Here is a 57,671-nt window from a genome sequence, read left to right on the forward strand (position 1 = left end):
GGGATCCAGAATATTCAACGAAGCACTAGACATTGATCTGCAAATTCAACAATTCGAGGCGGATCTTCGCCTGGAGGATTATCAGCTTACTCCTCCTGTAGAATTGAGCATTGGCATTCAGCTTGATGAGCAAGTGGTCGGACTCAATGTTCAGGTGAAAAATGACAGTATTTTCATTGAAACGCCAGCCCCGCAATCCCTGGAATTTGCTGTGGCCAAAAAATATCTCTCCCTGATTTGTGAAATTGACCAAAACCTCGAAAGACTTCAAAATCTGGAAGGCGTCATGACCTTCAATACCTATCTGAAGGAGCCACTTCATCAGGTTGGACTATCCATGATTACCGAAGCCAATCAGGTGGGTACTTTCGGGCTGCAAGACCTGTCTTTCGATTTCATCAAAGGATCGGATGTTATTGGCTTTCAAAACATCGATGGACGATTCCGATACGATGCAGAGGCCGTTTATATCGACCAGTTCCGGGGTAATTATGAAGATTCGGACTTTGAGATCTACAATACGCAGTTAGAAGACATCATTGGTTTCATCCTTCTGGGAGATCCGCTGGTGATCGATAGCCTGCACCTCCGGTCTAACCTGCTGGACCTGACCAGTATTCTGGAAAGTGGCGATGCATACAGCTTTCCTTGCGAAGTGGAGGAAGCGAACGTGCCAATAGAACCTCAAGCTATTTGCGAAGGCTGTCTGGTTCGAACCCAGACCCATGACACCTTCCCTGAAGCGGAACCTATCGCCTTCTCACTCCTCAATTTCCTGCAAACATCCGAAGTGAAATATGCCGATGCATATCTGGAACGCATCCTGTTTCGCCCCATTTCCGGCAGTGCGCCTTTTGAAATTGACAATCTGAGTACGAGTGTAAAGCTAGATTCCAGTCGCTTGACCCTATTGGACCTGCAAGCCAGAATGTACGATGGGCTGATCTTCCAATATCAACCTCTCAATGTCTGGGTGAAAAACCTGGATACCATCGCCGTACAGGGTGCTTACACCGTAAAGGATCTGGAATTGCATGAAGTGATCGAGAACCTGAATAACCCCTCAGTCGATGTACTCAAATCCGATCAACTGGATTTTAAAGGCAAGCTCTCCATGGATTTTGATTTCATTGATACGCTTACGCAAGCCACGGACCTTAACAACCTGGAATTCAGGATCAATAACATGCAGATCGTGGAAGGCTCTGCGTTGGAGCTGAACCGTATCGGAATGGACAAAAAATGGAAAGAGAATGTGGGTCCATTCAAACGAATGGTGGCCGGACTCTTTTTGGGTAGCTTCAAGAAAAAATTCGAGCGACCAACGCAGTATGTCATGAACCTCGAAAACCTGGTGCTTGATACTGGTTGGGTACAATTTGATGTGATGGAATTCTACAACAACCAATTCAACTTGGTGGCCAGTGGAAATTACCACATTGAAAACGGTCATCGGGATGTCGACCTGCTCCTGCAACGTAGCGAAAAGAATTATCAGTATGACAAGTTTCTATCCACCTACTGTGACAATGGTTTTCTGACCTACTTTAATGTAACCGAAGACGCAGAAAAAATTGAATTCATCTCTCCTTCTACCGAAGAACAAAATGCGCGTGATCAGGCTTTTCAGGATTGCCTGGAGGCATGCCCCTGCTCAGAAGAAGATTGCGTCAATACCTGCCTGGAACAGTTTCCTACCCTCAACAAACATCGTGAAGTACCCAACAAGATCCAGTTCAGAATAGGAAATAAACGGATCAAGGAGAGGTGTGATTAAACTATCACTAGTCTACGATAGCAGCGAGGACTGATATCAGAGCGAATACATCTCATAACTTTATCCTTGCAGGGTTCGCACCTTATGCTTTTCAGGGTCTGCAATAGTACTATTGCAAGGAAAAGAAACCCTCAGGCGCCTTGACTCGCGTATCACTCTTCTGTATCTTATCGGCACTAACCAACCCTTAGACAAATTCGTATGAAAACATCTATACAAAACCTTGTATTAGCACTAATTTTCCTGAGCTCGTGCTCGGTTTATGACCTCACGAATCTCCCCCCAGCTGATGTAAACGAAATCTACCAAAACGCATTAGCGGATGCAGTTTACCCGACCGATGCCAAAGTAGACAAAAACCTGTTCGCCATCAGTAAAGACAATCCCGACCTGACCTGGAAAACCATCAATGGTGAGGAATATGTTTTAGTAGTTTCCTGGAAAGGTGAAGAAAAATGGTACAAGCCACCGAATGTAGGTCCTGACAATGTTTACAACACGGGTACATCGCACCCGGTTTGGGTAACCGCTGCACCCCAACTGCTCAATTGGGCAAAACAAGAAACACGCTTGATGAAATGGGTAGAAGACGGAGCAATCGAACAAGTAAACAGCAGACTGAAACAATTACTGGGACTCCCTCCCAACCCAGGAAACCCCTACAACTATTTTGTAGAATTCTGGGTAAATCCCAGCGACCTGTTCAGACCTTGTCCTGATCGCGAAATTGATGATAATGAATGCGAGGCATGCAACGCTACCGACACTACCTTTCAAACGTGGATCAATGATACCCGGAATGCTCGTTATTATGACACATGCGAATTATTGGACCGATATCCATGGACCGCTCTGGGATACACCTACGATTGGTCACCAGCTAACAAAACACATCGTGGCATGAGTGAGTACGTGATCCATAACAATGCCAACATCATTGTCAATAAGATCTACACCACGGAAGCGTATTTGAAGCAGCAATGATCGATCGGGAAGGGAGTTAATTTCTACTTAAATCAACCACTTGTAAGAAATTCTCTCCCTTTCCATACCTATCTACTTGACTAATCTGCTTTCTATCACTAAATTGATAGGGTAAGTACAACCAGTTTTGCTCCTTCTTAGGTATCATTTTCATCATACCTCGTAGGCACAAAACATACAACCATCATTTTACACTCTTATGAGTTCCACCTTGCTAGTTCCCTTGCAGATTGATGCACTCTGCCTGGAAAAAGACCAGTTGGCTATTGAAGCAAGTGCCGATTTTAGTCGCCTACCTTTTCAAAAAGATGGTGCAGATCAAAACCCCAATAGCCTCAACATTAGTGATACCGTACTGTCGAACGAATTTCAAAACCTGAACTTCACACTAAAAAAGGGCATCCACCTTCACTGGGCAATGCCCGATGGTTTGACCATGGGTGTCCAGGATACCAACAAGAAAATTGTCTATCCGCAAATTCCCAATCGTTGGTTGATCACCAAGTATATCAACGAAAAACAGGAAGGCCAATGGATCGTTGAAAGCGACTACCTGCATCCACAAAATGCTTCGAATGATTATGGGAGTGTTTCGTACCCGATTGATCTAAAAAATTATACGGCTCAGGTCATTGCTTCAGAAATTGAGGAAACACCTTATCAGCCCTACCGATTCATCGGCAGGCAAGTTCCATATGTAGACTGGAATGAGGAAGAAAGTGTAGATCGGCTAAAAGGTCTTACCGTAGCGGGCTATGGTACACCCAGTTTTGCGGCTTTCTATCCCAACTGCTACAGCATCTTAGGGTTCCAGGAAGATACGGATACAACACCAGATGCCTTAAACAACACCGAATACACCGTCGTTGGATGGTACTCCGATACCAGTAATGACCCCCTGAATAAACTCATCCGAGACAACAGCGGTAAAACCATTGGTGAATTTCGCGAATTGATCAAAGGCACCTTCAATTGGGAAATACCTGAAGATGCTGATGCAGCCCCTGAGAACATGGTTTGCTTCGGACACCTCTCTTTTAATGCAAATACCAGGTCGTTTGAGTCCACTCGTACGACCGATGTGGAGTTAGCGATTGGTAATTCCGGAAAAGAAGCCTTGTCAGCGTACATGGCCACTAAATTCCATCCGGACAAGAAGAAAGTTGCCGAAGAACAGCTGATGGCCATTCAACTCAGCAACATGGTCAATACGACAGGAACGGATGTAGGCCCTGCATTTCGACAAGCCTTTCACGACGATCAGTTTGCCAGTAAAAACGGCCAGACAGTCTGGGTGGTCACGCTTCAAAGCAATACCAACAATACAACAGACAAGTCCAGTCAAAATAACAAAGATGAAAACATTCAATTACCCCCAAACTTAACCCATCAGCTCAATGACCTGAACCTATCCCAAGCTGCATTTGAACAATCATCGAATCGGATCGAAGGCCTCAGGCATTCCCTTTTTTCCGATTGGTACAAATACATGGTGAGTGCCTACCCTGCCTCCGATGAGGTCGGTGCCTATCCTGACATGAACCTGATCCGATATTACATCGAGCAGAAAAGCATTCCGGAACTAGAAAACCTGATCGAAGAAACCGGAACCTTGTTCGTCGAAAAAGACAAAAGCACTGGGATTATCACCTCTCTAAAAGGTGAAGGAGTAGATACGGTAGCAGCCCGGGTAAGCGGCTATTTTGCAGGATTAAAAACACTCGTAGACAGCTACAATACAGGAGAGCCTGAAGCCACCTATTTCACAGCCCTTTGTAATCAGGGAGCGATACCTTCTGATGTTACTTCCGACGCTGGGATCACCTGGGTACCAAACACCCCGATAACAGATCAATGCCTACAATTCAGCGGAAGAAACTTCCTAACCTATAACATCTCTGAGGGTTGTAGAGGAATTTCTTTTTGGACAAAGATCATTGGGCAACAAAATCACGATGCGGTCTTCTTCAACCTGGAAGAGGTAGACAATAGTTCAATTGGTGTTTCTGGTTTTGGAACGTTTTGGAATCGCGTGTCTATCAATGGGGTTGTAATAAATCCTGAAATCAACAAAGACTGGGGTAGTTTCCCAAAAGACCAGTGGATCCATATTTACCTGGAGTCTGCGACCCATTTCAATGGGAATCTTTATCTATTGAGCTCCGATGGTACCCAACAATTCACCAGAGGAAACCTGACTAGTTTTCGGCTATTTAATAGCCCATTAAGTGAGGATGACATTTATACCGACAGGAACATCTTCCAAAAGAATCAGGCCGTCATCAGGCAGCAACCGGGGCCCAGGTATTATCAAACCAAAGAGCCGGTTTTACTCTTATCCGGTGATGATGTCAAACCTTCTCTCCGACATGGATACGATGGCAGGCAACACGAGGAAGATCTGATGGTTTGCAACATAGATTCAACACTCGTACTCCCACTGACCAAAGCGGGCATTGAATCATCCACTATACTGGACGATATAAGGAATAAAAAACCTGGCAATGATACCGAGCTGATGGGATATCAATCCTGGGAAGAAATGCCCTGGAATCCCTTCATGTTCGAATGGGAAACAGCTAACTACCCCCTGCTAAAAGAGAATGCATCCACAGCATCGGAAGAAAGTACATCAGGAAGCGATGCATTAATAGCATCGGGAGGCAATTATCCGATCTCCTTCATCGAAGACAATTTCATTCAGGAAATGAACAAAGAGCAGTTGGCATTGAATGACAATGCTACTGTCTCTGGTGATCCTCAGATCTACAAAGGCTATACCATCATCACCAACCAGGCACAATTGCTGCTACAAGCGCAAGTCATTGTGTTCCTCAACAAACAACGAACCAATGATTTCATCGCGCAATTTGGGATCACCATAGAAACAGAGGAGCAGCAAACCAGTTTTAATGATTGGATCGCGGACAAGCCTAAACTTTCAGAAAGTAATTTCGAGGAATATACTGACTGGATCGATTCACTGCCTGAATATCTCTATACTGATACGCCAAACAACATCATTCGACAGGCCATTGGTGCCTACACAGAGGTAACACAACTTAATGTTCAATCTCAAGCCCTGGGTGGATTCAATCAGGCGCTGCTGATGTTTAATCAGGCACTACAATTACCCATCAGCGATGCATTGGGTTATGATAACGCGAAGGAATTTGCCGAAAAAGTTGCCGATCTGGTATTGGGAGCCAACAAATCCGTGGCACATCCATTGAATACCTTTATGCCACTGCGAACCGGAAGCCTGAATTTGATGAATGTACGTATCATTGACACGTTTGGTCAATACAAGGATGTCAATAATCTGGAAGCACTGATCATTCCCGAATCGATGCGCTTCGACAGTTCTGAAGGTTACGGACATTTCTACCTACCCCCGGCAATTTCGCAGCCAGCACGACTCAATTTTAGATGGCTGGCAGCCGATAATGGAGAACAGGAAGTCAACAGCGCACAAAGCAGCAATCCGATCTGTGGATGGGTGGTAGCTAATTTCATGGACTTGTCCATCATGGTGTACGATCAAAATGGATACAGTCTTGGCTACATCGATAAAAATGCCTTCTGGCAGCCTACACCAGGCGACAGCACTCCATTGGACCCAAGGTTCATTGAAAACAAGTATCTGAAAAATGTAGTCCGGCAACTCTCCATCACTGATGGTGAAAGTAACGAAGCAAAAGCACAATACATTTTGGATTTCATCAACATGATGAATGAAGCACTGACCAACATCACCCCAGCCAACGCTGCGCAGCTAACCGGAACTGCCATATTGATGGGAAGACCGATTGCTGTTGTTCGTACTTTTCTTGATCTGGAAGTGAAAGGCAACCTGGCAAACAATCAAAGTTGGAATGCCTTCCGTGCTGATCTTAATGCATCAAAAAGAACCACCAATGATTTTGAAAAGGTGCTTTTCCCACTCCGAGTAGGTGACAGGAGTCAACTGAATGATGGTCTAGTGGGCTACTGGAAGGAAGATGAAACCAACCAATTATCTTCTGCATTTTACACGACGATTGCTTCCGGTGTAGTAACCAATGCTGATATTGTTGCTTTCGAAGATGCTCGTACACATTTGCAACAGTCCATTGATGCAGAAGGTCAGAACCTAACCATGTTGGTCGACCCGAATGGAAGTGTACATGCGCACTCTGGTGTCTTACCCACCAAAAGCATTGCCATTCCTTCCAGCAAATTTGCGAAGGCCATTCAGAACATCAACATTACTTTCCTGTCGACACCCATCATCACTCCCAGGGATTTGGTGGCTGTTTCGCTGCCTAATGAAGCAGGTTTCAACTGGTCGTGGGTAGCCAAACATGGGCAAACATGGAAAACCGTGGATGCTGTCGGGTCAGTAACCATCAATGATTTTACCATAAGGTTCAATAATGGCCTGGAAATATGGGATGCTTTAGTGAGCAATAACTGGATCAGTACCCAGGACAATGCCACAGCACAGGTCATTGCTGAAAATCAACGTCTTACGACGGACCTTGGGGGCACTTTCAGTACCCAGCTCGTTGAGATCCAAAAAATACTGACCGCTGCCAAGATCAACCCATTCAGCTATGACGGGACTTTTAAAAACCCCGTGGAAGCCATTGAAGGATGGCTCAAACTAACACCACAAAAATCATAAGAAATTGAAATCGCTTACAAATTATATCATTCCGAAACCCTCTAAATTTTTAAGACCATGAGCTTGCAAAATGATTACACCAAAAGTTATCCGTTGGACGTACGGCTGCTCAATCAGGACCATGAAAGCGTCTTATACATTTCCAATGACCCACAGAACGTAAGCATAACGATCACCAACGTTTCGGATGAAGCCATACAATTTAATTCACCTGAATCAAGCACATCTGCCGATGACTTTCATCAAATTTTGGTCACATTTAAGCCCGATATCATTGACCCCACGAATGACATTACCGTAAGTTCTGACCACAGTTGGGCAATGGGTAAGGCCAAGGTAGCCACTAATGGAAGTATCATAGTTGCTTTCCAATTGAGTGAAGTTTTGGTCTTACAACCCGCAGAACAAACCACCATTGCCCTGGCTAACTTAAAAGCCAACGCAAGTTCCGGAGCTCGCGTAACGCAAGTTCAGGTCAACGTGGATGAGATCAGTTTCACTTCTGATACCAATAAACTGATCCCCTATACACTTACTACGCAACTGAGCATCATTAACCAGCGAGGTAAAAAGAACATTCCACTTCATTTTGGATTTGCAGGATCCAATACGATATTGAATGATGGTGTATCGGCAAGTAAGCTAACGCTACAAATCACTAACATCGCTACGATCAATTCACTCAATCCTGACTTATCCGAAATCACATTCAATTGCGATAGCGAATCCAATAGTCAATCCTACTTCACGATCAGTTTCTTGGCTTCCGATGATAAGAATACGGAGAATGCCCTAGCCGATGCCAGCGATATATCAGGAATCATTGTAACCGATCTTAATAAGTCGTGGAGCACGAATGAGGATGTTCAAGGGAGCAATGCAGATTGGATTTTGACTCCAAGTTCGGTATTACCTCCCATGAAAAGTGGGGAATCAATAGATCTTGACATCAGCAACATCATTAGCAGTGCGGGAACCGGCCTCACCTACATGAAAGTCAGTTACTTCAACATTCCAGGCTACTGGGATGGAGATGTAATGGTTCCTATTATGAAGCAACCTTTAGTAATGCGAAGCCTTCCATACGACTCGAGTGGAAATAAAGGAAGTGTTGTTGGCATTGGAATGATGCCGAAAACGGAATCAACCGTAACTGTTGATGATAATCCCAGTAATACTGGAAATTTAATTGTGGAAGGAAACGTTCAGGTGAATGGAAGGATAGCGGACACTTCCGGAGGAACTGTACCAGCTGGTGCGATTATCATGTGGTCGGGACCATCCGATCAGATTCCCGATGGATGGGCGTTGTGTAATGGTGAAAATAAAACACCAAATTTGACGGATCGTTTTGTTATGGGCTCTGGAACATATGTATCCCATGCCGAGGGTGGTAGGAATAAGATCACATTATCCGAAGACCAACTCCCGAAACATAAACATGACGTAACCATTCCTGAAAGTGGGGCTCATAAGCATCGACTGTATGTAGATTCAGGATCAGGTGGGAATTCGTCATATGATCCAATTGACTATAATATCCTAACTGTGGAACAATATGGAAAATACGAACCAGATCATCGTGCCATTGTTGACGCAGATATAAGCGCACATACACATGAGGTAGAAGAGAATTTCAAGGGTAGCAACGCAGAAATTGACATTACTCCTCCATTCTATACCCTCTGCTTTATCATCAAATTGGATAGTTTGACCGGTAAGATTCCCACGTTTACGCCAACACCATCAACAGAAGCATAACGCCATGTTATCCAATCTCATTAATATAATCAATGATGCAAGTGGAGATGGCACGCTGGTATTGGACACCAATCTCGATCCAGCCTTGGAAAGCCTTCTTGCTCCCTTGGGATTAAACGCCATCACACTGGAAGAAGTGGCCGATGCTGATTCGGGTGATACACAACTTTTTCGTATCGAATTTGAAGCAGAATTGATCGGCCTGACCAACGGATTCAGCGCATTGGCTAGTCTTGCTGGTGGCAGTGAATCAGATCTAGAATTGCCTTCAGGCTTGAGTGGACTGGCTTCTTTCTATTTAGCTGCTTTGGAATTAGGTTTCAACTCGACTGATCAAAAGCTGAGTGTTATTACTTTCACAGTAGCTACCATTGAACCCTGGAATACCCCCATTCCGGACTTTTCTATTCTGGGGATCAATACTACCTGGACCTACACTTTTAATTCGGAAGGCAACAGCATTGAGGGAGAAGTAACCGGAGCCCTGCAAATCGGCTATGAAAGTGCAGCTGTGTATCTGGATGTCAGTGCTTACATGCCAGACTTCAATATAACTGCCCAGTTATCTGAAGGCGATTCGATCGAAGTAAAAGACCTGCTGAATTACTATTTCGGTAATACGGTCACTTTCGATACCAATATGTCGATCGACCAATGTATTGTATACGCTTATCCCTCAGAGCAGACCTATACCCTTTCCGCAGCCTTTGCAGATGTTTGGAACATCGAAACCGATAGTGCATCCTTTGGACTCGATCCGGTCAACGTGGACATGGCGTATGACAATACGGCACTTACACTCAACCTGGGGGCGGGCTTCAACTTGCAATTGACTACTGATGACGGAGGTGAAACAGTCTTGGCATTTGAAGTTTCTGCACAAAAAGCACCGGAAGGTCAGGGTTGGCAATTCGATGGTAATCAAACTGAAGCTTCAAGTGTCAGTATCGGCACCTTGATCAGCTACATTGCCAATCAGTTTGGAGTAGATAGCTCAGTTCCTGAAATTATCAATGACCTGACAATCAGTAATTTGGGATTCAGTTTCAATACGCTGAGTAAGGATTTCACCTTTAGCGGAGAACTGGATTTCCCCATTACTGATACTACTAGCGTAGCACTCATTTTGGACATTGCGCTTGGCCAGGCCCAGGATGGCACTTACAACAAAACGTTCACTGGTCAAATCACCATAGGAAGCGGTGACGGTGCGCTTGTTTTTGACATCACGCTTGATCAATCTGACTCGGGTTCCATACTCCTTGGCACCTACTTAGATGCGACTGGAAAAAGTATCAGCCTTAGTGATCTATTGAGCAGCATGATGGACATTTCCATTCCAGACGTGCTTACCTTCGCGATCAACAACGCCCTATACCTTTACGATAAGCCTACAAATGAAACAGCCCGGCAATTGTTTGTGGCGCAGATGGGCAATGGGCTGGATTTATCGACGATTCCAGTACTGGGAGAAACAATTGGAAGCAATCCCATCAAACTGGACTATCAGTTTCTTATCCCTTCCGGCACCTTCGAAACCGATGACCTGAGCAATTACAACACCATGCTCCCTGAAGGGTTTCCCGCTTTGCCGACGGAAAATACCTTATCGGGGATCACCATCAACATCACACTCTTGATCGGGGATAAAACCATTCCCTTAAGCCTGCCTATTTCAACGAGAAGTACTGATGATAGCACTACTTCTGGTACGGAGGATTCTACTGACAACAACACTGAAAACTCCACACCAATTGTTGCCGATGATGCAATTTCCGAAACCGAAGGAGGAACTGAAAGTGGTACCTGGTTTGACATCCAAAAGCAACTGGGACCGGTCTATTTTGATAAAATCGGACTGAACTTCTCCGATAGTAAACTCTGGTTTCTGATAGAAGCCTCACTTACGGCCGCTGGGCTCACGATTTCACTGGATGGCTTGGCCATTGGATCACCCCTCACTTCTTTTGATCCAACTTTCAGTCTTTCAGGCATTGGCATTGATTATTCAAGTGGATCAACAAACATCGGAGGTTCATTCCTGGCCACGCAAGATGCAGATGGCAATGATATCTACAGTGGAACTGCAACGATCACTGCTTCATCCATCAACATATCCGCTTTGGGCTCTTATGGTAGCGTTGATGGTGCCTCTTCCCTCTTCATCTACGCTACGGTCAATAAAGCGTTGGGCGGACCTTCGTTCTTTTATGTCACAGGAGTTGCAGCAGCTTTTGGGTACAATCGTGAACTCATCATGCCGGCCATCGAAGAAGTCAACGAGTTTCCATTGGTCACCACGGCCATGGCAGGAGAAGCCATGCCTGAACCTGGCAATGAGCAAACCTTCTTGACCGATGCATTGAATGCGCTCAACGCATATATCCCACCGTCGGAAGGGCAATACTTTCTTGCCGCAGGAGTGGCATTCACCACCTACAACATGCTCGATTCTTTTGCCTTGCTTGCTGTTTCCTTCGGCAATAAGTTTCGGATCGACATTGTGGGCTTATCCAACATGGTGCTGCCATCAAATAGCAAGGATTTCATCCTGGCAGAGATGCAATTGGCCTTAACTGCCTCGTTCGTTCCTGACGATGGTATTTTACAAGTCACTGCACAACTCACCGATGGCTCTTATTTCCTTTCGCCCGATTGTCAACTCAGTGGAGGTTTTGCTTTCTACAGCTGGTTCAGTGGAGATTATGAAGGGGACTTTGTGCTTACCATTGGGGGCTATCACCCGGATTTCAACGTTCCCAGTCACTATCCTACCGTCCCCAGACTCGGATTTGACTGGCAGGTGGATGACAGCATTAACTTAAGTGGAGATGCGTATTTTGCACTATGTGCCCACGCCTTTATGGTCGGTGGCTCTTTCAGTGCTGTTTACGCTTCGGGTTCGTTTGAAGCCTCCTTCAATTTAGGGGCTGACTTTTTGATTTCCTGGCAGCCCTACTATTATTCCGCATCATTCTATTGTTCACTGGGATGTGATTACACCTACGAACTGTTCGGCACTCATTCCATCTCTATCGAGCTTGGCGCTGATTTGGCAGTGGCAGGGCCTGATTTCGGAGGAAGCGCCTCTGTTAAGATCCTGATTTTTACCATCAAGATTAAATTCGGTGATCAGGGCAACGATGAGCCGAATCCGATTTCTTACAGTGAATTTAAGAGTGGTTTCTTACCTGCCAGCAGTGATGATAGTAGCGAAAGCGAAGTGGGTTCGATCAATTTTACTGCCGGGGTAATCGGGCAAACATCAGGTGACATAGTCATGGACATTGTCAATCCAAAGGATCTGGTGATTGCGACGGATTCAGTCATTCCAGCCAAATCCATGAAGGCCAAAGCAGCTACTGCCCCAGATAATGACCGCATCAGTAATGGCGAAATCGAAATTTCTCTCGATGATTGTGACACGGACTTTGGGGTAGCACCTATGGATCTGGATGATTCCGGAATCGAGGCAAGTGAGATCACTGTAACAGTTACCAGAGAAGGACTTGACGTTGGAGAAGATTTTGGTTATACGCCAATCACGAAGAAAATGCCAACTGCAGTCTGGGGTACTGAAATCAGTGCAGACATCAATGGTGATCGATATGTTGAAAATGCCGTAACAGGTGTTCAATTGATCCCGCAGGTCACTACTAAACCAGGACAAACCCAGCCCATTGATGCGGCTAATCTGGCTTATGACATAACACCTGTTGCTGATGCGTTCCAGTGGGAAACCTATAATTCTGAAAGCCCTCAAACGGAAAGAGGTGGTAAATCAATCGTAAGTGAATCGATCGGGAACCCTGATCTAAGGTCGAAACTACTGGAAAGAATGGGTATGAGTAACATGACTATTGACGTAAGTAATAAAGTCGCAGATGAATTACTTTATGAACCTACGGTGTATTAAAAAAATGACTTTTTGAAGGCAAAAAGAAACTGAACATGGCTGACAGTAACAAGCAAATAAAGTTCATCGAAAATCACCTACCTCCTCTGAAAGACGGGGATTATTCGATCGAGGTAAAACAAATTTTTCAGGTGGATGGTGAAGAGGAAGAAACCTATATCGCGAGCAAAGACTTCTTTGTTGCCGGTGAACGCTTTACGATCAATCCACAGGAAATCCTTGCCATTTATCCACCTTCCAACGCACAGAGCAACTATTCCCTGCAGCCACCTTACATGGCGATCAATCGGAATACCCTACCCTGGGAACGAAATGTGGAACCCACCGATGACACGACTCCATGGTTAGGCCTATTGTGCTTTACCGAAGATGAATTACGGAATATTACGGCCTCTACGGTAACCTTTGCTGACGTCAAAAACCCATCCGAAGGCTCAGAACCTTCATTTCCGGGATTGGAAGAAGAAGGCAGCACCAGTGATGATCAGCTCGTTCAAGTGATCGATGTGCCTGTTTGTATACTTGAGCCCCTCCTCAATAATGCAGAAGGATTGTCGCTGTTAGGTTCTGCTCGTAGCTCCAATAATGTAGAAAGGTCTTATTTGATGAGCAACCGGTTACCTGTCGATGGAAAGCAGCACACGGTCTATTTGGTGAGCTTTGAATCCAGATTCGAGGATGGAAGTTTTGCCATGGGAGATGCAGAAAATGTGCGTTTGGTCACTTTGTATTCTTGGAGTTTTACCAGTACGATCACTTATAAAGTTTCGGCTGGAATTCTAGCAGAATTCTCTGATGAGATTTCAGACCTATTGTCCTCAATTGTGGGACAGGTCTACACTTCCACTGATGCGTTTGAAGAGGTATTAGCAGACTTGTTAAAGGACCAGTTTGAGGATAATAAAGACAAGCTGTTAGAAGCATTTAATTACGGAAATTACGTTACTACCCTTAAACATGCAGACAGATCACCCTCTAATTTCCGTCTACCTCCTATACCCCAAATTGAAGAGGAGGACAATGAAGAACAGCAATTAGCAGAGCAGCAAATAGAAGCACTTCTGGCGAAAGGTTATACAACCATTCCCCATAAACTGCGAGAAGGAAGTCAATCCGCGGCGTTCTATCATGGGCCTTTTATTCCTTTCAAAAGCTCAGATACCGCACTGACTTATCCAATTATGGCATCTGATCAGGTCTTGTCGTATCGCAAGGACTTTGGGATGTTTGACATTGCTTATTCCTCCGCCTGGGAAATGGGCCGCTTGATCACGCTGGAACAAACAGACATTGCTAACGCCCTGTACCAATGGAAACGGAGCCACACGCACCAACAAAAGGGGCAACAACAAGTCATAGACGAAGGTACAGACCACTTACCTGGTGCACTAACAGCTACTTCGGAGGCACCTCCGATCCCACAAAATGTATCGAACTGGTTCGAGCAATTGAAGGTTCTTCAAAATGTGCCCTTCTCTTATCTTGTCCCAGATGAAAAGATGTTGCCCGTGGAATCCATTAGGTTTTTCTACATTGATAACAATTGGCTAGATGCCCTACTGGATGGTGCCTTAAGCATCGGTAGAACAACCACTGATGATCATAAAAACGATCAGGAAATCTCCAGCTTGATCAATAACGTCGAGCAGACTGTCCGTTCAGGGGTATTGATCCGATCTTCGGTGGTAGCAGCGTGGACCGATATGCAGATCAATGGTTTCAGTACTGTCCCTGATAATGAGGAAGCTCCAATTGATAGCTCGAATGAATTGCCGCTTTTGAGAATGGAACGGCTATCGCCAAACATCATGCTTTGTCTATTTGAAGGAAACGTGGCTACCATCGACATCCATGGAAAACCTGAAGCGCCACATTACGGTGTTGAGAAAAATGATCAAAATGGGTATGAAAAAACATTGAAGGATCAGGAGGGCATAGAAGATGAACAGTACGTCGTTGAAGTCCCCATCAACGATAACAACCTAATTGATTTGGAAGCCTTCAAAAACAATATTTCCAGCTATTATGAAAGTCAAAACAAAAGCTTTCTCTGGAGTGACAATCCCACCTCAGCTGAGTTTTCTGTTCAGATGCTGGAAGGCGGTGAAAAGATCCGTTTTATGATCCAAAATGAATGAATGCAACCTCTTCAAATTGACTTAAATGCTCCAGATATCGTTTCAGTTCAATCAATAAAATCGATCCCAGGTAGTGAAACAAAAGTCATAGCAGATGAATTCCTTGATTAGTCCTTCGTGCCGAAAATGAAGTGATGTGTTCGCTTCATCTATTGATTTCAGGTTCCAATGCAAATGAGTGCCTACCCACTCTTTTTGCACTCCTTCCAGCCCTTCGATGATTTGGTTGGCATCTGTACATTTCCAGGTCACTTCTTTCGGTGAATTGTATGTCACCACTTCGAATTGATACCAGGGCTCGCTCCAGGACACTTTAAAGGTTATTCCAATCCGATCCGTCAGTCGATCCTGCTTCCCCCACCAATCTCCAATTCCTGTGGTTAGTGATTCGAAGGCTTTTTCGATGCTACAATTTAAGACTACATTTTGTTGATAATCAGATTGACGGTCCATTTCTACTTTTGCTATTTCCAGTAATTTAGACCTTGTTTCTATCTTCTCAGACCTAACTCTAATCAATTTGAAAGCACATCTCAATATCAATCATAACATTCTTGAACAATTTGGTGAGCAACTGCAATTAAAGCCTTCAAATGGCGAATTATTCCTTGATGGTCCTATCGGCAAGGGCAAGATTAATCTCGTCACTCTACCGAACAGAATTGAGCGTTATCACTTTGATTTTATACTGAATCGACCATTTGAGATGTCTTCTACAAATCCCGAATCAAGTGAATGGCTCTTGATCAATATCAACCTTTCTGAAACTCAAATCAGTAAAACAGTCAATAATCAGGAAGTAAATATTCAAAAATACCTGCCAAGTGGCATGTTGTTTTACAGCCCCAAGACGTCAGTTTCCAGTGTGGCACCTCCAGAAACACCTTTTAGCATTGTCTTGATCAGATTCCATCGATCGTTGTTAGACCTCTACCCTGCACTTTCTCTCAATCAGCTGCTCTCCAACCAGGCAACAATCATCTATGAAGACCTGGATTATCATTCAGAGCATCTGTTGAAAAAAAGCATTGAGGACAGCAGCCCCCTGCTGATACATGCCTATATTTTAGAGTTTATGGGTCTTTTTTTTAATAAATTATCCAATCGGGAAAAAACATCGAATATTGAAAACCTTCACCCCGATGATGTAAAATATCTTTTTACAGCTGCTGCCTATTTACGGAACCCCTTTGCCAAAAAATCACCACAAGTAGAGGAACTAGCGAAAGTTGCTGGAATGGGGATTACCAAGTTCAATAACTCCTTTAAGCAAGTTTTTGGTACAACACCTTTGCAATACAACCTTAAAATAAAAATGGAGTACGCCAAAGAGCAACTGGTAAGAAAACATAGTTCACCATCAGAAGTTAGCTATGAACTCGGCTATTCTCACCCATCAAAATTTACAATAGCCTTTAAAAAGCAGTTTGGAATTCTTCCAAGCGAACTTTGATTTCGTTGTTTAAGGACAAAAAGTCAACATTTAGAGATAACACCTCGCTCATGGCATTACAGAGTTTTGTATAGAACTAAATACAACTCTCATGAATATTTTTTTAACTGGTGGTTCCGGGTTTGTTGGACAACATGTCATTCGTTATCTCAAGCAACAGGGACACGATATTCAGGCACTCGTAAGAAGTGAAACTGCCGCAATCAAAGTCAAAAAATTGGGCGTAGCTCCTATATTGGATGCATTGACCTCACCAGGTGATCATACTGAACGTGCACTTGCCAATTGCGAGGCTGTGGTTCACATCGCCGCACACATGGATTTTACCTACGACCCAACGCCATTCTATCAAGTTAATGTAGAAGCCACTAAGCAATTGATTGATCTTTCAAAGAAAGCTGGAGTAAAGCATTTCGTATATATCAGTGCTGCTCCTGTGGTGCCCGGTTCTCCAGTCATCAATCTGACTGAAGATGAAGCTACAAATGCTCTTCCAAAATCCTTATATCCCAAGACGAAAGCAATAGCCGAAAGAGCCGTTTTGGCAGCTAATTCTACTGGATTTAGAACCATTTCCCTTAGACCTCCAGCAGTGTGGGGTCCGCAAAACCATCATTATGAGATGCTGTTTGACAATGTCAAAAATGGCAAATGGCGATGGATTGGTGGCAGCCAACAAGTATTATCAACGATACATGTGAAGAACCTTGCAGGTGCCATTGAATCCGCCTTGCAATCAAATATTGGTGGTGAAGCATTTTTTGTAACCGATGAGGATAATCGACCCATGAGAATCACCTTTCAATCTATATTAGAAGCCTATGACCTGGAACCCGGAGAAAAAGAGTTACCTAGAGGAATAGCCGTCTTTATGGCACACCTTTTCGGTGGATTGTGGAAACTACTGAAACTCAAATCAAGACCACCGGTAGCCCCATTGATGATCCGGCTGATGGCTACAGAATTTTCTGTATCAGATGAAAAAGCGCATAGATTATTAGGTTATAGGCCTGTGATCTCATTTGAAGAAGGGATTCGTGAACTTAAAAACAGTCAATCATGAAAGGGTTCATCTATCTATTAATTTGCTGCTTACCTTCTGTAATATTTGGTCAGGTCAAGGCTGATGATATTCTGGGACAATATTGGACGGAGAATCGGACAGGAAAAATCGAAATTTACAAAGATCAGTCTCAATACTATGGTATGATCATCTGGCGCAAAGAAGTCAGGAAAGACACTGAAAACCCTGATGAGGAGTTAAAAAGTCGGTCGGTAATAGGGATTGTTTTCCTACAAAACTTTAGCAATACCGATAAAAACGAATGGTCTGGAGGAGAGGTCTATTCCATCGACAATGGAGGGACATATAGTGGAAAAATGTGGCTTGCAAATGACGGCAAAACCCTGAAAATGAGAGGTTATCTAGGTATTTCGCTGTTAGGTCGAACAGCGACTTTACAAAGAGTGGAGTGATCATACGTAACACGATTTTTCATGATCAATTAATGGAGATTCTGGAAAAAACGCTCTAGTCACAGATAATTACGAAGCCTTCTGAGGCACAAAGATTTTGAATGAGCTATGATCTAATAAACAACCAATACGGCCAGATTTCGTGAAATATACCTATGGGAGCAGGAATAGGATTCGTGCGAGATGCGCAAAACAACGCAAGACAAAATCGAGATAACTTAAAAAATAAGCGCAATTTCGAACAAACGCACAAAAGCAAAACGACGAACAATGTATACACCTTCAAAGAAGCAACTCCAGAGGAACTTGCGGCTTGGAAAAAGAAATTTCTCAAGCAGCAACGACGAGATAACCTCATTAAAAATACCCTGGCAATAGCTATTATTGTCATGTTATCGCTGGTCGCATGGTGGATATTTACCTGAAAATTCCGGCAAGCATTCTTGATCGGAAATAAATCACCTTACACCCTGACCAATGTCATTTCAATAAAGCGGGATTTGACTTATCAATGCAGGTAAAATCCAAGTATGTCCAGTTTTCGTATCAGGCCCCGATTCAAACATTTAGTCTCAAAACCCTCAACTGAAGTAGAATCTCATATTCTTCATGCGTTAGCAATGACCCAGGAAATCTATACGGCAGGCTTTGTTCAGGGCCATACCCATTTATTAATCCCCGTGAAGGAACGACATTTCTGGAGTCCACAATTACACTTATCGACAGAAGCCACCGAAGAAGGCACCATCATCCGTGGCTTATACGGTCCGAACCCTACCGTCTGGGGGTTATTTTTCTTTGGCTACATCACCCTGGGCATGGCCTTCTTTTTCATCAGCTTTTGGGGACTGACCAAATGGAGCCTGGGACAACCTGCTACGGTCCTGTGGGCATTACCTTTCATTGCCCTGGTTGCTCTGATTTTGTATCTGATTGCGCAAATGGGCCAAAAAGTCGGTGCGGAACAGATGTTCAGATTACATCACTTCTATGAGGAAATCTTTGAGGATAAGGTGCACATCAACTGAGGGTTTGCTCATCAACCCAGTTCAAACACGTGTCCAGATCAGGGAATTGCTGTACGATATAATCACCTCGATTTTCTGCTTCTTTCGTCCACTTTTTAGTAGATAAACTTGCTAACCCAGCCTGCTTTGGCATGACACTCAAAATCATTCTTAGTCCGGCTTGTCTTGCAAAATTGGTCATATCATCACCATGCATGAAACTTTGGATCTCCTGCGAAAAGACTCCCTCGCTATTGTAAGAGTCAGCCAACCAGATACTTCCCTTGTGTTCTTGCAATACCCTCAATGCTTGTCCGGCTATTTCCTGAAAACGCTCAGTACTCATGTGCAGTTTCAGCCATTCAACCCTCAATGTTTTGTGTGATTCCAGCCAGTGAACTCTGGCATGTGGTTCTAAATTGATCTTCAACATCTACTAACGTCAGTTATACCACCTCAAAATTCACCATGAACAAAGAGACAACACAATAAATAAAGTTGAATTAGAATAATAACGTTCTGAACAAGCGTTTACTCAAACACGCTTCCAACAAGAATCAGCTGTTCAAAAAATCAAGTACAGAGTTGATCACGGAAGCATCACGCAATATCCGAAAATGCCCGGTTCCTGAAACCTCCAGAAATTCCGCCGCCGACCAATTAGCGTGTACGTTTCTTGACCGACTAATTGGAATTACTTTATCGTCCTTATCATGGATGATCATCGCTGATTCCACATTAATGGACTTCACAAAATCGCTGACATTCAAGTGTCCGACATCTCTGCCGGTAGCTGTTTCCAATTTTTTGATCAATAGAGCCTTTACCTTATTCGTGATCCCTATTGATGCAGCCACATCATCGATTCGTTCGGTAAACCGATCGGGTGTGGTGAGCATTAAATATTTATCAATTTGGATGTCCTGGTTGTCATAGAGCGCAAAACTTGTTGCTACGCCTCCAAAGGAATGACTGACCAACAATTTCACTTCAAATTTCTTAATCAGTAACCCCACCAGTTCGGTAAAGTCGAACATATTGGTCTTCCCGGAACTACTGTAGCCATGAGACGGCCCATCAAATGCATAGATCGTGTAATCTTCTTGCAGCAACTTTTCAATCAAATCCGCAAAATTGCCCGCCTGACCTTCCCACCCATGGATGAGTAGGATCTTCTTAGTCCCTTGCCCCCATTGGTACAACTTGATACTGAAATTCTTGAAAGGAAAATCCTCCTGAATGGCTTGACTGAGGATTTTGGTCTCGTGATCACGCAGCTTCTTGACCTGTGGATTGGTGAGCATCTTGTAGGCGAAGGAAACCACCATTCCCGGAGCAACGGTGGAGATGGTTTTGATGACAGACGGATGCATGTATTACCCTAACCTCCTAACGATCCAGATAACCAGGGCAATTAAAAACAACAAGATCGAAATCTTGTTGATGGTGTGCATGGCCCTAAGGTTGAAACTCTTTGGCCGTGAAGGATCAGGCTTTCTGAAATAATAGGTGATCACATCCATGAAACCGAAATAATATCCTGCTCCTTTTTTCTCTTCTTGTGGTGTTTCTTTGGCAGCCACTTCTTTGTTTTCCTCCATCTTATTTCTATTCACCAAGTTCTAATTCAAAATCTATTACGCTACAACCTCAGGCTCGGTCCAGGCCCCATCTTCCTTGATCACGTTGATCAGTTCATCCAGGGCATTTTCCGCAGGAACCGATCTTTTGACCACTTCCTGACCTTTGTACAATGTAATCTTTCCTTTTCCAGAACCTACATAACCGTAATCCGCATCAGCCATTTCCCCAGGGCCATTCACTATGCATCCCATGATCCCGATTTTCACCCCTTTAAGGTGATCGGTGCGTTTTCGGATCATTGCTGTGGTCTCTTGCAGGTCAAATAAAGTTCGTCCGCAAGAAGGACAACTGATGTATTCTGTTTTCGTGATCCGGGTCCTGGCAGCTTGTAAAATGCCGAAAGCCGTATCATTCAATAATTTGAGGTTTTCTAAACTCGGAGCAGCCTTTGCGCTTAGCATGATGCCATCTCCCATACCGTCAACCAATAACCCTCCTGCATCTGTAGAAGCCACCAACATCACACGATCCTCTTCATCCACTTCATACGTCCGTTTGATCACCACCGGCACCTGGATACCTCTCTCTTTCATTGTGACAAATCCTCTTCGCAAATCAGCCATGGCATGTACATTGGACGACTCAAGAATGATCACAAATTGGTTCTTGATCAACTCAACATCCAATTGATCCAATTCTTCCGGCTGACACAGTACGAAATTCAACTCAGGATGCAGCTTTGATTCCCCTCGTAGCTCATTATATCTGAACAATGGAAACGCATGCGCTAAATCTCCCTGTTGCCAGGCATCGGCATCCAGGATTTCCTTCAGTCCATTGGGCAGCATGAAAGGAACAGGCGTTTTTCCAGCGTAGATATAATCAGCTCCCAGGTCATTCATGCCCCATTTATCGGTTGCAGGTAAATAGAAATGACCTATTCCTTTGAGGTCTGCCATTTCTTTGATCTCGTACTGGCTAAAATCGGCAATGACACGAGGAACGTTCTCTTTGCCAAAATTCAAGACTTCTTCCGTCTTCCTCCTTGAATAAGCATAAGGATCTATCGGATATTCTTCAATAGGCTTAATCGTTGCATGATCTGCTCTGCCATTCAATTGATTGATCAACATCGCTGCAACCGGTGCTTCAGCTTCAGGCTCTTCCGTCAAAGAAACCCGAACTGTATCACCCAAACCGTCTTCCAGCAAGGTTCCAATGCCTACCGCCGACTTGATCCGTCCATCCTCAGCCTCTCCCGCTTCGGTTACACCCAAATGTAACGGATATGGCTGCAGTCCTTCTTCATCCATCTTCTGTACGAGCATGCGATAGGCTTGCACCATCACCTGTGGATTGCTGGACTTCATAGAGAGGACGATATCGTAATAGTTGAGGTCTTCGCAAATTCGCAGGAACTCCAAAGCAGATTCAACCATACCCATGGGGGTATCCCCATAACGACTCATGATCCGATCAGACAAAGACCCGTGATTCGTACCAATTCGCATCGCCGTACCATGATCTTTACAGATCTGAACCAACGGAGTGAATTTTTCCCGAATCCGCTCCAGTTCTGCTTCGTAACTGGCATCAGTATAATCGATCTCTTCAAACTTCTTTTTATCCGCGTAGTTTCCTGGATTGACGCGCACCTTTTCTACAATCCTGGCCGCCAATTCTGCTGCATTGGGTGTGAAGTGAATGTCAGCGACCAATGGTGTTTGATAACCTCTTTCCCTAAGGCCATTTTTGATGGGCTCAAGGTTCTGCGCTTCTTTGATGCTTGGCGCCGTGATCCGTACCAGTTCACAACCTGCCTCAATCATTCTTATTGACTGCTCGATCGAGCCTTGGGTATCCATCGTGTCCACAGTAGTCATGGATTGTACCCGTATGGGGTATGTTCCACCCAGGGGCATGTCTCCGATATTGACGACACGTGTTTCTCTTCTCGAATATTCCGTAAGGCTGTTACAATACAATTTCGTATTTGCCACAACCTGATCTATTGAAGCCATTTCAAGCAATTTGAAGGGTTAACACCCGGAAATTATAAATAGTTAAAGTAATAACGAATTCTCTCTAGAATCCCCATGCGCCCCCTTGTTAAGGGGGATCTTAGGTATTCATTCTTGTGCTGTGAATCCAACATCAAATATCCCCTAACTGAGGCCTTATCAGGAGGTCTTCCACCACACTACCCGGACTCAATTCAGCGGTTGTTACTACCAGCTTAGCGATATCCTGTGCTTTGATGAAACGCTCATCTGGAATGTCCATTCCATCCCAGCTAGGTGTGAGTGTGGCTCCGGGTAAAACTGAAGTCACGCGCACATCCGACTCCTTCAGTTCTTCACGGAGTACTTTAGATAATCCATAAAGGGCAAACTTGGAAATACAGTAAGATCCACCCATCGTATAAGCCATCAAACTTGCCGTAGAGCAAATATTGAAGATATGACCAGCGCCATTTGTCTTCATAGACGGAGCAATCCCGCGTGTGATGTGATAAGCGGAATATAGGTTGGTATCGATCATGAATTCCAGGCTACCCTCCTCTTCACTGAGTACTTCTCCTGGACGGAAAGTTCCTGTATTATTCACCAGCACCGATACCGGTTTGCCAATCATTTTGACGAAATCAAGAAATGCATCAATATCCTCTCTCACCGACAAGTCGGCTTTACAGGTATGGATCTTAGCTTCTTTGGACTTAAGATCCTCCTTAAGCTGCTCCAGATCCTCTTCATTTCTTGCGCAGGTGGCCACGGCATATCCAGCCGAAGTAAATGCCTCAACAATGGCCCGGCCGATGCCTTTTGTGCCGCCGGTAACAACAACAAGCTTGTGCTCCATTCGTTTTTTAGTAAAATTCGACGTAAAGTTAAGCTGGATTTTAGCCAAGAGGTTATTCAAAATAGTTTAGTTTGGCATTTATAAGATTGGATCAACGAAAACATATCGATTTGAGCGTGAATCGTCCTTATTTATTGCGCAAAAACAACACTGATTTATGAAGAGCCTTGGCCTTTATGTGATCTTCATTGGCAATCTCTTTAAGCGAATGGAGTCCTTTCGGACATACGCATCCCTGACCCTCAACGAGTGTATTAAAGTGGGTTACAACTCCGTATTCATTGTAACCGTGATTTCTTTGTTCATGGGTGCGGTGACAACCATTCAGGTGGCCTATAATTTGGTCAGCCCTTTTATTCCAGACTTAATTATTGCAAATGTCGCCAGAGATATGACCCTGCTGGAACTATCTCCTACCATCATTGGGTTGGTTTTTGCAGGGAAGATCGGCTCCAATATTGCGAGTGAACTGGGGACCATGAGGATCACCGAACAGGTAGATGCGCTTGAAGTAATGGGCATCAACGCTACTTCTTATCTCGTACTTCCCAAAATTGTGGCCTCATTGATCATGTTCCCCATGCTGGTGATCATTTCTATGTTTCTGACACTGATCGGAGGCTATTTTGCGGGTACGATGGTCGGTGTGATCAGTGGCACAGATTTCATCTCTGGCATTCGATTGAATTTTGTTCCGTTCGCGATCTACTTCGCCATCATCAAAGCGATTGCCTTTTCATTTGTGGTTGCTTCCTTGTCTGCTTTCAAAGGCTTCTACATCAAAGGTGGAGCACTGGAAGTTGGTGTGGCGTCTACTACAGCCGTCAATAATAGCTGTATTGGTATTCTCGCTGCAGATTATGTACTAGCCAATTTACTGGCCCAATACTTAGGCGCATGATAGAAGTTAGGAACATTAAGAAAAGTTTTGGCGGCAAATCAGTGCTAAACGGGATTGATGGCGTATTCGAAAAAGGGAAAGCCAATCTAATCATTGGCGCCAGTGGCACGGGAAAAAGTGTCCTGCTCAAAAACATGGTTGGATTGATCCAACCAGATCAAGGGGAAGTACTCTACAATGACCGGGATTTCACCAATGGTGATAAAAACATACAAACCGATATTCGAAGAGAAATTGGCATGCTGTTTCAGGGCGGTGCGCTCTTCGATAGCATGAACGTGGAACAGAACATCATGTTTCCACTCAATGTACTAACCGACATGGGACCATCTGAGAAACTGGACCGGGTCAATTTCTGTCTGGAGCGGGTGGACATGAAAGGGGTCAATAAGAAAATGCCTTCTGAGATCAGCGGGGGCATGAAAAAGCGGGTAGGCATTGCCAGGGCGATCGTTACCCAACCTAATTACCTCTACTGTGATGAGCCCAACTCGGGACTGGATCCTCAGACTTCCATTCGCATCGACAATTTGATCAAAGATTTGACGGACGAATACAACATGACCACTGTGGTCGTTACTCATGATATGAATTCTGTAATCGAGATTGGCGATAAGATCATGTTCCTATTCAAGGGAGACAAGCTGTGGGAAGGATCCAGTGAGGACATCATGCATACGGACGTACCGGAACTCAATGATTTCGTATTCGCCACTCGTCTTATGAAAAAGATCAAAGCGGAATAACGTTACTTGCTCATGGACTCTCCTTCAAAAGGACAAAAACGACTGCAGTTTCTTTATAAATACCTTTTCGAATTTGCAGTGGTATTTTCGGGTGTTTTCCTGGCCTTCTGGCTGACAGAGCGAAATGACCAACATAAAGCAGCCCAAAAACAAAAGGATATTTATCAGGCCATTTATGAAGATCTGCAGAGTTTTCATGAATCTGGGAAAAGGTCGAATCCCGATGGATTTATTCTGCTATTCGAAAAATGGGACAGACAATTTGATAGTTTGGTACTGATCAAAAAGATCCCTCAAAGGATGAGCATCAGAGGAGATTATTGGCAATTGCCCATTGTACAATCCATGATGCAAAGTAGCATTCTTAATGAAATTAATATCGCCACCTTCAAAAAGGTCGCGAAAATATATACCGTGCATCAAAACTTCCTGCGAACGATACAGGAATTCAATCAATACTATGATCAATATGTCACCGCGGAATATGATCAGGGTATTGAGCATTTTTATGTGCCGGGTTCTCAGCAATTAAAACCAAAATATTCTTATCTAAACCGGGCAAATTCAGATATCGCCAGATTCGCTGAGGTACTGGTAAAAATCACCGGTGAACTTGCCGCAGACATAAAAACACAACATCTTGAGTGATTTTGTGATTATCTTTTTATTACGGATTTTGAATTTAGCAACATGTATATGGACTTCTCGCAACGTATGAAACAACTCTCCATTGTTTGCCTTGTACTATTGACGTTCTTCGCTTCTGCTCAGGATTTATCGGCCCCTATCCCGATGGATGAAGCAGTGAAGAGCGGAAAATTGGACAATGGGCTAACTTATTATCTAAGAAAGAATAGTTATCCTGAAAACCGTGCGCAACTTCGTCTGGTGGTCAATGCTGGATCCATGCAGGAAGATAAATCTCAATTGGGACTCGCCCACTTCATTGAACATATGGCTTTCAATGGCAGTACGAACTTTGAAAAGAACGACCTGGTGGACTTCCTGCAGTCAATCGGAGTGGAATTCGGTGCAGATTTGAATGCTTACACCAGTTTTGATGAAACGGTTTACATCCTGCCCTTACCTACCGATGATGAAGAAGTCTTAATGAAAGGACTGACTGTGCTGGAAGACTGGGCCGGAGGAATCGCTTTCTCGGACGAGGAAATTGATAAAGAACGTGGAGTCATCATCGAAGAGTGGCGCATTGGCCAAGGTGCACAACAGCGCATGCGAGATCAGTACTTCCCAGTATTGTTTCAGGGTTCACGCTACGCCGAAAGACTTCCCATTGGTAAGAAAGACATCATCGAAAATGCACCCTATGACGAGTTGAAAAGGTTCTACAAAGATTGGTACCGTCCCGATTTGATGGCAGTAGTGGTTGTGGGTGATGTAGACCTTGACCAAATGGAAAAAGAGATCAAAAAACGTTTTTCCAAACTGAAACCAGTAAAGAAGCCTCGTCAGAAAGAATCTAACACCGTCCCTGCACACAAAGAAACGTTGGTTTCTGTGACCAAGGATGCCGAGAATCCTTATACGATCATTCAAATGATCTACAAGCGGCCTTCCCGCCCAGTGAAAACTCAGGGTGATTTCAGAAATAGCTACCTTAAATCCATTTACAATCGCATGTTGAATGCTCGTTTGTCTGAACTGACACAGACAGCTCAACCACCTTTTCTTTTCGCCAGTTCGAACTTTGGCTCTTTCGTCCGTGGAACCAGTTCTTATTCTTCATTTGCTGTAGTAGGCGAAGACAAAATTGCCAAAGGGCTGGAAACACTGGTCATGGAGAATGAGCGGGTAAGGAAATTCGGGTTTACAGAAACTGAGCTTTCCAGAACCTTACAAAACATGCTCAAGGAATATGAGAGCTATGAAAAAGAAAAAGACAAGACCGAATCTCAGAGCTACACCTCAGAATATGTCAATCACTTTCTGGAAGAAGAGCCTTCTCCCGGCATCACATACGAATTTGAATTCCTGCAGCAAATTGCACCAACCATCACTGTCGATGAGATCAATGCACTGGCAACACAATACATCACCGATGAAAACAGGGTGATCCTGGTGAATGGAATTGATAAGGAAGGTGTTTCATTGCCTTCTGAAGAAGAAGTATTGGCCATGGTAAACAATGTGGACCTATCGTCGATCACTGCTTACGAAGATGCGGTAAGCGATGATCCTTTGCTGCCTGCGCTCCCTTCTTCTGGAAAAGTTGTTTCCACTGAGACCAATGAAACAGTGGAAACGACCGAATTGATCCTATCTAATGGCATGCGGATCGTGGTAAAACCTACGGATTTCAAAAACGATGAAATTCAAATGTCCGCTTTTAGCCGTGGAGGAAGTTCACTCTACGACGATGAAGTAGCCCCTAGTGCCACTAATGCTTCTGGTGTGGCTTCCGTAGGTGGCGTCGGTGCTTTTTCAGCTGTGGAATTAAACAAAAAGCTAGCTGGCAAGAATGTATCCGTAAGACCTTACATCAGTACTCTTCAGGAGGGTTTCTCTGGTTATTCCACACCTGAAGATCTTGAAACTTTACTTCAGTTGACTCATTTGTATTTTACCCAGCCCCGAAAGGATGAAGAAGCTTTCATGGGCTTCATGGAACGCAATAAGACCTTCCTGAAAAACCTGGAGGTTAATCCTAACTTCTACTTTCAGGATCAGGTAAGTAAGATCATGTCCCAAAATCACCCTAGAGGTGGCGGATTCCCAACTGAAGAAGAACTCAATTCCATTTCTCAAGACAAAGCCCTTGATATTTACAAGGAAAGGTTTGCAAATGCCGGTGATTTCACCTTCTTTTTTGTTGGAAATATCAACCTGGAAGACGCCACTCCTCTCCTGGAAAAATACCTGGGTTCTTTGCCAGGTAATGACACCAAAGAAAACTTCCGGGACCTGGGCATCCGTCCACCAGCTGGTCCTCTGGACGAGAAGATCTACAAAGGAGTTGATGAAAAAAGTACGGTAAGATTGACCTTCGTTGGAGAGAAAAAGCTAGACGGTGAAACCCGATATCAGTGGAGGTCTCTTGCAGAAGTGGTCAGTAATTTGCTGATTGAGGTACTTCGCGAAGATGAAAGTGGTGTCTACGGAGCAGGTGCATCTGCATCGGCTACTAGTTTCCCTTATGACAACTACAGATTCAACATCAGCTTTCCATGTGCTCCGGAGAACGTAGGTCGATTGGTCGAAGCGGCAATCAACGAAGTGAAGAAAATCCAAGAAAATGGCATCGAAGAAGATGAGATCAAAAAAGTGCAGGAAGGCCAGATCAAAAACTGGGAAGAAAGCCTGAAACAAAACCGCTTTTGGATGAGTAGGTTGAATTCCTATTATTTAAATGAGGGTGATCTGAACAATTGGTATAACTACGAAAAGTACGTAGAGAACCTGAATAGTGATGACATGAAGGCCCTTGCCAACGAATTGATCGACCTTGATAAAATGATCAAAATCGTACTTTACCCGGAATCGGAGGAGTAAGATCATAGCAACTTTAAAGAGCTACAAGCTCCAAAATATAGATTGCTCGGGGTAACCCGAGCAATTTTTTTAAGTCATTGTTTTGAAATAATCTTTATCCATTTTCCAGGGTAACGGTTATTTTTACAGTAATTCAAAACGACCAATCATGAAAAGTCTTATCCTACTATTCATCACATCAGTCTTATTAATACTATCGAGTTGTAAAGAAGACCTTCCGGGTTTGCCAAGAGGTACTTGCAGACTCACCAAAGAAACAGATCTAAGAGATTACAGCCGTTCCTATAATAAAACCACCGAATTCATATATCAAGAGGACCATTTAGTGACCATTGTTGCTAGCTGGGAGCAACAAGGCACAAGCTTAAATGTTTCAGCTGATGTTTCTTATGATGAAGCAGGTCGTTTATCTCGATTAGATGTGGATGAACAGACCTATTCGGTACTTAGGTATCGTGGAGATACCATTGAAATGATTAAACATACTCCGAGTCCTTTCTACCGCGATACAACGTTGTATCTTACAAATGAAGATGGAAATATATTCCCATTGAGTAAACATGATTACGTATTTAACGAAAAAGAACAACTGACTGATATTTTCTATCATTCGGATCTATTATTACCCGATCCGGAATTATTTTCTTCTTCCCACTACGAATATGATGACCGCATAAACCCTCACCAGAATCTCCCAATCATTGCATCATTTATTAACACTTCAAGTAGTCAACCAACTTCACAAATTTTTTTCAGTTTCATTTCTTCTGACGCCTATTACGGACCAAATAATCCCACAAAATTTTCCCACATCATACAAACGGGCAACGAATACTCAGGTGAATGGACCTATTCTTACAATGATCAAGGATATCCGATTGAAAAAAGTTTTGATTCTTTCAGAACCGTGATGGAATATGAGTGCAACTGATTAAAGTCAGCGGATCTCCGTTACCGAAAAACCAACAAAATAACATGAAACGACTACTCGTTGTAATACCTGCAAAAACAATCGGAGGACTCTTAGGTGCACTCATCACCATTACTTTCTTAAGTTGTAAAGAAGATGATGCTGCTCCAGGCATATGTCGCATTCAAAGTATTGTCAACATCAACGATGGTGTAACTCGCACAGAACAGTTCGAATATAACGAGGGTATCATTTCAAGTTACTTCGCCTCGGCTCAACTCCCCGATGGCAGAGAATTCCAAATAACAGGAGTACCCTCGTACGATGATGAGGGCAGGCTCATTCGTATCAGGGTTTCAGACGATCATTACACTGAGGTCAATTATTCTGATAATAAGATGGAAGTCATCAATAACAATCCTATCCGATCATTGGCTCCTCAAACTTATCTACTTAATGAACAGAACCAAATCATTGAATTAGAAGGTGCTATCCGATATGAATACAACGAATCCGGCCAATTGATCAGAACCTTTAATCTTTTTGGAAGTGAACCATTCTTACAATTCGAGTATGAATATGACAATAGCACCAATCCGCTCCAGGGTGTTTTACTCACAGGACTACTGGTTATAGACCAAGACCCATTCATGACGATTAACCCCGTTTTCAATTTTCAGGCAGGCCCCAATAACCTTGTCAAGTCAACAAGATATGATCAACTCGGTCAAATTCTATCGGAAGTGACCTTCGATTGGGAATACAATGAACTCGGTTTACCCGTCAGCTTCGAAGGAGAGAGTCGCATGAGCAGCTACACTTACGAATGTCGATAACCGAACTGATAGATGGAATCGATGCATTAAAAAAGGCTGTCCAGAATGAACAGCCTCTTGAATTAAGAATCAGAAATATGATCCGTTAGTAACTTGGATTTTGCTCTAAGAAATCATTGTTATCAATTTCCTGTGTTGGCAAAGGCAAGACCAACCGGTCATCACTTGGAATGGACGGTTTCAATGTTCGCGCATTGCCAAGACGAATCGCATCGAACCAGGAATGGCTACCTTCAAATGCCAATTCCTTCACCTTCTCTTCCTGTAATAGCCCCAGAAACTCTTCCACCGTCCCGGCGGTAGCATCGGCCAACCCTACACGTCCTCGGATCACGTTTAAGTCGGCGAGTGCGCCTGCCAAATCCGGAGCTGCCTGCCGTGCCAAAGCTTCCGCACGGATGAAGTACAATTCAGCTAGTCGCATGATGTAAGCCGGATCGTCCTGTGTATTAACATTCGGATATTTCAGTACTTCAGGAACGCTCGGGTCAGCACTGGCTGCTTCTCTCGGGTCTCCGGCAATCAATGCCAAATACTGTGGTGTAGGACCGTAATCCTGTCTTCCACCGGAAGCCTGACTCAAGAAAAAGAACGAGTGACCGGACTGCTCTGTGGTAGCATTGGCAAACATGCCAAAAATCAACTCACTGGAGGCCAATCGGTTGATGAATATATCATCATAGACTGCCTCCAATGCAAAAGAACCTCCATCGATCACTTGCGTTGCCAGGCTTATGGCAGTTTCAAAATCCCCTTGATACAAAGCTACTCTGGCCTTCAATGCCCTTGCGGCAACCACAGAAGTCAGGTGGCTGGCGCTGAAGTCAGGGCCATTAGCGATGGCAAAGTCCAGGTCTTCGTTGATCGAGGCATAAGTCTCCGCTACTGTCGATCGGGCCAGGTCCTTATTTGTCGTATTTCCGGGAACCAATCTTAAGGGTGCACCTAAGGGTGAACCGGTATCCCAAAAACGACCAAAGAAACGCAACGCATCGAAATGTGCCAACGCTCTCAGGAATCTTGCCTCTGCGATGATCTCGTTTTTACGAGAAGCAGGACTGAACGCCATTTCGTCAATGTTCGGAACCGCTTCAATCACATTAGAAGCCCGATCCGCCATCTCATAGATGTCGTCCCAGGTTCCTGTCAGCGTATTATCTGCCGGCGAAACATTGTTGTTCTCCGAATCGAAGGTGATACTACGAGTGGTACTGGCCGTAGAACCTAAATAGATGAACTGATTCGGTCCATAGATCACTTGCATCCTGCCGTAATAACCTCCTTGATTCATGGCGGCATATGTCCCGTTGAGGGCGCTTTCCGCATCAACCGGCGTGGTGATGGCAGTAACATTGGACAAACTTTGCTGTGGCTCCGTGTCCAGGTTATCGTACAGACCACATGCACTCAAAAGCGCGATTACGGCAACTGTTAAGGCTGTTTTATTCAATATACTTTTCATTGCTATTCTTGATTAAAATCCAACTCTTACTCCAAATGTGTAGGTCTTACCACTTGGATAAGTATCATTATCCACTCCCAGTGCGGCACCTTCATTTCCTCCGAAAGTGCTTACCTCAGGATCCACACCAGAGTAATTGGTAGCAGTCCAAAGGTTGGTAGCCATCGCATAGATGTTCACATTACCCAGGAACGTGTTATTCAACAAGCTCTGGGGCAGGTCATAGGAAAGAGAGAGTGTTTTCAATCTCAGATAAGAACCATCCTCTACCAAAAAGCTTGAAACCCTACGGTTATTGTTTGGATCGCCAATGATCACTCTAGGCACGTCGGTGTTAGGGTTTTCAGGTGTCCATCTTTCCAGGTTTCTGGTAATCACATTGTCCTGATTTCTCATGAACATGGTACCTCTCAGTCCGAAGTTCATGATATCATTCCCCTGAGAAAACTGGAAGAACGCATTCAGGTTAAGGCCTTTCCAGCTCATACTACTGGTCACTCCGCCGAAAATATCCGGATTAGGGTTACCCAGGATCACCCGATCATCTTCTGTGATCTTCCCGTCACCATTAGTATCTCTGAATCGAAAGTCACCAGGAGCAGTTCCGGCTGCCTGATAGATCCCATCGGAAGCACCTGCATTGATCGCATCTATTTCTTCCTGATTCTGGAAGATGCTTTCTACTTCATATCCGAAGAAAGCACCGAGCGGCTCTCCTTCCCGGATAATGCTCTGATTGAACCCCGTGGTATTGATATCGCTTCCGTCAACCAGTTTGATCACACGGTTTCTGAATAATGTCACATTACCAGAAACATTCCAGGAGAAATCACCAAGGGCCAATACTTCACCACCTAATTCAATCTCCAGTCCTTTATTCTCCATCTCTCCGACATTTTGGAAGACACTGTTGAATCCTGATGTTCTAGGTAGAGGAACTTGTAATAAGATGTCCGTAGTTACCTTTTCGAAGTAATCAACAGAACCAGTTACCCGGCCTTCGAACAAGGCAAAGTCTACCGCCAGATCTACTTGAGTTGCTACTTCCCACTTCAGTCCTGAGTTGGCAATTTGTGAAGGTCTGGTACCTCCATTGCCGCCATAGAATACATCGCCGTTGAACAACCCACGAGAAGCAAAGTTTCCTACTTTGTGATTACCCGTAACACCCCAGCTTGCTCGCAACTTCAGGGTTTCTACAAAGGCTGCATTGAAGAACGTTTCATTCGAAAGGTTCCAGGCTAAACCCAGTGAAGGGAAAAACCCGAATCGGTTGTCTTCTCCAAATCGGGAAGAACCATCTGTTCGCACCGTACCTGTAAACAAGTAACGATCATCAAAGTTGTAGTTGACTCTGGCGAAATAAGACTGTAAGCCCCAATCTGTAATCAATCCATCCGCGTTGGTGGGTGTAGAAGCTGAATTGAAGGTACGCAAGATCTCGTTCGGGAAGTTGGCCACAGCCGCAGAATACTGATCTCGTTCTACCTTTTGCCACTCCGCTCCTACCAGCGCATTGAATTTATGATCCGTATTGATATCAAATGCATAATTGGCTGTGTAGGTATTGTTGATGGTGATGCTCTCATCCTGACCTCTTTCTGCCCATCCGAATCCATTCAAAATTCCACCAAGGGTCGAAGGCGCCCAGTAAAGGTCTCTTGCTGTATTGATATAATCTGCAGAAAAAGTCCCTTTGATGATCAGGTTTTCAATAGGCTCATAGGTAGCAAAGAAACTCCCCAGGAACCGATAGCTTCGAAACTCATTGTCATAATCCTCCGCAGCAGCTACGGCATTATCAAACTGATTGGTAGACGTAAAACTTCCATCAGGATTACGGATCTCAAAATCTGGCCTGGTCCGTTGTGCAGAGAAATAAGGCCCGATGATAAAGTTGTCATTAGACTGGATCTGATCTGTCGTGTGACTCAACATCATGGAGTTTCCGAATTTCACTTTCTCTCCGGCTTTCGCATCCAGATTGACCCGCGCAGTAATCCGATCGAAGCTGGTTCCGATCTGCGTACCTTCCTGATCATCGTATTGCACCGAAGTAAAATAAGACAAGCCATCTGTCCCGCCACGGGCAGATACACTGAATTGAGAAGTACGCGCCGTTCTGAATACCGCATCTAACCAGTCCGTATCTCCACCATTCCAGAAATCATCTGCTCTGGGATCCAATCCAGCATTCACCCTGGCTTCATTTTGAAGCTCGATGTATTGTTCTCTGTTGAGCACATCAGGTAAATCAAATACCTCAGTAAATCCGGTGTTATAGCCTACGTCTATTTTCGCCTTTCCTGGTATCCCCCGTTTTGTCGTGATCAAAACCACGCCATTAGCAGCTCTGGAACCATAAATAGCCGTTGCAGAGGCATCTTTCAGCACTTCAATTGACTCGACATCATTGAAATTGATCTGGTTCATGGAGTTACCCGCCTGACCTCCAAAACCACCAAATGAGCCTTGTCCACCAGCAGTAAGGGTCGTCGAGAAAATGTCTGTTGGCTCAATGGGAACTCCATCCACCACATATAAAGGCTGGTTATTCGAATTGATCGAGGCGGATCCTCTGACCCTTACAGAAATTCCTCCGCCCGGCTGTCCGTTGTTATTAACGACAGAAACACCCGCAGCCCGACCTTGCAAAGCCTGATCAATCCCTGGTACTGGTACTCTGGCAATGTCTTCTCCTTTCACCGAAGCAATCGCACCCGTCAGGTCCTTTCTATTTTGGATTCCGTAACCGGTTACGACCACTTCAGATAAACGTTGCACATCGCTCAGCATGCTCACGTCCACAACCGACCTTGAACCTACTTCTACTTCTTGAGTCAATAAACCGACAAATGTGAAAACAAGGATAGGGTTATCTCCATCAATCGTTACCCGATAATTACCATCCAGGTCCGTTGAGGTACCAGAAGCCGTCCCTTTCAAGAGCACGTTGACCCCCGGAATGGCCTCTCCAGTGTCATCAGTCACCCTACCGGAGACCGTCCTGGTTTGAGCCTGTGTAGCAAACACCACCCCAAGACATAAAAACAATAGTAAAATGTTCTTCATAAGCTAATCTATCTTTTGTATTAGGTGGTAATGTTAGTTGTTGTGGCAAGTGACGAATTGTAGAAAAAATCGTGTCAGTTGTAGAAAAGAAGGCAACAAAGAGTAAGGGAATTCAGTATTGAGGTTGGCCTGATTGAAAAGTTCAGATAATCAGTGGCTTAGGATAAAAACCAGTCATGTCGATCCATGCTTCGGATCGCCCAAAACGTAAAAATTCCCATGGTCTTTAACAGAAAAGTTGCCTTAAGTAACTGTTCTGACCTTATTGTGAATCATTCTATTTTTACGAATTGTAATTAATCACAACAAGAAGGATGAAAATACGCCCATACGTTCTCGCAGAAACCAATTGGGAAGCCCTAAAAGATGCCCATTTTGAATTGGCCATTTTACCTTGGGGAGCTACCGAGGCACACAATTATCACCTGCCCTACGCAACAGATATCATCGAATCAGAATTCATCTCTCATGAATCTGCCAGGATCGCCTGGGAACAAGGTGCCAAGGTGATTGTCTTGCCTACCATTCCTTTCGGCGTGAACACCGGACAATCAGACATTTATTTGGACATTAATCTTAATCCAAGTACACAGATGGCTATCCTTCAGGATGTCCTGGAAGTATTGAACAGACAAGGTATCAAGAAATTCATGTTGCTGAACAGCCATGGTGGCAACAACTTCAAACCCCTGATCCGTGAACTGGGTCTGAAATTTCCAGAGATGTTCCTTTGCATGACTGACTGGTTCCGATCATTGGACAAAACGAAATATTTTGACGAAATGGGTGACCATGCCGACGAAATGGAAACAAGCCTGATGTTACATTTTCGACCAGATCTAATTCTACCTAAGGATCGTTGGGGAGATGGAAAGGAAAAGCAACACAAAATCAAAGCCTTTACTGAAGGCTGGGCCTGGTCTGAGCGACAATGGTCCCAAATCAGTGAGGATACTGGAACAGGCAACCCGCATCACTCGACTGCCGAAAAGGGAGAACGATTTTTCAAGGATGTCACAGAAAAGATGGGCAAGTTGCTGTACGATATTGCCAAAGCGGATCCGGAAGATTTGTATGAGTAACATCGGCATAAAACCAGCCTGCATCTTCTTATTAGAAAAATCGACAAGTTCGTAAACAAAGGGCCTTCCTTCTGGTTGTAAAGGCATGCCCGTCATCCAACTAGAAACAACGATCCATGCCCCCATTGAACGGTGCTTTGACCTTTCACGAAGTATAGACCTGCATGCAGACTCCATGTCCCATACGAATGAGAGACCCATTGCCGGAAGAACTTCGGGTTTAATTGAATTGAATGAGACTGTAACCTGGAGCGCACGTCACTTTGGGATTACCCAGCAACTGACTTCCCTGATCACCGATGTTGAAAGTCCCACTTTTTTTGCAGATGAAATGGTAAAGGGTGCATTCAAAAGGTTTCGACATGAACATCATTTCTCAGAAAAGGACGGCACAACAACCCTCATCGACATTTTTGATTACACTTCTCCGATGGGACTTCTTGGAAAACTTTTTGATTTTTTAGTCTTGAAGAATTACATGCGAGATCTACTGATCAAGCGGAATGACGTGTTAAAAGCGTACGCCGAATCAGATAAGTGGAAAACCTTGTTAACGGCACCATGAATCCTTACTAATGCTCTATTGAGTTGCGTTAACCAGTTTTTTAGTAGCCACAAGTTGACCGTTATTATCAAGTAATTGACCAAAGTACAGGCCTGGATCATATTCGGGACTAGAAGAAGATTCTCGGAAAACAGGCACAGAAGTGAATGACTCACCTGTACCAGCGTAAAATGTAGATGGATTCACCGGATCATACGCCAGCGAGGAGATAGACATTGATTCCCAATCATCCGATATGGGAACCCATTGGGCATTATCTCTAAAATCCGGATTGTACCACATGCCACCCGTTGCCGTACCAATCCATAAGCGATTTTCATCATTAGGGTCAATCATCAAAGCGCGGGTACGTCCTGCCATTTCCTTTGAAGGGACCTGTTCTCAAGACTGCTCTCGGGTCTCCTACTGCACCCTCGCGCGCTGTGGTAAAATCTTAGGGACTTGTTTTGTAACGGGGTTCATGGTCATGATCAAGTCCCGGTATGAGGCTTTATCAGGACCTGAAAGTTCTAATTGCGCCAGCGATTGAATTTCGGAGAGGTATCCTTTTCTGGTAGCAAGCCTGTCACTTTGATTTCCGTACTCATACAAAAATGGAAGGGGCAGCAAGGACCAGAAAAAATGCTCCAAATAGCGGATTCTTCATGTGGAGAGATAGCTTTAGGTTTGAGGTAAGACAATTTTCCTAAGCAGATTTCATGAAAAAAGCAGCGATAAATGATTACCGCTGCCATGCAGTCTAATTTACTTTTATTAAGTGACCCTACTCATTTTTCAAATTCTCCGAAGGATTGGCCTGGGCCGCCCGAAGGGCATGAAAGCCGGTAGTCGAGACGGTCACTATCAAAATGATCAACGTCACCAGTGCAAACAACAAGAAATTGATATTGACATGATATTCGAACCCATCGAGCCAGTTTTGCGCGAACACAAAGGCGCAAACAAATGCCGGTACCGCACCAATCAACACCAACCAAACGAACTCTTTCACCAATAATGAAATCAATCCTTTCACACTGGCACCCAATACCTTTCGAATACTGATTTCCTTGCTGCGTTGTTCAGCTGTAAATGAAGCCAAACCTAATAATCCCAAAGATGCGATGATGATCATCATGATGGAAAAACCGAGGAATAAATTACCTCGTACCTGATCTTCCTCATAGAACTCCACGAAATTCTGATCCAGGAACTGGGATTCAAATGGCAAGTTTGGAAAGAGTTCACCCCAGGCATTCTCAATAGCCGTCATCGTTTGTTGATAATTGCCACTCAACCTAACCATCACCCGGGGATTGGAAAGGTCAGGCAGGAACAAAAGTGGCTCGATCGGATCATACAACGACCTGTGATGGAAATCCTTAGACACGCCGATCACCTTATGAAATACGGTAGAATCTTGTGCAATTTGGAATCGCTTCCCTATCGGATTCTCCCATTGTAACCTACGTACCATGGCCTCATTAACAATGACTGCCTGGGCAGTATCCGTACTGAACTCAGTAGAGAAATTTCTTCCTTCGACAATCTCTACTCCCAGGGTAGGAAAGTATTCAAAATCTACTGCAAACAAATTGACACCAAAATCATCCATGACCCCATCTTTAGTTTCGACTGGTATGAGATTCTTTGAATAACCACTTCCGGGAACCGTTCCTGCGGTAGCTACTGAAGTAATATTCGGGTTCTGCAGTAGTCGATTCTTCAGTACCTCCCACCGCTGCCGTGATTCACCACGTAAACGAAACGTCGCCACCTGATCTTTATCGAATCCCAGATCTTTGCTTCGTACATATTGCATCTGATCATAGATTATGAAGGTACTGATCAGCATGAAAATGGAAATTGCAAACTGTAAACCCACAAGGCCTCTTCGCAACCATTGATTACCAGCCCGTTTGGCTCCTCCGCCACCTCGCAAGGCTTTTGTAGGTGTAAATGCAGACAGGTAAAACGCTGGATAAGAACCACTCAAAACACCTGTCACGACCATGATCGCAAGGATTACCAAAATGATCTCGGTAGTCATCAAATTAGCCACATCAAGTGTGGTACCCAGTTCCGAATTGATCACAGGAACAACCAACGCCAGCAATAGTAAACTCAAGACCAGACTGGTAAAAGCAATCACAAGACTTTCGGCAATGAACTGGCTGATCAATGTTCCTCGCTGAGCCCCCATCGTTTTCCTGATCCCTACTTCTAATGAACGTTTCATGGAACGAGCTGTCGCCAGGTTCATGTAATTGATGCAGGCGATGATGATCAGGAATAAAGCGACAACAGCGAAGATGTATATATAATCTATGCTCCCGAGAGGAGTTGGCTCTCCCTCATAGTCCGAATGCAAGTGAATATCTCTGATCGGCAGTAACTCGTATACAATACTAATATTGAATTGATCGAAAATGACACGTACATAGGTGTCCATGATCTCCTTGTTCAGCTTGTCTTCAACGACCTTAGGATCCGCGGACTCATTAAGTTTGACATAGGTGAAAATATTGAATCCTCCCCAGTTCTGGCTGTTATACAATCCCTGAATGGTACTGGCTGAAGCCATCGCATTGGCAACGATATGGGAATTCTGAGGTTGGTCTTTATAAACTCCTGTTACTTTATATGAATTGTTATCTGTAGCCAGAAGTTCTCCTATGGGGTTTTCTCCTTTGAAAATCCGCTGAGCTTCAGACTCACTCAAACAAATGGTATTGGGTTCATTCAAAGCGGTGGCCGGATCACCTTGCAAAAACTCATAAGTGAACACGTTAAATACCGTGGAGTCCACCAGATACATATCTTCGACATTGTAACTGATGTTGTTACGCTCCAGTCTTGTCCTGCCCTGAGGCACGAAACGCACGTACTGATCCACTTCTCCGAAAGTCTCCTTCACCGTGCGTCCAACTGGCAATTGGGTGACCGCCCAATTGAAAGAGTCATCCGGTTCAGAAATCCTGGAGGAGATCCGATAGATCAGATCTGCATCTTTATGGTAGTTATCGAAACTGAGTTCCTGAAAAAGATAAAGTAGTATGAGCAAACTGGATACGATCCCCAGTGTAAGCCCAAAAATGTTGAGTGCGGCATAGCCAGGCTGACGAAGCAAGTGCCTTACCGCAATGCGTAGATAGTTTTTATACATGTTTGTTGACCTTTGATTCGAATCTTGCGTTTTTTAGCGAATCCTGCAATAACGAAGTGGACCAACGCCGAATAGCAGGTATGAAAGGGAGACTGTCTATCTGCTCAGAAGTTACAAACAAGTAAAAAAGAAATTAGAAGGATGGATTAAGTCTCTGACTTAATCCATCTGATAAATTCAAGTCTGAGACTTGATTTCACTGAAAGCCTTCAGTTACAAACCATAGCCAGAGACGGCCGTAAAGATCGTAAGCCTAAATCATCTATTCATCTCTCAGCGAGTCCACCGGGTTACTTCTGGCTGCTCTCAATATCTGCCAGATGATGGCTCCGCTTACAAAAGCCAGGACTGTTCCTGTTGCGCCCACATAACTAAAAAGATTTGGAGATATTCGATCCGCAAATGCTTCCAACCAAGAGGTAGAAGCCCACCAGGCCAGTGGCCAGGCAATCAGCGTGGCAATGACTACCAATCGGATCACACCTACGGAAAGCAGCCCCAACAACCTCGCGATTCCTGCTCCCAGGACCTTACGAATACCAATTTCCTTTTGACGAGCCGAGGTGATATAGGTCATTAGGCCAATCAATCCCATGCAAGCAATGAATACGGTCAACCCGGCAAAAACCAGGAGAATCCTACCCGTAGAAGATTCCGCCTGATACAGGTTTCTGAAGTCTTCATTCATAAAGAAATACTGCAAGGGCTTTTCTCTCGCAAATTCACCCCAGGACTGGTCAATAAATCCAAGTGTTTCTTCCAGATCAGTAACATGGGACAACTTAACATTGATGTACTGGCTGTCTGCCAATTCTGAAAGTTCCAGTGACATGGGCGCCATCTGTTGGTGCAACGATTGCACGTGATAGTTCTTCATTACCCCAATGATGGTCAAAGGACGATCTTTCTTAAAAGCGGAAGTAAGTTGCTGTCCAATGGGATCTTCGAAACCAAATTTGCTAGCTGCGGTTTCATTGATCACTACGGCATTCGAGTCTGAAGGAAAGTCTTTAGAGAAAAACCGACCTTGAACCAATTCGAACCCAAATACCTCCTGGTGATCATATTGTATCTGATTATTTAGAAATAAAAAGGTTTCATTGTCCCCTTTCCGGCGATAGGAACGAATGTCATATGACTTCCCAGGTACCGTTTGCGACCGGCTGACTTGCTGAACATTGGGATGCGCTAACAAGGTCTGTTTGAAATTTTGATAATCATCTCCGAGCCAGGAAGGCTTCTTGATTACCATCACCTGATGTTGATCGAACCCCAGGTCCTTGGATAGCATGAAATTAAGCTGACCATAAACCACACTGGCTCCAATGATGATCACAATGGAACAAACGAATTGAAACACCACCAAAAGACTTCTTATACCTTGTTTTTTCCCAGCTTTGTCCGCTCCTTTTATGGCATTCATTGGGGTAAATCGCGATAATGCAAAAGCCGGATACAAGCCTGAAAGCAAGCCAATAAGCAACGCCATACCTAAAAGTATCAATCCAACACTAAAGTGACTAAACAAGTCATAGGTCAATGGTTTCCCTATGAGGTCGAAAAACAGCCCTTTGAACGATTGTACCAAACCAACAGCTAATACCGTGGCAAAAACCGAAAGCATGACTGCCTCAAAAATGAATTGATAGACAATCATTCGACGAGAGGAACCCATGACCTTGCGCACCCCTACTTCTTTACCGCGATTGGCTGCGTGAGCTGTAGCCAGGTTGATGAAATTGAAAATAGCAATGGCCAGACTCATCATCGCAATGAGACCATAGATGTAGATATAGGTGATGTTGCCACCCGTCTCAAGTTCACGATCTGAATGAGATTTCAAATGAATATCTGCTATCGGATTCAGCTTAAAATCTACACGATTGCCTGCTTCTTCCCAGTCTTCAATATCCAGGCCTGTGAAATACTCAATTTCCTTGGCCATGTGATCATAGAAAATGGTGCGAATTCGTGATTCAAAATCAGGCACACTGCTATTTGGTGCCAACCGAATGTAGCAATACTGTGCGGCACTTACCCAGCGGTTCTGATTCCAGGCTTTATTTGACAAGATAGATCCCATCATATTGAACTGGATGTGACTATTGGGAGGAGGATCTGCTACCACGCCTCTAACCGTGTAAAATTCACTGCCCTCATTAATGGTCAGTGTTCGTCCGATCGGATTTTCGTTATTGAAATACTTCTTCGCGTAGGATGCCGTTAATACCAGTGATCTGGGATTCTTCAGGGCATCGTTGGGATTACCTTGCAGGAGTTCGAAATTGAGCACTTTGAAAAATGAGGAATCAGCGAATAAAACATCTTCTTCAACTATCGTCCTGTCTCCATCACCAACAAGCATCGACGCCACTTTCACCATTCGAGTAGCTTGTTCTACTTCAGAATAGTCGTTGAGAAGCATATCAGCCATCGGCCCGGCCGTCGTAGCACTTAGGTTGGCTTCTCCTCGGATCACTGCATGATTTTCAACCCGAAAGATTTGTTTGTGATTGGCATGAAATCGATCATAACTCAATTCATTGACGATGTAAAGTGCAATGAAAATGAAGCTGGTGATCCCAATAGTAAGTCCTGATAAATTGATCAGAAAATAAGAACGGTGCTTACGCAAACTGCGTAACGCTGTGAGATAAAAATTAATTAACATTCCTGTATTTGAGTTTAATTGACCTTCTAGTTTTTTCCAGGCATAGGGCTGGCAACAGCGTACCACATCCCAGGCATAATGAAGCAAGGCCCTGGTTCTCCCTACTTCCTCCAACCGATCGATGTATAATTCTTCGAGATCGCCGTGGAGTTCTTCCAATCGCTCGCTTTTACAATACCATTTGAAAAAGCGGAAAAGGAATCTGACAAATTTGGGCAGCTGTCTTACTGGTTCCATTGAAAAGCTTGTTCAGGAACTTGCTTCCGGAGTTTGGTCCGTAGCTCCATCGATTCGTCGAGGGCTTTTTTCCCTACAGGAGTAATTTGAAATAATCGTCGACGCTTCCCTCCTCGTTTGGCCACCGGATCACTCATCAATGATTTGAGCATTCCCTTTTCTTCCAATCGGTAAAGCGCTTTGTGCACCGCACTGATGTTCACTTTTCGACCGGACTGATCGGCAATTTCTGCTTTGATCGCTACAGCATAAGCTTCCTCATATAGGATAGCTACGATCAATAAAACAATCTCTTCAAATTCCCCGAGGTACAACCTACCCATATTCATCACTTTTGCCAGTAATATACGAGTACTTTTTATTAAAGTTCACTTTTGCCAATAAAATAATTGCCCGATTGGCGCACTTATTATTCCCGATCATAGTAGATGCCGCAATTATTAAATACAGAATTCATATATTACTCGTGCTATGAATTGGAGGTTCAGTGTACTATTGCTGTCGCTACCATTGTTATTAAATGCCCAAATCAGTCCTGATAGTCTTCTCCAAAAACTAGAAGTATCTCAGGATCATAAGGAAAAGTCTGCCATATGCATTCAATTGGCAGATCATTACATCTACAAAACGCCTACTTTATCCCTTGAATACGCCACGAAAGCGGGAGAACTCGTCCGCAAAAAAGACAATCAGGAACCCTATGCCACGGCACTCAACAGAATGGGCAACGCCTATTGGTCTCTGGGCAAATTAGATAGCGCATTATTTTTTCAGGACAAGGCCTTAAGGATTGCTCAAAGTGGCCAATATCAACAATTAGAAGCACGTATACTCGGAAACCTCGGTAATATTTACGCGACGGGAAGTCAATCCTATGATGCACTGTTCTATTATAAAGAGGCTTTAAAGAAATTCAACGCCCTTGGCGTAGGGAGCCGGCAATTTGCCATGCTCAATAACATCGGCAAAGAGTACCGCGATCGAGGTGAACTTGATTCTGCCACGATTTATCTCGAGCGTGCGAAGGTCATGTTACGACCAGAGTTCGCCTTCATGGAGCCTATCTTCCTATTCAATCTGGCGGATCTCACCCTGGAAAAGAATGAGCTCAATAAAGCGGATTCCATCCTGAATGCATGCCAACGCTCTGCGAACAAGTATGGAGCAAACAGAGCCATCATTCGGGTTGACCAAATGCGTGCTGAAATCTTATTGCGTAAAGGGCTTAACAATCGGGCATACAATTTTGCTCAAAGTGCGTACAGCGCGGCATTGAAGACACAAGTCAAAGACCTGATTTCCATCTGTGCGCTGACCATGTCTAAGGCGGAGGAAAGCCTTGGCAGTACCCGATTGGCCTATCAATACCTGAATGAACATTTGATGATCAAGGACTCACTGGAGAGTACACGAATCAGGAATCAATTGATCGTTGGAAAGTACGCGAAGGAGCAGCAAGCCATTGGACGGCTGGAGCAAAAGAATGACCTACTGGAAAGCCGCGCTACCTTTAGAAGAACTCTGAATATCATCCTGACTGTACTGATGGTCCTGATTGTATTATATGCTTATTCATTATACCAACGAAGGGTCCAAGCCAAGGTCCAGAATGAAAAACTGAGTGAACTGAACGATTTCAAAACCAAGTTATTTGCAGTGGTGGCACATGACCTGCGGGCACCGGTTTACAATCTGGATACACTGATCGCACTCATCGAGGAGGAATTATCTCCGGATCATCCATTTTACCCTGGCCTTCAAAACACGAAAGAGCGGGTACAAACGCTAAAAGAACTACTCAATAATTTGTTTAACTGGGCCAAAGATGACCTGGAAGATAATGCGGTAAAATCTGAGCATTTCGTTCTTTTACCCTTATTAGACGAAGTTTTTAACAGTATTCACACCCTTTATAACAAAAAAGACATTCAATTGGTCAATGAGATCGCACCAACAGCAATGGTCTGTGCGGACAACCGATTATTGACCATCATTATTCGAAACCTACTCACCAATGCCATCAAGTTCTCACCGCAAGCCTCCAGGGTTTTTGTGACCAGTCAGGACAAAGGACCGAACATTGCTATCTCCATAAGGGATGAGGGTGTGGGTATGAATAAACGGCAGTTGAGCAAGCTTTTTACACACGATACCGTGCACACCCTGGGTACTGCCGGTGAGGTGGGCAGCGGACTTGGTTTGGTGCTTTGCAAAGACTTTGCGGAACGAATGAATGGTACCATTCGGGTAGAAAGCGAAGAAGGTAAAGGCACCACCTTTACCATCCTTTTGAAAAAAGGCCAATTATCAGAAAAAGGCAGTCAGCTGGAAAGCCCCACTGTGTACCATCCGGTCACTTCCTGATTTCCTTCCGAAATATTGCAAGGTCATTTGCAGCCCATTGATCAACTGCTGTTGCCAATTAAGATTGACCACCAGGTTTTCCCCAGGTTGCAGACCATTTAATAGTGTATACCCTAAAAAAGTGTTCGCTTCCCCCTCAAAACGATTGTTGATCGTACTTACTCGTGCCGTAAGATTCCCTTTCTGCAGTCGGGAATAGGTCACCTCCCCTTTCCACTCGGTTGCTCGAACATTCTCACCCTGCCCTTCGGGATCCAGATTTTCTTTTTGTGCCCACAGGTAAGTTCCAATCACCCGGAATTGCCGGTTAGGCTGCCAGGTCAAAGAAGGATCCACTTCCCAGGTATTCAGTTCAAAGTTTCTGGACAAGAGAAAGTCAGATGCATTATTGACGTTGGCCTGTTTGGCCCCGATGCGTACATTGTAAATCTCACCCAAATTCAATCGTACCTGGCCGATGAAACGTGTTTCGTCCTGTGCCTCAAATCCGTTGGTATTCAATTGTCTTCTGTCGAGTGCTTCATACGCAAACTGAAGACCTAAACCTGCTGCTGTTCGATTATAGAATACCGAGAATCGAGAGCGGTTCCTACGACTGATTACCTCATCATCATTCTGAAAAGCCGCATAAGGATTCAAACGAGTAGCTAGTGACGAATTACTGGTTTTATTATCCAGATTAAAATTGATCAGGTACGATACGCGCGACAAAGTCTTTTTAATCCCCGATTCCTTTTTCCAATGCCGTGGCATGGAGATATCTACTGTGTGTACATATTGGTTACGAAATGCAGTGATGTACTCATCGGTTGGGGTGAACAATTTGATGTATTGCCGTTCATCAGGATTGACTGCTTCATAAAACTCATTGAGGTCTTGAATGCCATCGTTATTTTCATCTCTCCATGTATGAGTTCCTTCTCCAGTATTAACCAGTACATAGATGAATTCGCGCTCCAGCTCCCGACCACTGGAGATGGCCAGACTCATATTGTTTCGAATGTGATTTTTCAGGAACCGATTCGTAGTAGTTAACCGCCCCTGAAGCTGATCCACTTTTTCCTGATTGATGCGATCACGGGTTTCACGATAGTTAAAATCCACCTGTATTTTCTGAGTACCATTTGATTTTAGGGTAAACAGGAAATTATCCGCATTGGTGAAGTCGACCAACTCTCCTAATTGAGGGAGTTTGTCACGGCGGTGGCTATAGGCCAATCGGTATTGCCACTTCGAAGAATCGGCCTGTTCTATAAAAAACACATGCTCTCTAAAGTTCATGGCGGAGTTGATCACACTGTCTGAATTGGCACTCAAGACCTGGTTTTGATCGGTTCGGAACGTATATCCTGGTTTTATCAATGACGTATTCCAGGCAATCTGCGCCTCACTTCGCTCCCATTCCGATCTTGTGGTTACTTGATCGCTTTTCATTTGGAAATAATCTCCTGAGATATCTACAGGTCCCAGTTTTTCCCTCAACTCAAACACATTCCTAAGTCCCGAAAACAAAGCTCCTCGATTCCTGGATTCAAACTGATATCGGGTATACTGCCTGGCATTTTTTCTTACTTGAATCCCCGAACGGGTCAACCACTGATTAGCAGTATCCATAGCCGTGAAGCTCCAGTCCCGGTCAAACTCAATGTAGCGGAACCGATCAATGGACTGAAAGTTTTGATCTGTGAACTCCAAATCCCCGAAAAGTGTCACTTGATATTGCTTCCCTAAGCTGAACAAAGTATCAGTTGTGATCCCTGCTTTCCAGGCAATTCCTTGATTGTCCTCATCATCCAACGGTGAAAATAAATTGTTGTCCCGAACAGATAATGCAAGCTCCTGATTGAAGCGAAGTTTGCCAAAATTCGATTTAGAACCCAATACGGTCATTTGACGCTGATTCGGTACGGCGAGTTGGACCACCGGTTCAAAATCTCCCTGAGGAACGCCATTTAAGGGAGCAATCCATTCAAACGTACGCCCATTGGAAGTGGCCGCTACCAATTGGTAATTGCCACGATTGCTTCCCAGTTGCGTGAATCGCAGACTAAACACGGCTCGCATTGGGTCTTGAGACACTTCAAACACCTCAAAGAGCTGCCCCTCCACCAGGGTATCTTTTTTGGCATAAAGGATTCGTTCGGGTATGAAACCTGTAGAGTCTACTCCTGAGAGGAATCCGACATCTATATCATCACCCAAATCGGCCAATTGATCCAGTGCCGATTCTGAAAAATCGAACCCCAGGGTGTTGTTACGATTATCTTTCTCGCGATAGAAACTCAAATAAACCTGATGCTGGTCATGGCTGAGCTCCTGAGAAAATGCGAGGTTGGATCTGCCGTAGTTCTGCTCTGTAAACTCAAAATCCACACGAATCCTAGTAAACCGCGTAATAATCACATTGGTATTGAAAGTGATCTCTCCCAGATTATAATCAATCACATAGTCGTTTTGAAACCCTCTTTCCAGTTGTTTCCCGTCTATGAATACCCGCTCGGAATTCGCCAGGACGATGATGAATCGTTCATTGTTCGGTCCTCTCAGTCGATAAGGCCCCTGTACCCCCTCTAGTGGGTCTACATTGATGGAAGCAAAACGTCCTTTGGCAGCAGAAGCAGCGAATGTGGTTTTAGAGGTCCAATGGTCCCCTATCTGTTGTGAGACGCTGGCCCGAGCCCCTCGCACATTTTTATAGTATTTCAAAAAATGGCTTTCGGTAATCGGATTCTCCAGAACAACATCACCTACCTTAAGGTCCAACCATTGATTGTACAACCGAATATATACATTGTCAAAATCCCGCAATTGCTGTGTGTTTCCCTCGGGTTGGTATGGAACATTTCTATCGGTAATTACAGCACTGATCGACAAGTCGTCCGTGAGTTTTCCATCCAGGGCCAAATTGAGACTGGAATTCACAAAGAGGTTTTGCCGATTTCCTATCGTCACACCACGTGTAATCGATCCGTTTTGCTGAAGACCTGGGAGCCGAAAAAGACCATTTGCTCCTAAAACCCCGGAAGTGGCTTGTGCATTACTTCTATTGTTCTCCCTACTGGTGTTGTAAATGCTCAGTGGCCTGTTGAAAAAAGGACGATACAACAAAGGATTGGCCACACGATAGCAGACTTTAACCGTGTCTGAGCTCGCTTTTTCGAACTTAATACTTTGTTTTTCAGCATTATAGCTAAATCTTACCTCAGGAGCTACAGTGATGGATGAAGGCTCTATCAACAAGGTGTCGAGTTTGACTGGTTGATTCCGAATAGCTAAATTCCAGCACTTTTGAGTAGTTTGTGCCTGTCCAGTTAATACCCATAAGCAACAGACCCAGCTAAACCCGAAGCACAGGTAAAATGACCGTGAAGGTCGTTCCCTTTCCTTCTTCCGAATCAAACCAGATGCTTCCTCCTGCCTGTTCAATGCCTTTTTTTGCGATGGCAAGTCCGATGCCTGTGCCTTTTTCTTTGGTACTAAAATACGGGGTAAATATTTTTTTCTGTTGTTGTTCAGGGATTCCCTGACCATTATCAATCACTTCAATAACGAGCTTTTCGTCTTTTTCAGCTAATCCAACGACTAAATGTGGCCTCCCCGACAAAACAGACTGGATGCCATTCAAGAGTAAGTTATTGAATACGCGCCCCAGAATATTCGGATCGGCAAAGACATATTTGTCCGGCGCAACTTCATCATCAATTTGCACTTTCTCGTTGCGATAGAGCTGCACGACTTCCATCAAAAGGTCTGATATCGGTACCTCCTCATTGTTTGGAGCTGGCATTTTTGCAAAGGCTGAGAAGGAATCCGCGATTTCGGACAGGGTATCGATTTGGTTGATCAATGAATTAAGATTAGCAATCAACCGTTCATTTTCTGAGTTAGTCCGCACCAATTGCTGAATCTTCAGCCGCATGGGTGTCAAAGGATTCTTAATTTCATGTGCGACCTGACGAGCAATCTCTTTCCAGGCAGTCTCTTTCTGACTGAGTGCCAGCGCCGCCTTACTGTGTTCCAGCTTTTCCAACATCCGATTGTACTCAGCCACGAGTTGTCCAATCTCATCTCGACCTTGATAAGCCACCGGTTCATTAGTTTCTTCGAGATTTGTCTGACGGAGCCGGAGACTCAAGGTGGTCAATGGCAAAGTAATGTTCCTAAGTATCACATATCCTACCAGCACACTAGATAGAAATATGATCGTAAAGACAGTAACCAGATTGGCAAAAACTTCTACCTGCTGGCGATTGAGGTGGTTTTTTGAATCGAAAAAAGGAATGGAGACGATCCCTAACAATTCACCCGTATGGTGGTCAATCACACCTTGATAAACCACCTTGAATCGCAATCCACCAATGGCTTCATCCATGACAATGGACTGATCCGGTTTGTCAGAGATTAACTCCCAGGGAATAGCCGGGATATTCGTGGTAATGAGCTTGTTACTAAAAATATCCGGTTGGTTGGATACGATCAGCTGGCCTCTGGTATTGTAGAGGTTCATATCTACCTGAGAAAAGGTCGCGGCATTGCCAACTACGTCATACAAGTCCTCACGATTGATCTGATTTTGATCAAAATCTTCGAGGGGCAAGTAAATATTTTCGGCAATGGTGATTGCTCGTTTCTGATAATTGCGAATGATCTCATCGCGATAAGATGAGTTCAACAAGTTGAGGATCACTGCACTTACAATCAATAATGGCAAAATGAAGGAAAAACCAAGGTACAGCTGGATCCGGTTAGCGAGCGTCAATTGCTGATCTGGCTGAGACCATCGAATCATTAAAAACACCAACCCTACAAAAGACAGAAAGACCAAAAAATTAAAGGAGAAATTCGCGAGGAATGCTCGTAGTGAATAGCGTTGAGAAATGACAATCATCAACGCATCATCATCTTCTATGGCCAATAAGTGATAATTTTCGACTTCTATCCCCTCTTTGGCCGAGATCAACTTTTCCCACAGTGACGGATCATTGAACACATCGAACGAGTAATTACCCTTTGCATAGACCAGTGCCCCTTCCCGCATCAGAACGTAATCGTATGCCTTCGACGACTTCTGATTGCTGGTAAGCACTGATGGATACACCGAATTCGGGATCACTTTTTTCACCATGAGATCCACAGCAATGCCACCAATTTCCACCTCACCATTCATGATAGGCACCCACAGTAGGTATTTGCTGCGGCCAAGGTTTTCCCAATTCTCCACAAAATACAAGCCTTCTTCTCCAGTCGGATGATCATACACCATCGACAAAAGCTCATCTTTATTGGCCGGGTCTGTCCCGTCCAAGCGATCACCGATGATGTCATACAAGGACAGATCCACTTCAAACCGGTCGAAATAAGACGTCAGGTATTGTCGGCGCACTTTGACCTTCACCGTGCTTTTAGACAACAAAGGACTCAAAAATCGCGTCCGAATCACCGGGTCATTCTGAATATTTTGTCGGACCCCCACCAGGTATTTTTCGGTGAGTGAATCCCGAGGAGTCAACTGTTGAATACCAAAGGATCGTTTGCGTTCGACTTCCTTTCGTTCAAAGTTTTTGTAGATCGCCAACGCATTGGTAAAACTCAAAGCTCCAATGACCACAATCACATAAAAGAAGGTCATGTAAGAAATCCTTACTAGATTCTTACTGAAATTGAAGTGATAGATCAACAGCCACAACAAACTATGTGAGAGCACGAGGTACTTTTTGTATTCCAGCGGTGATATCAGCAAGAGTGTACCGATGATGATGACAATGGCAATACCAGTACTCTTCTTAATTTTCAGCAAGCCATAGAGCCTTGATAGAAACTGAATGATCCAAAAGAAGAGGGCCGAAAGACATAGGATAACACCAATAAATACGATTTTGCCTGCGTCAAATTCCAGGGATTCCGTAATGTCCAGATTAAGCCCCGTTATCCTAAGCAAGTCCTGAATTAGGCCAAAATAAATGAAGTGGGCCAGCGCTGAAAAAACGAAAAGCAGTACGGCAAAAAAGACGGGTCGTTCCTTACTGAGATCAACGATCGCCTTGATCTTCCTCATCCGGTTGAGATGGATCATGGAAAACAAGAACACAACATTGAACAACAGGCAGGTCACCAGCGTATCGAGCAAGTTTCCTCTAAGCAGCCAAAATGGTAAAACTCTTGAAAACAACTCATTGGTTGGGATTTGAAGCGAAATCACTTTGAGAAGGATCGCTCCAAAAATCAGTTGCAGCACAAATGACCCTGACCGAAACCGTCTGAGATACAACCAACGAAAAACGACTATGGTCGTCAATGCAAAACTGAGCCAAATCAATGCCAATAAGTATCCCGAAAACGTCTTTTTGGTTTGTTGAAAAAGAAAAGAAAAACCAGACGTTCGAAATTGGATCTTTTGCCCTAAAGAAGATAATTCACCTCGGATACCTTCAAAAACTCGATCGTTGAAATAGGTATCTAGTGTCGTTCTGTTAGCTGTAAATTTTCGAATAAGTGTCGTTATAAAAAATACCCGTTGGTCATTTCGATCCTTGAAACTTACCAGGTAAAGTCCATCCACATTTTCGATGAAAGCCGGCGAAGTAGTAATTCCGGAAAGCGCTGCGTGATCTGGCACAAATTCATGGCTACTCCACTTCCGTAGCTTTAGCCCTTCATAGATCAAGATCGACAAATTTTCCGGCGGAGCTACTTCAGTCATATCGATTAGGTCCAGCTCAAGGAAACTTTGATGGAGCGCTAGTTCTGCAGCAAGGTTTTGTTCAATGATAGTGGCCTTATTCTGAGAGTTTGCCTCCATGTACTCATGTATCCAAAGCGCACCTGTTATCAGGTAAACAAAAATGATGAACCACTTAGCGATGGATTGGAATAAGGAAATTGGCATGCTAGCTCCAAATATGTCGGGAATATTTTGGAATGGAAAATTTGATAATAACTCCCTCAACTATGATGCCAACATAAAGGCATTAAGCATATCAGGTCTTTAAAATAAAACAACCCGGACCTACTAGGTGGGCCGGGCTGAGAATCATACTACTTAGCTACCTACTTTCTTTTATGAAATATTTTATTGATCAGTTCATAAATTGACTTTTAAGAGCTGATGCTTAATCTTCGATCTGAAAAACAATACTACGACGATAAGTGACCTTCTTACCCAATGCCTCGGCTTTCAGGAGAAAGTTATTCAGTGTCATACCGGATAATCCATCAACCTGAATCTCATTCTCCCCCACCCAATTAAACTTGCGTGTTCCGTTCTCACCGGATTCGGCAAGTGATTGTTCAAATAGTGCTTGCAGTGCCTGTCCATTGGCACTTATCGTTCTATTTGGACTATCAACAGGTTGTGTGGTTATCTCCTGATTTACAGAAAAGGATTTGGTGGTCTCAGCTGGATGATTGGCTGTGGCTTCGGTTTGTAGAGAAGGGACAGTACTCACTAAAGTCATCGTTCTTTTTTGAAGTGTCTACGCAAAAGTGTTCCTTTACATTCATAAATAAAATTTTAAATATTTTATAAAAAAGATTAGATTTATTTATGAATTATACCCTTCATCAGCTGAAAATATTCCTTAAAGTATCTGAATTAGAGAGCATTACGAAAGCAGCCGAAGAGCTACACCTGACACAACCGGCCATTTCCATTCAACTAAAAAAGCTTCAGGAGCAATTTGACTTACCGCTGGTAGAAGTCGTAGGACGAAAGTTGCATGTCACCGATTTCGGGAAAGAGATCGTTGAAAGATGTCGCCGGATACTGGATGAAGCTGATGGCATTCGATATACGATCGAACAATACAAAGGGCTGTTATCAGGACGTATTAAAATCTCTGTAGTTTCTACAGGCAAGTATGTGATCCCCTATTTCCTTAAGGATTTTATGGATGCGCATCCGGGTGTTGAAATTTCCATTGACGTATCCAACAAACTGCGGGTAATTGAAGGGCTGAATCAAAACGATAGTGATTTTTCTCTGGTTTCCGTATTGCCAAAAGGAATTGAAGTCAATCAGGTCTCTTTGATGGAAAACCGACTTTACCTGGCCGGGCATAGACAATATAAAGGCATGATCAAAACCACGAAAGATCTTGAAAAGGTGACCCTACTCTTCAGGGAACAGGGATCAGCAACAAGAAGTGCCATGGAGCAATACCTGGATCAACAAAATGTAAAGATTGGAAAGTCGATGGAGTTGGTGTCAAATGAAGCTGTGAAACAGGCCATTAATGCAGGGATTGGATTATCCATCGTCCCTCTGATTGGTCTAAGAACAGCCCTTAGCAATGAAAACATCATGATCCATCCGCTGAAAGGGTTGCCAATCACTACTCGATGGAACCTGATCTACAACAAGCGCAAACGACTGACCCCTGCTCAGGAAGCATTAATTACACATATTGAAACACACAAAGCAGAAGTGGTAGAAAAACACTTTAGCTGGAATGAGTATGCTGAAATGCCTTGATAACATGGCACCTTAACTGGCGGTCAATTTCGTAATGAAACCCAAAAAAGAGTAAGGGATAAAATTCAAATACTAATATTATTAGTTAATTTTACTAAAAATATTAGCTGATTGTATTTCAACTGCCACACCCACTATTCCTTCCAATACGGCACTTTGTCGATCAAAGACCTGTTCGAAGAAGCGCGTGCCAACAGGGTGAACAAGTTGATCCTGACAGACATCAATAATACCTCCGGGTACATTGACCTTATAAGAACCTGCAATGAGAACCGAAACGAATGGGATCTGGAGGTCGCTTTGGGTATCGAATTTCGTGCGGGTAATGAGTTGCTGTACATTGGTCTGGCACAAGATGAAGAGGGTTTCCGCGAACTCAACGCTTTTCTGGCTTATCGGAACATCAATAAGCAGTCCCTCCCCCGGCGAGCCCCCCATTTCAAACGTGCCTATTTCGTTTATCCGGTTAGCAATGTCCCTGACTACCTGGAATCTTACGAATTTGTAGGGATCCGCCACAAAGAACTGAGCAAGATCTTTCGTAAAAAGCTAGTCACCTCTAATGGAGAAATACCGCTTGAAAAAATGGTGGCATGGCATCCTGTCACTTTTCCCTGTACTCCCAAATACAATAAGCAAGCACACAACATCCATCGATTATTACGTGCCATCGATCAAAACACGTTGCTCAGCAAACTCGCCACCGGGTTAGTCGCTGATCCTACAGAAGCCATGTGTCCTAATGACCAACTGGAGGCATCATTCCGCGAATTCCCTGAATTGATCAAAAATGCGCGTATGATCACCGATCAATGTCAAATTGCCTTTGAATTAGGATCAGACAAAAACAAACAGTTCTTTCTTTCCTCCAAAGCAGAAGACCGGGCATACTTACTGGCAGAGGCCAAACGCGGTTACGAAAGACGATACGCCGGAATCAGGGATACGAAGGTTAGTCAGGAACGCTTCGAGCGCGAACTCAACATCATTGCACAAAAAAACTTCGAAGCTTACTACCTGATCAGCTACGATATCGTTCGCCATGCACGCCAGCAACGCTATGAATATGTGGGTCGCGGTAGTGGGGCCAATAGCCTGATCGCCTACTGTTTGGGCATTACCAATACCGATCCCATTGAGTTGGACCTGTATTTTGAACGCTTTCTCAATCCGGAACGAACCTCTCCTCCCGATTTTGACATGGATTTTTCCTGGCGGGATCGGGACCATATCTATAATTACATCTTTGGGAAATATGATCCCAATCACGTTTGCCTGCTTGGCACGCATACCACCTACCAGGGTCGCTCTAACCTAAGAGAGCTGGCCAAAGTATTCGGTCTGCCCAAAGAAGAAATCGACAAGATCATTCGACATCCCCAGCATCAGACCCCAGATGACGTTTCCCGATTGATCTTCAAGTACGCAGACCTGATGCAAGGCATGCCAGCTCATATTTCCATCCATGCCGGCGGGGTGCTTATCACAGAAAAGCCCATTTATCAGTATACGACAGTTGACATGCCTCCGAAAGGATATCCGGTCGCACACTTAGAAATGCATGCCTCTGAAGACATGGGCATCTTCAAATTCGACATCCTGAGCCAACGAGGATTGGGACACATCAAAGACACCCTGACCATTGTCGAGAAAAATCAGGGCATCAAAGAAGACATTGATCGGTTCCATGATTTTAAGGAAGATCCAAAAATCCGATCCTTACTGGAAAAGGGAAATACCATGGGCTGCTTCTATGTGGAATCCCCCGCCATGCGGATGCTACTTGGCAAACTGGAATGTCAGGACTACATCACCCTGGTCGCAGCGAGCTCTATCATCAGACCCGGCGTAGCGCGTTCAGGCATGATGCGCGCCTACATCGAGCGACATCACCTGGTAAAGCAAGGTAAAACGTACGAAACTATCCACATGAAGATGTTTGAGCTCATGGAAGACACGTACGGAGTAATGGTCTATCAGGAAGACGTGATCAAGGTCGCTCACCATTTTGCCGGGCTTACGCTGACCGAAGCAGATGTATTACGGCGTGGTATGTCGGGAAAATACCGATCCAGAAAAGAGTTTCAACGTGTAAAAGACCAGTTTTTTGCCAACTGCAAATCCTATGGTTATGAAGATCATGTAACTCAGCGTGTTTGGTTTGAGATCGAGAGTTTTTCCGGTTATTCCTTTTCCAAAGGGCATTCCGCAAGCTATGCGGTAGAAAGTTACCAAAGCCTCTATCTCAAGGCACATTACCCACTGGAATTCATGGTCGGCGTGATCAACAACTTTGGCGGATTCTATAAGTCCGAATTCTATTTCCATGAAGCACGCATGTGGGGCGCATCCATTCAGGCTCCCTGCATCAACAATAGCGAGTACTATACCAATATTCACGGGAAGTCGATTTACATAGGTTTCATTCACCTCAAAGACCTCCAGCAAAAAATCGGTGAGATCATTGCGCATGAACGAGCACAATACGGTCCTTACAAAAATCTCGATCATTTCATCCGCAGAATCCCCATCGGGTTGGAACAGATCCGCATTTTGATCCGAATCGGAGCATTCCGGTTTACCGGGAAAAGCAAGAAAGAATTGCTGTGGCAGGCCCAGCTCTATTATGGCAAAAAGACCGCTAAAGACTACTTCCTGAGTTTATTCGATGAAGAACCAGAGTCCTATGATCTGCCATTTCTGAAGCAACAACCACTGGAAGATGCCTTTGATGAAATGGAATTACTGGGCTTCCCCCTCTGTGACCCCTTTCTCTTATTGGAAACGGAAAACCCCGGAAACACTTTTGCACAGGACTTGATGCAAAATCTTGGGCAAAAAGTAACATTGGTCGGCTATCTCGTCACCACAAAAGATACCCGAACCAAAGACGGTAAACGCATGCACTTTGGCACATTTTATGACCAAAAAGGCAATGTCTACGATACCGTACACTTCCCCAACATTGCCAGGGATCATCCCTTCAAAGGTCGGGGGTTTTACAGAACGGTGGGCAAAGTAGTCCAGGACTTTGGCTACCCCATGGTAGAAGTAACATGGATGGAAAAACTCGCTATGAAAAACAAGTTTGGAGACGTCCCTGTCATGCAGAACCCAAAAGTCATGACTCGCTGGTAACTTAACAGAAGACCTATGAAAAAATCAGGATATGCCGATCTTCCACTTCATAATGGCCGCGTTCCCCGTTGGCTAGCTGAACGTATGTCCGCATTAGGTGGAGCAATAGTTGAAGCGATTGTGCTTGAATATGGAAAAGCAGAAGTCATCAAGCGACTCAGCGATCCAGCCTGGTTCCAGTCGCTAGGATGCGTATTGGGTATGGATTGGCATTCTTCAGGGATTACGACTTCTGTCATGGGTGCCTTGAAAAGCTCCGTCAATGCTAAATCACGAGAACTGGGCATCTATATCTGCGGCGGGCGCGGCAAGCATTCCCGTAAAACACCAGAGGAATTGATCGCGATCGCAAATCAGACCGGATTGAATGGCGACGAATTGGTAAAAAACAGCCGACTTTCCGCCAAAGTGGATAACACCGCCGTTCAAGATGGGTTTCAAATCTATCTGCATTCCTTTATCGTCAGTGATGAAGGCGATTGGGCCGTAGTACAACAAGGCATGAATGCAGGAACAGGCTATGCGCGCCGGTACCATTGGCACTCCCACGAACTGAAGAGTTTCATCAATGAGCCACACACTTTCGTCTATGGCGTAGAACAAGGCCCTATTCTTAACCTGACGGATAGCCACGCACAGGATACTCGGAATGGCATTCTTCAAGTCGCTTTGGAAGACCCAAACAAAATGCTGGCGGAGATCCGTAAGATCCGACTGCCCGCACATCACGACGTACAAACCAAAGATGTTGATCTCAAACGATTGGGAGCCATTTTGGCTTTGGCTCAGGAGTTGCCAGACAGCAATTTCGAATCACTCTTGCTGCTTCAGGGACTAGGACCAAGAACACTACAAAGCCTGACCCTGGTCAGTGAGATCATTTATGGTACTCCTAGCAGATTTCGTGACCCGGCAAGGTTTTCATTCGCACATGGAGGAAA

At 44.3% G+C, this 57,671-nt stretch carries 39 protein-coding genes (2 of these 39 only partly in view); 23 read left to right on the plus strand and 16 right to left on the minus strand.

All coding sequences use genetic code 11. The features are described from left to right. The 6 genes from R8G66_03825 to R8G66_03850 all read left to right on the plus strand — a co-directional run. Positions 1-1,777, plus strand: partial view of a hypothetical protein gene (locus R8G66_03825; GenBank protein ID MDW3191461.1) — the final stretch only. It extends 2,255 nt beyond the left edge of the window; only the last 1,777 of its 4,032 coding nucleotides appear in the window; its start codon lies beyond the left edge, outside the window; it ends in the stop codon at positions 1,775-1,777. A 201-nt stretch (positions 1,778-1,978) separates the two neighbouring features. Beyond that, on the plus strand, positions 1,979-2,761 hold the full coding sequence (locus R8G66_03830) for a hypothetical protein (GenBank protein MDW3191462.1): 783 nt from the start codon (positions 1,979-1,981) through the stop codon (positions 2,759-2,761). Between the two features lie 199 nt (positions 2,762-2,960). Beyond that, the gene (locus tag R8G66_03835; protein ID MDW3191463.1) at positions 2,961-7,427 is read left to right on the plus strand and encodes a hypothetical protein; all 4,467 of its coding nucleotides are present in this window, start codon (positions 2,961-2,963) and stop codon (positions 7,425-7,427) included. Between the two features lie 57 nt (positions 7,428-7,484). Further along, positions 7,485-9,188, plus strand: coding sequence for a hypothetical protein (locus tag R8G66_03840; protein ID MDW3191464.1), 1,704 nt, complete (start codon positions 7,485-7,487; stop codon positions 9,186-9,188). Between the two features lie 4 nt (positions 9,189-9,192). Next, complete coding sequence (locus tag R8G66_03845; GenBank protein ID MDW3191465.1) at positions 9,193-13,104, plus strand: DUF6603 domain-containing protein; 3,912 nt, start codon at positions 9,193-9,195, stop codon at positions 13,102-13,104. Positions 13,105-13,139: 35 nt separating this feature from the next. Then, positions 13,140-15,242: a hypothetical protein gene (locus tag R8G66_03850; GenBank protein MDW3191466.1), complete on the plus strand. Its 2,103-nt coding sequence runs from the start codon at positions 13,140-13,142 to the stop codon at positions 15,240-15,242. 51 nt (positions 15,243-15,293) lie between these two features. On the opposite strand, the gene R8G66_03855 is transcribed toward R8G66_03850, so the two are convergent. Next, a complete protein-coding gene (locus R8G66_03855) occupies positions 15,294-15,695 on the minus strand; it encodes a hypothetical protein (protein MDW3191467.1) in 402 nt (133 codons plus the stop codon). 67 nt (positions 15,696-15,762) lie between these two features. Between R8G66_03855 and R8G66_03860 the strand changes: the two genes are divergently transcribed. From R8G66_03860 to R8G66_03880, 5 genes are all read left to right on the plus strand, one after another. Continuing rightward, positions 15,763-16,695, plus strand: coding sequence for an AraC family transcriptional regulator (locus R8G66_03860; GenBank protein ID MDW3191468.1), 933 nt, complete (start codon positions 15,763-15,765; stop codon positions 16,693-16,695). Positions 16,696-16,786: 91 nt separating this feature from the next. Next, on the plus strand, positions 16,787-17,758 hold the full coding sequence (locus tag R8G66_03865) for an NAD-dependent epimerase/dehydratase family protein (protein MDW3191469.1): 972 nt from the start codon (positions 16,787-16,789) through the stop codon (positions 17,756-17,758). Beyond that, positions 17,755-18,171: a DUF2147 domain-containing protein gene (locus tag R8G66_03870; GenBank protein ID MDW3191470.1), complete on the plus strand. Its 417-nt coding sequence runs from the start codon at positions 17,755-17,757 to the stop codon at positions 18,169-18,171. Before R8G66_03865 ends, R8G66_03870 begins: the two co-directional genes overlap by 4 nt. A 155-nt stretch (positions 18,172-18,326) precedes the next feature. Then, the gene (locus R8G66_03875) at positions 18,327-18,596 is read left to right on the plus strand and encodes a hypothetical protein (protein ID MDW3191471.1); all 270 of its coding nucleotides are present in this window, start codon (positions 18,327-18,329) and stop codon (positions 18,594-18,596) included. Between the two features lie 195 nt (positions 18,597-18,791). Then, positions 18,792-19,199: a hypothetical protein gene (locus R8G66_03880; GenBank protein ID MDW3191472.1), complete on the plus strand. Its 408-nt coding sequence runs from the start codon at positions 18,792-18,794 to the stop codon at positions 19,197-19,199. Here the strand turns inward: R8G66_03880 and R8G66_03885 are convergent. From R8G66_03885 to R8G66_03905, 5 genes are all read right to left on the minus strand, one after another. Beyond that, positions 19,192-19,611: a hypothetical protein gene (locus R8G66_03885; protein MDW3191473.1), complete on the minus strand. Its 420-nt coding sequence runs from the start codon at positions 19,609-19,611 to the stop codon at positions 19,192-19,194. The two genes, R8G66_03880 and R8G66_03885, sit on opposite strands and share 8 nt — an antisense overlap. 124 nt (positions 19,612-19,735) lie before the next feature. Beyond that, positions 19,736-20,551, minus strand: a complete 816-nt coding sequence (locus R8G66_03890; GenBank protein MDW3191474.1) for an alpha/beta hydrolase — start codon at positions 20,549-20,551, stop codon at positions 19,736-19,738. A 3-nt stretch (positions 20,552-20,554) separates the two neighbouring features. Further along, a complete protein-coding gene (locus R8G66_03895) occupies positions 20,555-20,701 on the minus strand; it encodes a DUF6728 family protein (protein ID MDW3191475.1) in 147 nt (48 codons plus the stop codon). A 114-nt stretch (positions 20,702-20,815) separates the two neighbouring features. Further along, positions 20,816-22,783 (minus strand): (E)-4-hydroxy-3-methylbut-2-enyl-diphosphate synthase, encoded by a 1,968-nt coding sequence (ispG, locus tag R8G66_03900; GenBank protein MDW3191476.1) that lies wholly within the window; start codon positions 22,781-22,783, stop codon positions 20,816-20,818. Between the two features lie 133 nt (positions 22,784-22,916). Continuing rightward, positions 22,917-23,621, minus strand: a complete 705-nt coding sequence (locus R8G66_03905; GenBank protein MDW3191477.1) for an SDR family oxidoreductase — start codon at positions 23,619-23,621, stop codon at positions 22,917-22,919. A 157-nt stretch (positions 23,622-23,778) separates the two neighbouring features. Here R8G66_03905 and R8G66_03910 point away from each other — a divergent pair, with 157 nt between their 5' ends. The 6 genes from R8G66_03910 (at position 23,779) to R8G66_03935 (ending at position 30,524) form a co-directional block, all read left to right on the plus strand. Further along, positions 23,779-24,522: an ABC transporter permease gene (locus R8G66_03910; GenBank protein MDW3191478.1), complete on the plus strand. Its 744-nt coding sequence runs from the start codon at positions 23,779-23,781 to the stop codon at positions 24,520-24,522. Continuing rightward, positions 24,519-25,268: an ATP-binding cassette domain-containing protein gene (locus tag R8G66_03915; GenBank protein MDW3191479.1), complete on the plus strand. Its 750-nt coding sequence runs from the start codon at positions 24,519-24,521 to the stop codon at positions 25,266-25,268. The genes R8G66_03910 and R8G66_03915 overlap by 4 nt, the downstream gene beginning before the upstream one ends. Positions 25,269-25,280: 12 nt before the next feature. Then, the gene (locus tag R8G66_03920) at positions 25,281-25,916 is read left to right on the plus strand and encodes a hypothetical protein (GenBank protein ID MDW3191480.1); all 636 of its coding nucleotides are present in this window, start codon (positions 25,281-25,283) and stop codon (positions 25,914-25,916) included. Between the two features lie 66 nt (positions 25,917-25,982). Beyond that, positions 25,983-28,778, plus strand: coding sequence for an insulinase family protein (locus R8G66_03925; GenBank protein MDW3191481.1), 2,796 nt, complete (start codon positions 25,983-25,985; stop codon positions 28,776-28,778). 148 nt (positions 28,779-28,926) lie between these two features. Further along, positions 28,927-29,709: a hypothetical protein gene (locus R8G66_03930; protein ID MDW3191482.1), complete on the plus strand. Its 783-nt coding sequence runs from the start codon at positions 28,927-28,929 to the stop codon at positions 29,707-29,709. A 44-nt stretch (positions 29,710-29,753) separates the two neighbouring features. Beyond that, on the plus strand, positions 29,754-30,524 hold the full coding sequence (locus R8G66_03935) for a hypothetical protein (GenBank protein ID MDW3191483.1): 771 nt from the start codon (positions 29,754-29,756) through the stop codon (positions 30,522-30,524). Positions 30,525-30,609: 85 nt separating this feature from the next. Here the strand turns inward: R8G66_03935 and R8G66_03940 are convergent, their stop codons facing one another. Together R8G66_03940 and R8G66_03945 are read right to left on the minus strand one after the other, a co-directional pair. Further along, on the minus strand, positions 30,610-31,986 hold the full coding sequence (locus R8G66_03940; GenBank protein MDW3191484.1) for a RagB/SusD family nutrient uptake outer membrane protein: 1,377 nt from the start codon (positions 31,984-31,986) through the stop codon (positions 30,610-30,612). A gap of 12 nt (positions 31,987-31,998) precedes the next feature. Beyond that, a complete protein-coding gene (locus tag R8G66_03945) occupies positions 31,999-35,058 on the minus strand; it encodes a TonB-dependent receptor (protein ID MDW3191485.1) in 3,060 nt (1,019 codons plus the stop codon). Between the two features lie 320 nt (positions 35,059-35,378). Between R8G66_03945 and R8G66_03950 the strand changes: the two genes are divergently transcribed. Together R8G66_03950 and R8G66_03955 are read left to right on the plus strand one after the other, a co-directional pair. Further along, positions 35,379-36,140, plus strand: a complete 762-nt coding sequence (locus R8G66_03950; protein ID MDW3191486.1) for a creatininase family protein — start codon at positions 35,379-35,381, stop codon at positions 36,138-36,140. 85 nt (positions 36,141-36,225) lie between these two features. Beyond that, the gene (locus tag R8G66_03955) at positions 36,226-36,705 is read left to right on the plus strand and encodes an SRPBCC family protein (protein MDW3191487.1); all 480 of its coding nucleotides are present in this window, start codon (positions 36,226-36,228) and stop codon (positions 36,703-36,705) included. A gap of 15 nt (positions 36,706-36,720) precedes the next feature. Here the strand turns inward: R8G66_03955 and R8G66_03960 are convergent, their stop codons facing one another. The 5 genes from R8G66_03960 to R8G66_03980 form a co-directional block, all read right to left on the minus strand. Continuing rightward, complete coding sequence (locus R8G66_03960) at positions 36,721-37,065, minus strand: hypothetical protein (protein ID MDW3191488.1); 345 nt, start codon at positions 37,063-37,065, stop codon at positions 36,721-36,723. A gap of 149 nt (positions 37,066-37,214) precedes the next feature. Next, on the minus strand, positions 37,215-37,439 hold the full coding sequence (locus R8G66_03965; GenBank protein ID MDW3191489.1) for a hypothetical protein: 225 nt from the start codon (positions 37,437-37,439) through the stop codon (positions 37,215-37,217). Positions 37,440-37,468: 29 nt separating this feature from the next. Next, positions 37,469-39,850 carry an ABC transporter permease gene (locus R8G66_03970; protein ID MDW3191490.1) on the minus strand — a complete coding sequence of 794 codons (2,382 nt, stop codon included), beginning with the start codon at positions 39,848-39,850 and terminating at the stop codon, positions 37,469-37,471. Positions 39,851-40,112: 262 nt separating this feature from the next. Then, a complete protein-coding gene (locus R8G66_03975; protein MDW3191491.1) occupies positions 40,113-42,758 on the minus strand; it encodes an ABC transporter permease in 2,646 nt (881 codons plus the stop codon). Continuing rightward, positions 42,746-43,081, minus strand: a complete 336-nt coding sequence (locus R8G66_03980; GenBank protein ID MDW3191492.1) for a helix-turn-helix transcriptional regulator — start codon at positions 43,079-43,081, stop codon at positions 42,746-42,748. Before R8G66_03980 ends, R8G66_03975 begins: the two co-directional genes overlap by 13 nt. A gap of 148 nt (positions 43,082-43,229) precedes the next feature. Between R8G66_03980 and R8G66_03985 the strand changes: the two genes are divergently transcribed. After that, complete coding sequence (locus R8G66_03985) at positions 43,230-45,122, plus strand: tetratricopeptide repeat-containing sensor histidine kinase (GenBank protein ID MDW3191493.1); 1,893 nt, start codon at positions 43,230-43,232, stop codon at positions 45,120-45,122. On the opposite strand, the gene R8G66_03990 is transcribed toward R8G66_03985, so the two are convergent. The 3 genes from R8G66_03990 to R8G66_04000 form a co-directional block, all read right to left on the minus strand. Then, a complete protein-coding gene (locus R8G66_03990; protein MDW3191494.1) occupies positions 45,066-48,548 on the minus strand; it encodes a hypothetical protein in 3,483 nt (1,160 codons plus the stop codon). The two genes, R8G66_03985 and R8G66_03990, sit on opposite strands and share 57 nt — an antisense overlap. Further along, complete coding sequence (locus tag R8G66_03995) at positions 48,460-52,008, minus strand: HAMP domain-containing sensor histidine kinase (protein ID MDW3191495.1); 3,549 nt, start codon at positions 52,006-52,008, stop codon at positions 48,460-48,462. The genes R8G66_03990 and R8G66_03995 overlap by 89 nt, the downstream gene beginning before the upstream one ends. A 223-nt stretch (positions 52,009-52,231) precedes the next feature. Further along, positions 52,232-52,576, minus strand: coding sequence for a hypothetical protein (locus tag R8G66_04000; GenBank protein ID MDW3191496.1), 345 nt, complete (start codon positions 52,574-52,576; stop codon positions 52,232-52,234). Positions 52,577-52,665: 89 nt separating this feature from the next. Between R8G66_04000 and R8G66_04005 the strand changes: the two genes are divergently transcribed. The 3 genes from R8G66_04005 to R8G66_04015 all read left to right on the plus strand — a co-directional run. Beyond that, positions 52,666-53,592, plus strand: a complete 927-nt coding sequence (locus R8G66_04005) for a LysR family transcriptional regulator (protein ID MDW3191497.1) — start codon at positions 52,666-52,668, stop codon at positions 53,590-53,592. A gap of 111 nt (positions 53,593-53,703) precedes the next feature. Further along, entirely contained in the window at positions 53,704-56,730 is a 3,027-nt protein-coding gene (dnaE, locus tag R8G66_04010) for a DNA polymerase III subunit alpha (GenBank protein MDW3191498.1), read from the plus strand. Between the two features lie 15 nt (positions 56,731-56,745). Then, positions 56,746-57,671, plus strand: partial view of a DUF763 domain-containing protein gene (locus R8G66_04015; protein MDW3191499.1) — the 5' portion only. 280 nt of this gene lie beyond the right edge of the window; the window shows 926 of its 1,206 coding nt (coding positions 1-926); the start codon lies at positions 56,746-56,748; the stop codon falls past the right edge of the window.

This window comes from Cytophagales bacterium (genome assembly GCA_033344775.1).
GTDB lineage: Bacteria > Bacteroidota > Bacteroidia > Cytophagales > Cyclobacteriaceae > JAWPMT01.

Coding starts and splice junctions, on each gene's coding strand:
- R8G66_03855 (MDW3191467.1), bottom strand. CDS start 15,695: ATGGACCGTCAATCTGATTATCAACAAAATGTAGTCTTAAATTGTAGC.
- R8G66_03850 (MDW3191466.1), top strand. CDS start 13,140: ATGGCTGACAGTAACAAGCAAATAAAGTTCATCGAAAATCACCTACCT.
- R8G66_03885 (MDW3191473.1), bottom strand. CDS start 19,611: ATGTTGAAGATCAATTTAGAACCACATGCCAGAGTTCACTGGCTGGAA.
- R8G66_03890 (MDW3191474.1), bottom strand. CDS start 20,551: ATGCATCCGTCTGTCATCAAAACCATCTCCACCGTTGCTCCGGGAATG.
- R8G66_03955 (MDW3191487.1), top strand. CDS start 36,226: ATGCCCGTCATCCAACTAGAAACAACGATCCATGCCCCCATTGAACGG.
- R8G66_03980 (MDW3191492.1), bottom strand. CDS start 43,081: ATGGGTAGGTTGTACCTCGGGGAATTTGAAGAGATTGTTTTATTGATC.
- R8G66_03945 (MDW3191485.1), bottom strand. CDS start 35,058: ATGAAGAACATTTTACTATTGTTTTTATGTCTTGGGGTGGTGTTTGCT.
- R8G66_03975 (MDW3191491.1), bottom strand. CDS start 42,758: ATGGAACCAGTAAGACAGCTGCCCAAATTTGTCAGATTCCTTTTCCGC.
- R8G66_03925 (MDW3191481.1), top strand. CDS start 25,983: ATGAAACAACTCTCCATTGTTTGCCTTGTACTATTGACGTTCTTCGCT.
- R8G66_03985 (MDW3191493.1), top strand. CDS start 43,230: ATGAATTGGAGGTTCAGTGTACTATTGCTGTCGCTACCATTGTTATTA.
- R8G66_03880 (MDW3191472.1), top strand. CDS start 18,792: ATGACCCAGGAAATCTATACGGCAGGCTTTGTTCAGGGCCATACCCAT.
- R8G66_03960 (MDW3191488.1), bottom strand. CDS start 37,065: ATGGCAGGACGTACCCGCGCTTTGATGATTGACCCTAATGATGAAAAT.
- R8G66_03910 (MDW3191478.1), top strand. CDS start 23,779: ATGAAGAGCCTTGGCCTTTATGTGATCTTCATTGGCAATCTCTTTAAG.
- R8G66_04005 (MDW3191497.1), top strand. CDS start 52,666: ATGAATTATACCCTTCATCAGCTGAAAATATTCCTTAAAGTATCTGAA.
- R8G66_03895 (MDW3191475.1), bottom strand. CDS start 20,701: ATGGATGTGATCACCTATTATTTCAGAAAGCCTGATCCTTCACGGCCA.
- R8G66_03930 (MDW3191482.1), top strand. CDS start 28,927: ATGAAAAGTCTTATCCTACTATTCATCACATCAGTCTTATTAATACTA.
- R8G66_03905 (MDW3191477.1), bottom strand. CDS start 23,621: ATGGAGCACAAGCTTGTTGTTGTTACCGGCGGCACAAAAGGCATCGGC.
- R8G66_03915 (MDW3191479.1), top strand. CDS start 24,519: ATGATAGAAGTTAGGAACATTAAGAAAAGTTTTGGCGGCAAATCAGTG.
- R8G66_03875 (MDW3191471.1), top strand. CDS start 18,327: ATGGGAGCAGGAATAGGATTCGTGCGAGATGCGCAAAACAACGCAAGA.
- R8G66_03865 (MDW3191469.1), top strand. CDS start 16,787: ATGAATATTTTTTTAACTGGTGGTTCCGGGTTTGTTGGACAACATGTC.
- ispG (MDW3191476.1), bottom strand. CDS start 22,783: ATGGCTTCAATAGATCAGGTTGTGGCAAATACGAAATTGTATTGTAAC.
- R8G66_03845 (MDW3191465.1), top strand. CDS start 9,193: ATGTTATCCAATCTCATTAATATAATCAATGATGCAAGTGGAGATGGC.
- R8G66_03935 (MDW3191483.1), top strand. CDS start 29,754: ATGAAACGACTACTCGTTGTAATACCTGCAAAAACAATCGGAGGACTC.
- R8G66_03840 (MDW3191464.1), top strand. CDS start 7,485: ATGAGCTTGCAAAATGATTACACCAAAAGTTATCCGTTGGACGTACGG.
- R8G66_03970 (MDW3191490.1), bottom strand. CDS start 39,850: ATGTATAAAAACTATCTACGCATTGCGGTAAGGCACTTGCTTCGTCAG.
- R8G66_03995 (MDW3191495.1), bottom strand. CDS start 52,008: ATGCCAATTTCCTTATTCCAATCCATCGCTAAGTGGTTCATCATTTTT.
- R8G66_03920 (MDW3191480.1), top strand. CDS start 25,281: ATGGACTCTCCTTCAAAAGGACAAAAACGACTGCAGTTTCTTTATAAA.
- R8G66_03965 (MDW3191489.1), bottom strand. CDS start 37,439: ATGGCAGCGGTAATCATTTATCGCTGCTTTTTTCATGAAATCTGCTTA.
- R8G66_03830 (MDW3191462.1), top strand. CDS start 1,979: ATGAAAACATCTATACAAAACCTTGTATTAGCACTAATTTTCCTGAGC.
- R8G66_03835 (MDW3191463.1), top strand. CDS start 2,961: ATGAGTTCCACCTTGCTAGTTCCCTTGCAGATTGATGCACTCTGCCTG.
- R8G66_04000 (MDW3191496.1), bottom strand. CDS start 52,576: ATGACTTTAGTGAGTACTGTCCCTTCTCTACAAACCGAAGCCACAGCC.
- R8G66_03940 (MDW3191484.1), bottom strand. CDS start 31,986: ATGAAAAGTATATTGAATAAAACAGCCTTAACAGTTGCCGTAATCGCG.
- R8G66_03870 (MDW3191470.1), top strand. CDS start 17,755: ATGAAAGGGTTCATCTATCTATTAATTTGCTGCTTACCTTCTGTAATA.